General features: G+C 57.2%; 52 protein-coding genes, 1 tRNA gene and 6 pseudogenes (2 of these 59 running past the window's edge). 34 read left to right on the plus strand and 25 right to left on the minus strand.

The window, feature by feature from the left end; all coding sequences use genetic code 11:
• The 6 genes from IOC61_RS12255 to IOC61_RS12280 form a co-directional block, all read right to left on the minus strand.
• Positions 1-428, minus strand: the 5' portion of a protein-coding gene (locus IOC61_RS12255) for an ABC transporter permease (RefSeq protein ID WP_195689143.1). It extends 406 nt beyond the left edge of the window; the window shows 428 of its 834 coding nt (coding positions 1-428); its start codon is at positions 426-428; the stop codon falls past the left edge of the window.
• 5 nt (positions 429-433) lie between these two features.
• Positions 434-1,681: a quaternary amine ABC transporter ATP-binding protein gene (locus IOC61_RS12260; RefSeq protein ID WP_195689069.1), complete on the minus strand. Its 1,248-nt coding sequence runs from the start codon at positions 1,679-1,681 to the stop codon at positions 434-436.
• Positions 1,682-1,899: 218 nt separating this feature from the next.
• Complete coding sequence (locus IOC61_RS12265; RefSeq protein ID WP_195689070.1) at positions 1,900-4,002, minus strand: FUSC family protein; 2,103 nt, start codon at positions 4,000-4,002, stop codon at positions 1,900-1,902.
• A gap of 5 nt (positions 4,003-4,007) precedes the next feature.
• Positions 4,008-4,868 carry an HlyD family secretion protein gene (locus IOC61_RS12270; RefSeq protein ID WP_195689071.1) on the minus strand — a complete coding sequence of 287 codons (861 nt, stop codon included), beginning with the start codon at positions 4,866-4,868 and terminating at the stop codon, positions 4,008-4,010.
• 20 nt (positions 4,869-4,888) lie between these two features.
• Complete coding sequence (locus IOC61_RS12275) at positions 4,889-5,089, minus strand: DUF1656 domain-containing protein (protein ID WP_161423752.1); 201 nt, start codon at positions 5,087-5,089, stop codon at positions 4,889-4,891.
• Between the two features lie 118 nt (positions 5,090-5,207).
• Positions 5,208-6,086 (minus strand): AEC family transporter, encoded by an 879-nt coding sequence (locus IOC61_RS12280; protein WP_195689072.1) that lies wholly within the window; start codon positions 6,084-6,086, stop codon positions 5,208-5,210.
• 80 nt (positions 6,087-6,166) lie between these two features.
• Here IOC61_RS12280 and IOC61_RS12285 point away from each other — a divergent pair, with 80 nt between their 5' ends.
• Entirely contained in the window at positions 6,167-7,123 is a 957-nt protein-coding gene (locus IOC61_RS12285) for an arsenic resistance protein (RefSeq protein WP_195689073.1), read from the plus strand.
• 137 nt (positions 7,124-7,260) lie between these two features.
• Here the strand turns inward: IOC61_RS12285 and IOC61_RS12290 are convergent, their stop codons facing one another.
• On the minus strand, positions 7,261-8,280 hold the full coding sequence (locus tag IOC61_RS12290; RefSeq protein ID WP_195689074.1) for a CNNM domain-containing protein: 1,020 nt from the start codon (positions 8,278-8,280) through the stop codon (positions 7,261-7,263).
• Positions 8,281-8,432: 152 nt separating this feature from the next.
• Here IOC61_RS12290 and IOC61_RS12295 point away from each other — a divergent pair.
• The 4 genes from IOC61_RS12295 (at position 8,433) to IOC61_RS12310 (ending at position 11,049) form a co-directional block, all read left to right on the plus strand.
• A tRNA-Ile gene (locus IOC61_RS12295) sits at positions 8,433-8,509 on the plus strand.
• Positions 8,510-8,606: 97 nt separating this feature from the next.
• Complete coding sequence (locus IOC61_RS12300; protein WP_195689075.1) at positions 8,607-9,677, plus strand: tyrosine-type recombinase/integrase; 1,071 nt, start codon at positions 8,607-8,609, stop codon at positions 9,675-9,677.
• A gap of 50 nt (positions 9,678-9,727) precedes the next feature.
• Complete coding sequence (locus tag IOC61_RS12305; protein WP_161423747.1) at positions 9,728-10,198, plus strand: NUDIX hydrolase; 471 nt, start codon at positions 9,728-9,730, stop codon at positions 10,196-10,198.
• A gap of 89 nt (positions 10,199-10,287) precedes the next feature.
• Positions 10,288-11,049, plus strand: a complete 762-nt coding sequence (locus IOC61_RS12310) for a class I SAM-dependent methyltransferase (RefSeq protein WP_195689076.1) — start codon at positions 10,288-10,290, stop codon at positions 11,047-11,049.
• A gap of 56 nt (positions 11,050-11,105) precedes the next feature.
• On the opposite strand, the gene IOC61_RS12315 is transcribed toward IOC61_RS12310, so the two are convergent.
• Together IOC61_RS12315 and IOC61_RS17665 are read right to left on the minus strand one after the other, a co-directional pair.
• The gene (locus tag IOC61_RS12315) at positions 11,106-11,564 is read right to left on the minus strand and encodes a GNAT family N-acetyltransferase (RefSeq protein WP_195689077.1); all 459 of its coding nucleotides are present in this window, start codon (positions 11,562-11,564) and stop codon (positions 11,106-11,108) included.
• Positions 11,565-11,566: 2 nt separating this feature from the next.
• Positions 11,567-11,740, minus strand: a pseudogene (locus tag IOC61_RS17665) (IS481 family transposase); the annotation flags it as partial.
• On the opposite strand from IOC61_RS17665, the pseudogene IOC61_RS17960 reads away from it, so the two are divergent.
• Positions 11,687-12,671, plus strand: a pseudogene (locus tag IOC61_RS17960) (IS30 family transposase). The pseudogenes IOC61_RS17665 and IOC61_RS17960 overlap by 54 nt on opposite strands.
• Before the next feature lie 356 nt (positions 12,672-13,027).
• On the plus strand, positions 13,028-14,158 hold the full coding sequence (locus IOC61_RS12325) for a zinc-dependent alcohol dehydrogenase family protein (protein ID WP_229333109.1): 1,131 nt from the start codon (positions 13,028-13,030) through the stop codon (positions 14,156-14,158).
• 139 nt (positions 14,159-14,297) lie between these two features.
• On the opposite strand, the gene IOC61_RS12330 is transcribed toward IOC61_RS12325, so the two are convergent.
• A complete protein-coding gene (locus IOC61_RS12330; RefSeq protein WP_195689079.1) occupies positions 14,298-15,911 on the minus strand; it encodes an ABC-F family ATP-binding cassette domain-containing protein in 1,614 nt (537 codons plus the stop codon).
• A gap of 189 nt (positions 15,912-16,100) precedes the next feature.
• Here IOC61_RS12330 and IOC61_RS12335 point away from each other — a divergent pair.
• Positions 16,101-17,380, plus strand: a pseudogene (locus IOC61_RS12335) (ISL3 family transposase).
• Between the two features lie 227 nt (positions 17,381-17,607).
• On the opposite strand, the gene IOC61_RS12340 reads toward IOC61_RS12335, so the two are convergent.
• From IOC61_RS12340 to IOC61_RS12350, 3 genes are all read right to left on the minus strand, one after another.
• The gene (locus IOC61_RS12340) at positions 17,608-18,027 is read right to left on the minus strand and encodes a hypothetical protein (protein WP_229333110.1); all 420 of its coding nucleotides are present in this window, start codon (positions 18,025-18,027) and stop codon (positions 17,608-17,610) included.
• Positions 18,008-18,208 carry a helix-turn-helix transcriptional regulator gene (locus tag IOC61_RS12345; RefSeq protein ID WP_195689081.1) on the minus strand — a complete coding sequence of 67 codons (201 nt, stop codon included), beginning with the start codon at positions 18,206-18,208 and terminating at the stop codon, positions 18,008-18,010. Before IOC61_RS12345 ends, IOC61_RS12340 begins: the two co-directional genes overlap by 20 nt.
• Positions 18,209-18,361: 153 nt before the next feature.
• Entirely contained in the window at positions 18,362-18,499 is a 138-nt protein-coding gene (locus IOC61_RS12350; RefSeq protein ID WP_229333111.1) for a hypothetical protein, read from the minus strand.
• A 269-nt stretch (positions 18,500-18,768) separates the two neighbouring features.
• Here IOC61_RS12350 and cml point away from each other — a divergent pair, with 269 nt between their 5' ends.
• Positions 18,769-19,968 carry a CmlA/FloR family chloramphenicol efflux MFS transporter gene (gene cml / locus IOC61_RS12355; protein ID WP_195689082.1) on the plus strand — a complete coding sequence of 400 codons (1,200 nt, stop codon included), beginning with the start codon at positions 18,769-18,771 and terminating at the stop codon, positions 19,966-19,968.
• Positions 19,969-20,390: 422 nt separating this feature from the next.
• On the opposite strand, the gene IOC61_RS12360 is transcribed toward cml, so the two are convergent.
• A complete protein-coding gene (locus IOC61_RS12360; protein WP_195689083.1) occupies positions 20,391-21,350 on the minus strand; it encodes a DMT family transporter in 960 nt (319 codons plus the stop codon).
• 308 nt (positions 21,351-21,658) lie between these two features.
• On the opposite strand from IOC61_RS12360, the gene ada reads away from it, so the two are divergent.
• Positions 21,659-22,792 carry a bifunctional DNA-binding transcriptional regulator/O6-methylguanine-DNA methyltransferase Ada gene (ada, locus tag IOC61_RS12365; RefSeq protein ID WP_195689084.1) on the plus strand — a complete coding sequence of 378 codons (1,134 nt, stop codon included), beginning with the start codon at positions 21,659-21,661 and terminating at the stop codon, positions 22,790-22,792.
• 66 nt (positions 22,793-22,858) lie between these two features.
• On the opposite strand, the gene IOC61_RS12370 is transcribed toward ada, so the two are convergent.
• The 5 genes from IOC61_RS12370 to IOC61_RS12385 all read right to left on the minus strand — a co-directional run bounded on the left by IOC61_RS12370 (position 22,859) and on the right by IOC61_RS12385 (position 26,207).
• Positions 22,859-23,821, minus strand: a complete 963-nt coding sequence (locus IOC61_RS12370; protein ID WP_229333112.1) for an ISL3 family transposase — start codon at positions 23,819-23,821, stop codon at positions 22,859-22,861.
• Positions 23,718-24,125 carry a transposase family protein gene (locus IOC61_RS17670; protein ID WP_324254718.1) on the minus strand — a complete coding sequence of 136 codons (408 nt, stop codon included), beginning with the start codon at positions 24,123-24,125 and terminating at the stop codon, positions 23,718-23,720. The genes IOC61_RS12370 and IOC61_RS17670 overlap by 104 nt, the downstream gene beginning before the upstream one ends.
• Before the next feature lie 163 nt (positions 24,126-24,288).
• Positions 24,289-24,606, minus strand: a complete 318-nt coding sequence (locus IOC61_RS12375) for a hypothetical protein (RefSeq protein ID WP_195689085.1) — start codon at positions 24,604-24,606, stop codon at positions 24,289-24,291.
• A 90-nt stretch (positions 24,607-24,696) separates the two neighbouring features.
• On the minus strand, positions 24,697-25,869 hold the full coding sequence (locus tag IOC61_RS12380; protein ID WP_195689086.1) for an MFS transporter: 1,173 nt from the start codon (positions 25,867-25,869) through the stop codon (positions 24,697-24,699).
• Positions 25,866-26,207: an ArsR/SmtB family transcription factor gene (locus IOC61_RS12385; protein WP_195689087.1), complete on the minus strand. Its 342-nt coding sequence runs from the start codon at positions 26,205-26,207 to the stop codon at positions 25,866-25,868. Before IOC61_RS12385 ends, IOC61_RS12380 begins: the two co-directional genes overlap by 4 nt.
• Positions 26,208-26,408: 201 nt before the next feature.
• On the opposite strand from IOC61_RS12385, the gene IOC61_RS12390 reads away from it, so the two are divergent.
• The 3 genes and pseudogenes from IOC61_RS12390 to tnpC all read left to right on the plus strand — a co-directional run.
• Positions 26,409-26,552 carry a hypothetical protein gene (locus IOC61_RS12390; protein WP_195689088.1) on the plus strand — a complete coding sequence of 48 codons (144 nt, stop codon included), beginning with the start codon at positions 26,409-26,411 and terminating at the stop codon, positions 26,550-26,552.
• Positions 26,553-26,697: 145 nt separating this feature from the next.
• Complete coding sequence (gene tnpB / locus IOC61_RS12395) at positions 26,698-27,057, plus strand: IS66 family insertion sequence element accessory protein TnpB (protein ID WP_229333113.1); 360 nt, start codon at positions 26,698-26,700, stop codon at positions 27,055-27,057.
• Between the two features lie 19 nt (positions 27,058-27,076).
• A pseudogene (gene tnpC, locus IOC61_RS12400) lies at positions 27,077-28,330 on the plus strand (IS66 family transposase); the annotation flags it as partial.
• Between the two features lie 76 nt (positions 28,331-28,406).
• On the opposite strand, the gene istB reads toward tnpC, so the two are convergent.
• Complete coding sequence (istB, locus tag IOC61_RS12405) at positions 28,407-29,204, minus strand: IS21-like element helper ATPase IstB (protein ID WP_195689089.1); 798 nt, start codon at positions 29,202-29,204, stop codon at positions 28,407-28,409.
• Positions 29,201-30,384: pseudogene (gene istA, locus IOC61_RS12410) on the minus strand (IS21 family transposase). Before istA ends, istB begins: the two are co-directional and overlap by 4 nt.
• A 589-nt stretch (positions 30,385-30,973) precedes the next feature.
• Between istA and IOC61_RS12415 the strand changes: the two are divergent.
• The 12 genes from IOC61_RS12415 (at position 30,974) to IOC61_RS17970 (ending at position 40,996) form a co-directional block, all read left to right on the plus strand.
• Positions 30,974-32,002: a hypothetical protein gene (locus tag IOC61_RS12415; protein ID WP_195689090.1), complete on the plus strand. Its 1,029-nt coding sequence runs from the start codon at positions 30,974-30,976 to the stop codon at positions 32,000-32,002.
• Positions 32,003-32,581: 579 nt separating this feature from the next.
• Positions 32,582-32,794, plus strand: coding sequence for a hypothetical protein (locus tag IOC61_RS12420; RefSeq protein ID WP_016416860.1), 213 nt, complete (start codon positions 32,582-32,584; stop codon positions 32,792-32,794).
• Positions 32,795-32,852: 58 nt separating this feature from the next.
• On the plus strand, positions 32,853-33,728 hold the full coding sequence (locus tag IOC61_RS17965; RefSeq protein ID WP_420706346.1) for a DnaT-like ssDNA-binding domain-containing protein: 876 nt from the start codon (positions 32,853-32,855) through the stop codon (positions 33,726-33,728).
• The gene (locus IOC61_RS12430) at positions 33,610-34,362 is read left to right on the plus strand and encodes a replication protein P (RefSeq protein WP_420706347.1); all 753 of its coding nucleotides are present in this window, start codon (positions 33,610-33,612) and stop codon (positions 34,360-34,362) included. Before IOC61_RS17965 ends, IOC61_RS12430 begins: the two co-directional genes overlap by 119 nt.
• A gap of 434 nt (positions 34,363-34,796) precedes the next feature.
• Positions 34,797-35,168 (plus strand): conjugal transfer transcriptional regulator TraJ, encoded by a 372-nt coding sequence (traJ, locus tag IOC61_RS12435; RefSeq protein ID WP_195689093.1) that lies wholly within the window; start codon positions 34,797-34,799, stop codon positions 35,166-35,168.
• Positions 35,169-35,202: 34 nt separating this feature from the next.
• Positions 35,203-36,984, plus strand: coding sequence for a TraI/MobA(P) family conjugative relaxase (gene traI / locus IOC61_RS12440; RefSeq protein ID WP_195689094.1), 1,782 nt, complete (start codon positions 35,203-35,205; stop codon positions 36,982-36,984).
• Positions 36,985-37,270: 286 nt separating this feature from the next.
• The gene (gene trbJ, locus IOC61_RS12445; RefSeq protein ID WP_195689095.1) at positions 37,271-38,038 is read left to right on the plus strand and encodes a P-type conjugative transfer protein TrbJ; all 768 of its coding nucleotides are present in this window, start codon (positions 37,271-37,273) and stop codon (positions 38,036-38,038) included.
• A gap of 11 nt (positions 38,039-38,049) precedes the next feature.
• The gene (gene trbK / locus IOC61_RS12450) at positions 38,050-38,280 is read left to right on the plus strand and encodes an entry exclusion lipoprotein TrbK (protein ID WP_195689096.1); all 231 of its coding nucleotides are present in this window, start codon (positions 38,050-38,052) and stop codon (positions 38,278-38,280) included.
• A 13-nt stretch (positions 38,281-38,293) separates the two neighbouring features.
• Positions 38,294-39,790, plus strand: a complete 1,497-nt coding sequence (gene trbL / locus IOC61_RS12455; RefSeq protein WP_195689097.1) for a P-type conjugative transfer protein TrbL — start codon at positions 38,294-38,296, stop codon at positions 39,788-39,790.
• Between the two features lie 12 nt (positions 39,791-39,802).
• Complete coding sequence (locus IOC61_RS12460; protein WP_195689098.1) at positions 39,803-40,069, plus strand: hypothetical protein; 267 nt, start codon at positions 39,803-39,805, stop codon at positions 40,067-40,069.
• 68 nt (positions 40,070-40,137) lie between these two features.
• Entirely contained in the window at positions 40,138-40,338 is a 201-nt protein-coding gene (locus IOC61_RS12465; protein ID WP_195689149.1) for a hypothetical protein, read from the plus strand.
• A 226-nt stretch (positions 40,339-40,564) separates the two neighbouring features.
• A complete protein-coding gene (locus IOC61_RS17970; RefSeq protein WP_420706349.1) occupies positions 40,565-40,996 on the plus strand; it encodes a plasmid fertility inhibition factor family protein in 432 nt (143 codons plus the stop codon).
• 353 nt (positions 40,997-41,349) lie between these two features.
• On the opposite strand, the gene leuD is transcribed toward IOC61_RS17970, so the two are convergent.
• From leuD to IOC61_RS12485, 4 genes are read right to left on the minus strand one after another with little or no spacing between them, the layout of a single operon-like run.
• The gene (leuD, locus tag IOC61_RS12470; RefSeq protein ID WP_195689099.1) at positions 41,350-41,985 is read right to left on the minus strand and encodes a 3-isopropylmalate dehydratase small subunit; all 636 of its coding nucleotides are present in this window, start codon (positions 41,983-41,985) and stop codon (positions 41,350-41,352) included.
• Positions 41,982-43,397 (minus strand): 3-isopropylmalate dehydratase large subunit, encoded by a 1,416-nt coding sequence (leuC, locus tag IOC61_RS12475; RefSeq protein WP_195689100.1) that lies wholly within the window; start codon positions 43,395-43,397, stop codon positions 41,982-41,984. The genes leuD and leuC overlap by 4 nt, the downstream gene beginning before the upstream one ends.
• Positions 43,394-44,305 (minus strand): alpha/beta fold hydrolase, encoded by a 912-nt coding sequence (locus IOC61_RS12480; protein WP_195689101.1) that lies wholly within the window; start codon positions 44,303-44,305, stop codon positions 43,394-43,396. The genes leuC and IOC61_RS12480 overlap by 4 nt, the downstream gene beginning before the upstream one ends.
• A 47-nt stretch (positions 44,306-44,352) precedes the next feature.
• A complete protein-coding gene (locus IOC61_RS12485) occupies positions 44,353-45,864 on the minus strand; it encodes an SLC13 family permease (RefSeq protein WP_195689102.1) in 1,512 nt (503 codons plus the stop codon).
• Between the two features lie 21 nt (positions 45,865-45,885).
• On the opposite strand from IOC61_RS12485, the gene IOC61_RS12490 reads away from it, so the two are divergent.
• The 9 genes and pseudogenes from IOC61_RS12490 to qatC all read left to right on the plus strand — a co-directional run.
• Positions 45,886-46,938, plus strand: a complete 1,053-nt coding sequence (locus IOC61_RS12490) for a LysR substrate-binding domain-containing protein (RefSeq protein WP_229333129.1) — start codon at positions 45,886-45,888, stop codon at positions 46,936-46,938.
• A 381-nt stretch (positions 46,939-47,319) separates the two neighbouring features.
• Positions 47,320-49,710, plus strand: a complete 2,391-nt coding sequence (locus tag IOC61_RS12495) for a DNA/RNA helicase domain-containing protein (RefSeq protein ID WP_195689103.1) — start codon at positions 47,320-47,322, stop codon at positions 49,708-49,710.
• A gap of 107 nt (positions 49,711-49,817) precedes the next feature.
• Entirely contained in the window at positions 49,818-50,174 is a 357-nt protein-coding gene (locus tag IOC61_RS12500; RefSeq protein WP_043527825.1) for a nucleotide pyrophosphohydrolase, read from the plus strand.
• Between the two features lie 221 nt (positions 50,175-50,395).
• Positions 50,396-51,172: a type IV toxin-antitoxin system AbiEi family antitoxin domain-containing protein gene (locus IOC61_RS12505; RefSeq protein WP_195689104.1), complete on the plus strand. Its 777-nt coding sequence runs from the start codon at positions 50,396-50,398 to the stop codon at positions 51,170-51,172.
• A pseudogene (locus tag IOC61_RS12510) lies at positions 51,162-52,072 on the plus strand (nucleotidyl transferase AbiEii/AbiGii toxin family protein). The gene IOC61_RS12505 and the pseudogene IOC61_RS12510 overlap by 11 nt, the downstream one beginning before the upstream one ends.
• A 100-nt stretch (positions 52,073-52,172) precedes the next feature.
• On the plus strand, positions 52,173-52,682 hold the full coding sequence (locus tag IOC61_RS12515; RefSeq protein ID WP_195689105.1) for a hypothetical protein: 510 nt from the start codon (positions 52,173-52,175) through the stop codon (positions 52,680-52,682).
• 99 nt (positions 52,683-52,781) lie between these two features.
• Positions 52,782-54,653, plus strand: coding sequence for a KAP family P-loop NTPase fold protein (locus IOC61_RS12520; RefSeq protein WP_195689106.1), 1,872 nt, complete (start codon positions 52,782-52,784; stop codon positions 54,651-54,653).
• A 312-nt stretch (positions 54,654-54,965) separates the two neighbouring features.
• Positions 54,966-55,520 (plus strand): Qat anti-phage system associated protein QatB, encoded by a 555-nt coding sequence (gene qatB / locus IOC61_RS17675; RefSeq protein ID WP_324254719.1) that lies wholly within the window; start codon positions 54,966-54,968, stop codon positions 55,518-55,520.
• Positions 55,517-56,580 carry the 5' portion of a Qat anti-phage system QueC-like protein QatC gene (gene qatC / locus IOC61_RS12530; protein WP_229333116.1) on the plus strand. The gene runs 193 nt beyond the window's last position, so only the first 1,064 of its 1,257 coding nucleotides appear in the window; it begins with the start codon at positions 55,517-55,519; the stop codon falls past the right edge of the window. Before qatB ends, qatC begins: the two co-directional genes overlap by 4 nt.

The following is a 56,580-nucleotide window of genomic DNA, read 5'->3' on the forward strand; positions in this document are numbered from 1 at the left end:
GCCGGAATCAGATAGACGAAGGCCGGCATGGTCTGCATGAAGTCGAGTACCGGCATGATCACCCGGTAGAGCCGCTCGGAGAGCGCCGCGGCGATGCCTACCGGCAGGGCGATCACCACCGCCACCAGGGTGGCGATGACCACCAGGGTGAGGGTCTCGATCATCGGGTCCCACAGGCCCATGTTCCAGATCAGGGCCATGCCGACGGCGGCGCCGATCGCCAGGCGCGCGTTGGCCAGCCACCAGCACAGGCCGACGATGATCAGCAGCAGCCCCCAGGGGGGCAGCCACATCAGGGCGTCGTTGAGGCCGTCGATGCCGGTCTGGGTCACCCGGGAGATGCCACGGGTGACCATGGAGTACTCGCTGGTCAGCCACTCGAGGCTACCTTCGATCCAGTTGCCCAGGGGAATACGGGGAATGTCGATCGCCATCACTGGTCTCCTGCCGCTGCCGTGAGATTGTCTTCATTTACCGTCGAGGGCTCGGCGGCCTGGGCCAGCTGGTCGAGCACCGCCCCCTTGACCACCACACCGAGCAGCCGGTTGTCGGCATCCACCACCGCGATGGGGTAGCTCTTCTCGCTGAACATGGCGAACAGGTTATGCATCGGCTCGTCGAGCCTCACGCTACGGAACTCCTGGGTCATGCAGTCGGCGATGGTGTCCTTGCCGTCGTTGGCCGCCTGTTCGAGGGCATCGACCTCGGCCAGCCCAACCAGGGTGCGATCCCGGCGGGTGACATAGATGGAGTCGATGTTGTTCTCGTGCATCTTGCGCAGCGTGGTGCGAGGGCCGTCGGTATCCCGGGCAATGGCGCGTACCTTGCGCATGGCATGCTCGGCGGTAAGGATCTTGGACATGTCCACGCCTTCCACGAAGCGCCTTACGTACTCGTCGGCAGGCTGGGTCAGGATCTCTTCCGGCGTGCCGATCTGCACGATCTCGCCATCCTTGAGCAGGATGATGCGGTCGGCGATATTGAGCGCCTCGTCGAGATCGTGGGTAATGAACACCGTGGTCTTCTGCATGCGGCTCTGCAGTTCCTGCAGCTCCTGCTGCATATCGCCGCGGATCAGCGGGTCCAGTGCCGAGAAGGCTTCGTCCATCAGCAGCACGGTGGAGTCGTTGGCCAGGGCACGGGCCAGGCCCACGCGCTGCTGCATGCCGCCGGAGAGCTGGTTGGGGTAGGCGTCTTCCCAGCTCTCGAGGCCCACCTGCTTGAGCGCCTTGCTGGCGATCTCGCTGCGCTCTGCCTTGTCGACCCCACGGATTTCCAGACCGAACTCGGCGTTCTGCTGCACCGTGCGGTGCGGGAACAGAGCAAAGTTCTGGAAAACCATGGAGAAGTGGCGGCGGCGGCACTCCAGCAGTGCCTTGTCATCGAGCTCGGGGATATTCTCGTCGTCGATGATGATCTCGCCCTCGGTGGGCTCGATCAGCCGGTTGAGGCAGCGGATCAGGGTCGACTTGCCGGAGCCGGAAAGGCCCATGATCACCAGCAGCTCGCCCTCGTAGACATCGAAGTCGATATTGGAGAGGCCCAGGGTCTGGCCGGTCTTTTCGTGGATTTCGGCGCGCTTGAGGCCCTGGTCACGCAGTTCGAGCCCCTTCTTCGGATTACTGCCGAAGACCTTGCTCAGGTTGCGAACCCGAATCTTGACGTTTCGGTTCTCATTCATTGATTTGCCTTCTTGTCAGTCCCTGGCGTAATGCAAACGGCGCAGCATATGCCGGGCCGATGCCACCTATTTTGGCATGCGGGAGCGTTGACGGTTGCGAAAGGTGCTACACCCTACTTTTTTTTGAATGATCATTCAACTTAACGGCCCGATGCGATGGGGCAGCCTAGTAATGGCGTCATGAGGATACGCGATCTGTTATATGACGCCAGCCGCCGTTACCTGGCGGTATCCGCCGGGGACCCCGTCGCATCGTCGCGAACCGCGTCTCTGGCCGCATCTTGATCTCCCTGGCGAGCCATGTAGGAGGCGTGGGCGCGCTGGGCCTGACGCTGCAGGGCAAGGTCGAGGCGCTCCACCAGTCCGGCGAGCAGGCTCTGGTGGCGCTCGCTCAACGAGGGCTGGTGATGTGCGGCCTCGATCAGTGCCGCGCCCGCCTCGCGCACCCCGTGAAGCGTTCGCCCCCGGGCGCTGTCGGCGTAGGCTTCGGCCAGCGCCAGGATGAAGCGCCGCTTGGCCTGCTTCAGCTCGCTACCCGGCAGGTCGTCGAGGCGGCGGCGGATCTGCAGGCAGGCGTAGCCGGTGTCCAGGCCGGCGAGGCCGAGGCTGAGGAGGTGGCGCTGGTCATCCGGCAGCACATCGTCATGCTTGGCCAGGTGCAGCATGCGGTCGGCCATGGCACCGATGAAGTGCGCCTCCGCCTCCTGCACCGGTGGGCCCGCCAGGCGCTTCAGGTCGCCGACGATGGCGGCGATCAGGCGGCGCTTGCGCAGGGTGGCGCCCAGGCCGGGCAGCAGGCGGAAGCCCATCACCACAGTGGCCAGCCCGATCATCACGGCGACGGCCCGGTTGATGAAGGAGGCGAAGGAGAGGTCCATGCCGTTGCCCGGCATGGTCAGCAGGATATTGCCGATGGTGAAGGCCAGGCAGTAGCCCATCAGTCGCGGATTGGCCGCGCCCAGCAACCCGAGGAACAGCGGAGTGAGCATGAGCATCGCCAGCATCGGGAAGCCGCTGGCCTGGGCCAGCAGCACATGGCCGAACAGGAAGGCGCTGGGGATCGCCGCCAGCATGCCCTTGGCGAACATCAAGGCGACCATGACCGGATTGTCACGACTGGCGAAGAATGCCGACAGCAGGGTGCCGAGCAGCATGGCCACCTGGCCACTGCTCCAGCCGGTGGCCATCCAGAAGGCGGCGAGCACGCAGAAGATGCCCCCGGCGCGCAGCGCGTTGACGCCGGCGACCAGGTGGTCGCGATGCCAGGCGAGGGCGACCCCGCGCAGTCGCTTCCCTTGCGGCCGGGTAATGGCATCGCGGGCATCGAGCATCACCAGGGCGTGGCCCAGGGTCTCGCGCATGCCCAGCAGGCAGCGCTGCTCGATGGGGGAGAGGGCCTCATCGGGACACGCCAGCACCCGGCGGCGCAGTGCATGCAGCCGTCGATGGGCCGCGGTGATGCCGCTCTCCCTGGCGGAATCGCGAAAGGCGTCGGCCAGGTCACCGGCCAGGGCGTGGATCGTCGGCGAGAGGCGCTGCGCCTCGTGGTGCAGCAGCTGCTGCAGGGCGTGTAGGGTGGCCAGCATGCGCAGGGTATGGCGGGTCAGCACGTGGCTGGCGCGAATTCGCCCCGGACCCTCGGGGCCCTCATAACGCGCCGCCTGGCTATCCCCCTCGAGCAGGGTGAGAGGCTCCAGGCTGCCGGTCAGGGTGGTCTGAAGCTCGCCGAGATCCTGCGAGTCGGTCATCCGCTGGGCGGCATGCAGGAAGGCCTGGTTAACGACCTCATCGGCCTGGCGGCCCAGATGGTCGCCGACCCTGATTGGCCACAGCAGCGAACTGACCAGGGTGGCGCATACCGCGCCCAGGGCCAGCTCCGACAGGCGGGCCACGGCGATGCTGAAGATGGCGTCGGGCCGGCTGGCGCCGATCACCACGATCAGCATGGCCGTGACGGCCCCCATGATGCAGCCATAGGAGGCGTTGTTGCGCAGCAGCGAGCTGCCGTAGGTGCACAGCATGATCCACAGGGTCAGGAACAGCAGGGCCGGCACGGGGGCCTGACCGAACACGGCCATGATGGCGATGCCGGCACCGCAGCCCACCAGGGTGCCGGTGATCTGGCTCAGCCCCTTCTCGACCACCATGCCACTCATCGGGCGGATCTGCAGGAACGCCGCCGAGATCAGCGCCCAGTAGGGGCGTTCCAGGTCACACCAGAGCGCCACATAGAGGGCCAGCAGCATGGCCAGGGTCGCCTTGATGGCGAACCGCACGGCCTCGCCGCTGGGAGTCAGGTATGCCTGCAGCCAGGGCGACATGCGGGTTACTCCCGGGGCTCGATATGCACCGAGGCGGTCATGCCGGCGCTCAGCGAGAGCTCCGCGGGGAGCTCATCGAGGGCGATGCGTACCGGGATGCGCTGGGCCAGGCGGACCCAGTTGAAGGTGGGGGCCACCCGGGGCAGCAGCTGGGCATCGGGGGTGGTGTGGGGGTCGGCGATGGCGCGGCCGATGCTCTCGACATGGCCGCGCAGCTCGGTATCGCCGCTCATCAGGATGACCCGGGCGGGGTCACCGACCCGGATGCGCGGCATCTTGGTCTCCTCGAAATAGCCGGTGACATGGAAGGAGTCCGCCTTGACCAGCGCCATCACCGGCGCGCCGGCATTCACGTAGTTCCCTTGGGCCAGCTGCAGGTTGAGCACATGGCCGCTCGCCGGTGCCACGACCGTGGTGCGCTCGAGGTCGAGGCGGGCGCTGGCGAGCTGGCTGCGGGCCTGATCGAGTCGGGCCTGGGCCACCTGGCTCTCGAGGCGTGCCGTCTCCTGGCTTTCGGCGCTGATCGCCTGGCGGCTAAGATGACTACGGCGCGAGGCCTCGTGCTGGCGTCGCTCCAGTTCAACCTGGCGCTGGTCGACCAGGGCCTGGGCACTCTCCAGGGCCGAGCGATAGCGCTGGGGGTCGACCCGGAACAGGGGCTCGCCCGCCGCGACGCGCTGGTTGTCATCGACCGACAGCGAGACGACCCGGCCCGAGAGGTCCGAGGCCACGGTGATGATCTCGGCGCCGACCCGGCCATCGCGTGTCCAGGGGGTATAGAGGTAGTAGTGCCAAAGCCACAGGCCGGCGAGGATGGCCAGGGCGACGATAACGAGGGTGACGAGGCTGCGAAGCAGTGTGCGCATGGTATGAGGGTTCCGGGTGACTACGCCGAGAGATAGGCCGCGGCAGCGGTGCAGATCACGAACAGGGAGACATCGAACCAGGCCTCGTACCACAGGCGGTTAGCGCCCAGCAGCCGAAAGAGCAGGCTACGAATCAGCAGGGTGGCGCCGAGCCCGATCAGGGCATACAGCAGCAGGGGGGAAAGATAGAGCCCGCCGATGGCGACTTCACGAAGTGGCATGCTCGCTCCTGGCGCGCTGGGTCTGGAGTTAACGCCATGGTAGCAAAGTTCATGGAACGCAAAATCCACGCAGGATAACGTAGCTGGCTCTCCCGCCCCTGGTCTATATCAACCAGGCTTACATCAGCCAGGCCAGCAGCAGCGGCAGATAGAGCAGCGAGAGCAGGGTCGAGCAGAACACCAGGCTGGCGACATACTCCGGCTCGCGGCGTGCCTTCTGGGCGAACAGGTAGTTGAATACCGCCACCGGCATGCTCATCTGCAGCACCACGATGCCATGGGCCAGCGGTGGCAGGCCGAGCAGGGCGCCGATGCCCCAGGCCAGCGCCGCGGCCACCGGGATGCGCAGCAGGCTGAAGCCGATGCCGGAGCGTAGGCTCCTGACCTGAATGCTGGCCAGCGATACCCCCAGGGTGATCAGCATCAGCGGCACGGTAAAGCCCGAGATCAGGTCGACGCTATTGGCGAGCCACAGGGGCAGGTCGGTATCGGTCAGCAGCAGGACCAGCGACAGCAGAATGGCGTAGACGGTGGGCGTGCGCACCAGGGTGCGCAGCGGGTTGCCGCTGTTGCTGGCCATCACCGACCCCAGGGTGAACTGGAACAGCGAGACGGTGACCATGACCGTGATGCCGTAGGCGAAGCCGGCGTTGCCGAAGGCGTAGAGCACTACCGGCAGGCCCATGTTGCCGGTGTTGGGGTACATGGCCGGTGCCAGCAGCACCCGCCAGTCCTTGCGCAGCAGGCGGGCCAGCGGCCAGGTCATCGCCGCCATGGTGCAGATCACCAGCGCCGTGGCGAGCATGGTGCGGCCGAAGTTGCCGGCCTCGATCTCGGCGCTGGAGAGCGAGGCGATGACCAGCGCCGGCGTCCCGATATTGAAGACCAGGCGGGTAACGAACTCGACCGGATAGGGCTGCCCCAGTCGCACCCAGGAAAAACCCAGACCCGCCCCGGCCAGTACCGGGGCCATCACCGCGAAGAGTTCGGCAAGCATGCAGGCGCCTCAGAAGAGTGGAGGACCCGCCATTGTCCTGAATCGCCGCACGGCTTGCCAAGGCAGAAGGGGAGAAGTGAATGCGTGACCATCTCGAACGCCACCAGGTCTGGCTCTACCTGGCGGCGATAGTGACCGGGCTGGGCCTGGGTCTGATGCGGCCCGAGATCAGGGCCACCCTCGAGGGCGGACTCTGGCCACTGCTCGGCGTGCTGCTCTACGCGACCTTCACCCAGGTGCCGCTGGGGCGGCTCGCCCTGGCCCTGCAGGACTGGCGCTTCGCCATGGCACTGGTGGCAGGCAACTTCCTGCTGCTGCCGCTGTTGGTGGGCACGCTGGTGGCGCTGTTGCCGCTGGCGCCGGCCGTTCAGCTTGGCGTGCTGCTGGTGCTGCTGGTGCCCTGCACCGACTGGTTTATCACCTTCACCCATCTGGGCAAGGGCGACGCCGGACGCGCCATCGCCGCCACGCCGCTGCTGCTGGTGTTGCAGCTGCTGACGCTGCCGCTCTATCTCTGGCTGTTTCTGGACATGCAGTGGGTGCGGGTCGCCATCGGCGCGCCGCTGCTCGGTGCCTTCGTCGGGTTGATTCTGGTGCCACTGGTGGCGGCCGGGTTGACCCAGCGGCTGGCGCGACGCCGCGCCACGGCACGCCGCCTGGTGCAGGGGCTGGGCTGGCTGCCCGTGCCGCTTCTGGCCATGGTGCTGCTGGTGGTGGCGGCGACCCAGATCGCCGGCATGCGGGGGCTGAGTGGCGTGGTATTGCAGGTGCTGCCGCTCTTTATCGGCTACCTGGCACTGGCCGCACTACTGGGCCGGGGATTGGGGCGTGGCTTCGGGCTGACGCCACCAGCGGCACGCACGCTCACCTTCAGCTTCGGTACCCGCAACTCCTTCGTGATGCTGCCCATCGCCCTGGCGCTGCCCGAGGGCTGGCAGGCCACGGTGGTGGTTGTCGTCTGCCAGTCGCTGGTCGAGCTGTTCGGCATGCTGGCCTATCTGCGCTGGGTGCCCGGCCGGTTGATCCCCGATCGATAGATCATCGTCAGCACACACCGTCGGGGCATCCAGCCAGGCCATCCAGCCAGGCCATCCAGTCAGCCCGTCTAGTCAGACCATCCAGCCAGACACCGAGCCAGGCCATTTAGCCAGAGCGGGCCAGGAGAAGCGGCGGACTACTCCTCGGTCTTCTTGAGGCTCTTGGTCCAGCGCTGGCGGGCGTACTTGCGCAGGTTGGCGACATTGTCGGTCTCGTCGACGATATCCTGGCCGAGGATGGTCTCGATAACGTCCTCCAGGGTGATCAGGCCCACCCAGGTGCCCAGGTCGTCATACACCACGCAGAGGTGCTGACGGTCCTGCACCATCATGGTGAAGATCTGCTCGATGCTCTCCTCGGCGAGTACCGACTTGACCGGATGCATCAGCGACTTGAGGTCGGCGCTCTCATCGGCGCTGTAGGTGTCGGCCTTGTGCACATAGCCCAACGCCTGCTCCCCTCCATCCATCACCGGGAAGCGGGTAAAGGGCGAGGGACTGAGCTCTGAGCTGAACTCGCTCACCGTCATGGCGGGCGTCCCCGTGACCGAGACGGTACGCGGGGTCATCACGTCCTTCACCTGGATATCATGCAGGTTGAGGATATTGATGATGACGCGGGTCTCCTCCGGGTCCAGCGCCTTCTCCTCCTGGCCGATTTGCGCCAGCGCCTTGATCTCGCCACGCATGTCGGTGTCCATGGCATCCTTGCCGATGCGCCTGGTGATCTGCTCCGACATCCAGATAAACGGCTTGAGGGTCAGCACCATGACATCGAGAGTGGGGGCCAGCATGCCCGACAGCTGACGCCAGTAGGTGGCCCCGATGGTCTTGGGGATGATCTCGGAGAGAAACAGGATCAGCAGCGTCATCAGTGCCGAGGCGATGCCCAGCCAGGCCTCGCCGAACACCACCGTGACCTGGGCGCCGACGCCGGTGGCACCCACCGTATGGGCAATGGTGTTGAGCGTAAGAATCGCCGCCAGCGGCTGATCGATATTGCGCTTCAGATCGTTGAGCCTGGCGTGTAGCTTGGGGTTGGTCTCGCGCACCTGGGCCACATAGCTGGGGGTCATCGAGAGCAGCGCCGCCTCGAGCAGTGAGCACAGGAAGGAAACGCCAATGGAGAGAACAGCGAAGGCTATCAGCAGGAACATGAGGTCTCGGATGGTGGCCAGAAAAGGGCCGCGTGTTGCGGCCTAGGCATAATCGCTGATGGCATCGCTTCACTGCAAGGCATCTCGCTCTGGTCTCGGCCATCGGCATTCGCTATCATACGCCGGCGCCTTTCGCGCACCCTCCGTATAAAGGGCCTATAGCTCAGTTGGTTAGAGCAGGGGACTCATAATCCCTTGGTCGCTGGTTCGAGTCCAGCTGGGCCCACCAATGAAATCAGCGAATTACGAATTTTATCTGGTGAGTCCCATAGTCCAAGGGTACAGTTTCGGTACAGTGCCGATCCTTCAGCCCCCTGGAGACTTTCATGGCCACCATCGTCAAGACCCCTGCCGGTAGCTGGAAAGCCGTCATCCGCAAGACCGGCTGGCCCACCACCGCCAAGACCTTCCGCACCAAACGAGACGCCCAGGACTGGGCACGCCGCACCGAAGACGAAATGGTGCGTGGTGTCTATATCCAGCGCAGCGCTTCGGAGCGCATGACGCTTGAAGCAGCCCTCAAGCGCTACCTGGCCGACGTCACACCCACCAAGAAGCCCAGCACCCAAAAGAGCGAGCGCCACAAGGCCAGCACGCTGACTGAACACCTGGGCAAGTACTCCCTCGCGGCACTAACGCCGGAGCTGATTGCCAACTTCCGTGACACCCGCCTGAACAGCATTGGCCATCGTGGCCAGCCTATCAGCGCCAATACCGTGCGCCTGGAGCTCGCCCTGCTCGGCCATCTCTACACCGTGGCCATCCAGGAATGGGGGCTGGGCCTGACCTACAACCCCGTCCAAAACATCCGCAAGCCCAGCCCGGGGGAGGGGCGTGACCGGCGCCTGAGCGCTGACGAGGAGAAGCGCCTGTTCGCCGTGCTACGGCAGCACAGCAACCCCATGCTGGCCTGGATCGCCAGAATCGCCCTGGAGACGGGCATGCGCTCCTCGGAGATCCTGACCCTCACGCGCTCCCAGGTTGACGTGAAACGCCGTGTGGTGCGCCTCACGGACACCAAAAACAACGAAGCTCGCCTGGTGCCGCTGACCCAGGCGGCCACCGAGGTGTTCAAGCAAGCGCTGAACAACCCGGTGCGTCCGTTGGACTGTAATTTGGTGTTCTTTGGTGAGCCTGGCAGGGACGGCAAGCGCGGTCCTTACGCCTATACCAAGCTCTGGAACCAGGCGAAGAAGCAGGCCGGACTCGATGACTTCCGCTTTCATGACCTGCGCCATGAGGCCGTCAGTCGTCTAGTTGAGGCGGGTCTATCCGATCAGGAGGTCGCCGCGATCAGTGGTCACAAGTCCATGCAGATGCTGAGGCGGTATACGCATCTGAGAGCAGAGGATCTGGTCGAAAAGCTTGACGGAATAAGATACGGTCGATCATTCTAATACCCCTTGTATAATATTATTATTCATTTTTAATCGATACAGAGGGTGTGATGTCTGGTCAGGGTGGTTGTGAGTTTCCAGAGACGTCGAAAAAACGCCCGGTGGTAGCAACCATCGCAGTTCTGTTAAAAGATGGTAAAGTACTTTTAGTACGTCGCTCTAACCCACCAGATGCGGGTCGATGGGGTTTCCCTGGTGGAAAAATTGAGCGAGGAGAAACAATTGAAGAGGCTGCTCTGAGAGAGCTTTACGAGGAAACAAGTGTTACCGCCAACGTGCATAGGGTGTTCAATGCTGTCGACGTATTAGACTTTGATAAAAGTGGTGAGCTTGAATATCATTTTGTGCTTGTGGCTGTACTCTGTGTATGGGTCTCAGGTGAGCCTTTCGCGGGTGATGATGCACTAGATGCTTGCTTTTTTGAAATTGATGATGTGAACCAAAAAAGTCTGGCTATTAGCTTAGATGTTGAGAAAGTGGCAAGGCAAGCTATGGTAATTTACGAAAATGAGCTGGTTTAGGAAGGATGGTTTTAATTTCTAATTCTTCTAAAGAAGCTGTTTTGGAATCACCGTATGGTGTATTCATACCTCAGGAGTAGGGTGGCTGTATGGATAATGAGTATGGGTCACTAGCCTCTTGGGTTTATCATGTGGATAAACCCATTGGTCGAACTTTTGGAGATGTTGAGTTTTATCTGTCATGCCTCAAGGATACTAGTGGTCCAGTTTTAGAGCCTGCAGTTGGTAATGGAAGGTTTCTTATACCATTGCTTGAGGCTGGTCATATAGTTCATGGCTTTGATGCCTCTCCTCATATGTTGGATATCTGCAAGAAAGAAATTTCTAGCAGAAACCTAATAGATAACGTCAGCAAGCAAAGCTTTGAAGGCTTTGTCTACAGCGAGAAGTTTTCTGCTGTAGTGATGCCAGCCGGTTCCATTCAGTTAATTAAGTCTCCTGTTGCTTGCCTAGAGTTCCTTAAGCGGTTGAAAAATTGCTTGTCAGAGGGTGGCAAGATTATTGTGGATATAGACTCATTGGCTTGTATGGTTGACTCTGGGTCTGAGGCGCGCATGTGGAATATAGGCGTCGACATGCTGACCTTAACCGAATCAAGGGTGAAGACAAGCTATTTACATCAGACCACGGTTTCTCAATTGAAATATGAGCACTGGAACTCAGGAAGCTTGGTTTCTTCTGAGCTGGAGGTTTTTTCTCTTCGCTTTTGGGGTGTTTTTGAATTCAGAAGCTTGTTGCATGAAGCTGGTTTTAAGGATGTGTCTATTACGCTTGACTATGAACGCCCGTTCTCAGTGATTGATAGTGATGCAGCTTTAGGAGAAGTGATTACATTTGAAGCTTCGTCGTAAGTGGATCAATGAGCCCTGGAGTTACCAGGGCTCTAGCAAAGAAAAAGTCTTTATTTCTATATTCTTGGTCTGATGTCTATGTATAGCCTTAACATGTCTTTATGCTGTATGCCGTTTTCGAAGATCGGTTCTGCGTAGTTATTTATAAAATAGTTTTTTATAACAGACTCCACTCGAAAGCCAATGCGATGATAATAAGTTAGCTGGTAGCCAAATGCACCTGTTCCTAGCTCTACTCGATGGATGCTTTTTTCAAGTAGGTTTTTTAAGGTAAAAGTTAACAGGTTAGTGCCAATGCCTTTTTTTTGGTGATTAGGATGTACGGAAATGTTGAATATTTCAGCTGTGTTGTCTCTAATAAGTTTTGCGACACAAGCGCCGATGATTTTGCCGTTGTCTTGAGCTGCGTAACACCATGAGTTTTTTAAATATGAGCTAATCATTTTTTCTGAAGGGTCGGCCTCAAGCAAAATCTGGATAGGTGCTTCTTTAGTATTTATCTCTAAGTATTTCATTTTTAACCTAGGTGTCGTCCCGTGTGATTAACCACCCGCTTGGTAAATAACTCAGGACGTTTGACCTGCCATTCCTTTATCGCTGCGATCGGTGACTGATGGTGCAGCGCCTTCTGCGGTATATGGTGATTGTACAGCCAAGCGTAGCGCTTGAGCGTCTGTTCCAAATTCACACCTGCTATGACTCGGGCATCAATCAGCGCCAGATCAGCAGGGCTGGGCATCAATAACTTCACGATCAGCCGTGAACTGCGCCGCAACGCCACCGCTAGCGGCTTCGACCCCGAATAGGCACAGGCCCGTAGTGATCACCGGCGGTGCACCACCTAGAAGTGGGCGAGGCGCTTACCCAGTATGTTCGACGACGTCTTCGACCGGCTGCCTGAGGAGTGGAGCCCGGGGCAGATCGGCGGACTCATGTTACCTTAACCGGTGTAGGCGTCAGTCACCAGTGGATCTACTCTTTGATCTGGGGTGACAAGGCCTGCGGTGGCGATCTCTGGCAGCACTTCCGCCAATCCAAACGGCGAAGCAAGCACCTTGCCCAGGCCAAGAGCGCAGTGTTTCGCAAGATCCTCAACCGCGTAGGCATCGAGAATCGCACGGCCGAGCTTGATGACAGGCTCTCCATCAGTCAATGGAAGGGTGACACCGTGACCCTGAGGCACAAGCAATCGGGCCCGGTCAGGTTGGAAGAGCGGCGTAGTGGCTACCTGCTGGCAGCACGGCTGCCCAAATTCAGCGGAGCTGACGCAAGCGGCTGTGGTCTGATTGTTGAATCCACGTCTGGCAGCTGGTTAGACCATCGCTATGGCTCGGAATTCTCCGGCTACGAAGCCGTGGCTATGGTGGTGACGGCGACTATGTACCTCTGTGATCCCTACTGCCCCGGGCAACGTGGGACTAACGAGAACACCAATGGCCTGATACGGAAGTACTTCCCCAAGTGAAAGAACTTCCGCCAGGTCACTGATGCCAAGCTGCGCCAAGTGGTCAAGAAGCTGAATGACTGTCCTGAAAAGGGCTCGGCTATCGGACACCGGCACAGGTATTCCTGGGGAATGCTCTGGAGCCCTGGATACCGCAGATGCTGCGCTTATTGCTTAAAATTCAGGGAATACTCCGACGACACAATGTACTGCTAGGTGGACTCACCAGACCCCATAGCCTGGGAGTGATGCAATGTATGTGGGAATGGCACGTTTCGGAAAGCGTGCAGCTCACCAACGTGATCTGCTCGACCACTGTAGGCAGGACTCACTTTGGCGCGGCATCGGAACCGATGAGGCGTTTAGTAGGCTTGGTAGGCCGCTAAGCTGGTATCGTATCCCTTGGTGGATTTTATAGTATGGCAAAGTGTTTCCGTGACACGATATACGGCCTAGATGGTTGTCGATAGACTGAATCGAGCGCATGCGGCGCGCCATAAGCATAATGGCCCGATTTTCAGTAGAGAGATGGCAATGACGATAGGTCGTGGCAGCGCCATGTTGGGTCGGTTGGTTGCTACGCTTGGGCGTTGTGGCAGCCATCTTCGTGGCATGGTTGGAATTTTTTTGTATAAAGATACTAATGAGTTAATATGTGTCAATGTTGCCTTTATATATTGGATGTGTGAAATGAATGCGAGAATTAAGCAGTTTTGCTTCGGTAAGCCCGAAGAGTCACTGACGTTAGAGCGTGTTCCATTGAGGGATCTTGAGAGAGATAAAGTCCGAGTCAGGGTCGAGGCGGCAAATATTAACCCAAGCGATCTTTTGTCTATTTATGGTGTTGGGCAATATAGGCACTTTCATAAGCCCCCTAGAGTTCCTGGTTTTGAAGCCGCTGGTAAGGTTGTAGAATCCAACCATCCAGGTTACTCAGCGGGCCAAAGAGTGATATTGGCTGCGAGTGGTGCATGGCAGGAGTATATAGACGCATTACCGGATAATATTTTTCATATCCCTCAAGATCTGGAAAGTGGTTATGCATGTCAGTTGTATATTAACTCTTTAACAGCCTGGGCTATGACAACCGAGGTTGCGAATCTTTCGGAAAGAGATGTTGTGATTATTAATGCTGGTCGCTCAGCAATAGGCAAGATATTTTCTCAATTATCATCTTCGCTGGGATACACAGTTATTGTCATCACATCAAGTCCTGAAAACTATCCATATCAATCGAACTATGTGTTGAGTTCAAGTGATGACTTTTGTCGTGAGATTGTGAGTATGGGTTTGCCTAGACCCAACATCGCATTTGACGCTATTGGTGGTGAAGAAGGAGAAAAGCTACTTTACACCCTGTGTAATAAAGGTAGGTTTATAAACTATGGTACTCTTTCTTTAAGTTTTTATGGTTCTAGGTTTTTTGAATGTTTGAGAGATCGGCAGATAGATTTTAGTACCTTCTTCTTACGTCATTGGGAGAGCTCGATTGGAAAAGATTCTCGGCGTGAAAATTTCAAAAAAATGCTGGAGCACTTTATGGTTCATAAGATGAGCCTTGATGTTGATAGGTATGTCCCGTTTGAAGAGTTTAAATTGGCCATGAATGTTTACGAGCTAAGATCAAGGTCTTTGCTCGGAAAGCTGGTTTTTACACCTGATTAGATTTCAGCACGCAATTTTTATTTCATGGTTGCTGTGAATGGGCATCCGGATTATCTGGTTGATACGCGCGTTAGCGTTCAAAAGTAGAACTCAGGTGAGCAACGGAAAATATGGTTTATCGTGACACACGATATTTCCGTCAAAGTGGCTCCAAAATCCAGCCTTGTTCAGTAGCAAGCAAGCGTTCTGTTAGCCCGAGGTTTTCCAGAAATGAGTCATCATGCGACACCACGATCAACGTGCCTTGGTAACTACTCAACATGATTTCCAATGCCTGTACTGAGGGCAAATCAAGGTGGTTGTTCGGCTCATCAAGTAACAACAGTTGCGGTGGTGAATCGGCGTAGAGTATGCAAGCGAGAGCTCCCTTTAGGCGCTCACCGCCGCTCAGCGACCCGCTAGGTGTCGCTATCTTTTGCGCGTCAAGTCCTAGTTGAGCCAAGCGCATGCGCAGGTCCCCTTCGGTAGCGGTGCGATTGGCTAATTGTAACTGTTCTAGTACCGTCTTCTCTGGATCCTGATTTTCTAATCGCTGATCGAGATATGCGTTCTCGGGCGTCACCTTGGATACCCCAGCCAAAGGCGCAACTTGGCCTGCAAACACTCGAAGCAACGTGGATTTACCACAACCGTTCGGGCCGACCACACCTATACGCTGCTGCCCACCCAGGAGCAAGCTTATGGTTCGGGTTGCTCCCGATACGTATGGTAGCTCTACGTCATTCAGTTCTGCCACGCGACGCTTTGCGACCTGCGTGATTGGTATTTCGTGCAGTGTTATTTGCGACTCATCTTCAACTTGCTGTGCGGCTTCACGCACGCGTTGGTTGAGTTGTGCCCGGCTGGAGGCCTGTTTCTGGCGCAGCGCGCCTGACGATGTTTCGCTGCGCGCTTTTTGGCGATCCAGCAAGATCTTGGCTTGATTGGCCTCTTTGCCTCGCCGATTACCGCGCGCTTGCCGTTGTTCCTGCCGTACACGCTGCTTCCGCATCGCCTGTTCCTGCCGTTGGCGTTCAAGCTTGCGCTCACTCAGGCTTTGTTGGGCGTTCTGTCGTTCATGTGCCTTAGCCTCGGCATAAAATGAGTAGTTGCCTCCGTAGCTTTGCAGCCCCAGGGAAGACAATTCCACGATGCGCTCCATGGACTCCAGCAACTGCCTGTCATGGCTGACCACGATCAGCCCACGCGGCCAGCGTTGTAGTTGTTCGATCAGCGCCTGTCGGTTCGGTCGATCGAGATGGTTGCTCGGCTCATCGAGAATCAAGAAGTCTGCATCCGAGAGCATGGCACCAATCAAGGAAATTCGCATCGCCTCACCGCCGCTCAGGATGCCGGCAGGCGTATCTGCTTCAAGGTGGCTCAAGTTATTGCGCTCAAGTTCATAGCGGAGTTGCTGATGTATGTCCCAGTGATCTCCTACGGCATCGAAATCCTCCGGTGCTGTACTGCCTGACTCAATACGAGCTAGCGCATCCAGCGTGTGCTTTACCCCCGCCAAGTCGGCCACTGTAGAACCATCAGGGTGCACCACTTGCTGGGCGAGGTAATGCACGCTACCGGAGCACTGGCAGTGACCGGTGGTTGGTTGTAACAACCCAGCCAAGATGCGTGCTAGCAAAGTTTTACCGACACCATTGCGTCCGACCAATCCTGTTGAGCGCATATCGAACTGCTCGCGAAGGTCGGAGAAAAGAGTTCTGCCGTCTGGCAGAACGTGGGACACGTTTTTCAGTACGAGATGGGTATTCGTCATGCTCTATTCCAAAGATGCCAAGAACTCCCTCTGCTACTGGGGGCTGGTGGAGACTGGCCGTCATAACAACGGCGGCATCAATGACGCATTGGACAAACACCTCATATTGGAAGGAATAGTCTAATTATTGTACAAGAACTTGCAGAAATGGACAATGCAGTAATTTCAGCTGATTGAACCAACAAACTCATGACCGAGATGCTCGACAACATCCTGCACCTGCCTGAGTACCAGGTACTGGGCTTCAAATCCACCGACGACGAAATGCACTTCCAGGTGGATGCGCCCAATCCCATCGCCTGCTGGGAACGCGGCGTGCAGGGTGAACTCGTGCGGTTCGGCAAGCGTGATGTTCCCTATCGTGATCTGCCCATCCACGGCAAGCGTGGGTGGTCCGCCGACGGTACACCTGCCGGGCCTGCAAGGCTACCTTCAGCCCCAGCTGCCGGAGATGGTAGACGGCTATCGCATGACACTGCGGCTGCATGAGTACGTGGAGAAGGAAGCCTTCAACCATCCCTATACCTTCGTGGCAACACAGACCGGCCTGGACGAGAAGACGGTACGCGACATCTTCAGCACCCGTGCCGAGTTTTTGGGGCGCTGGCACCGCTTCGAGACGCCCCGCATTCTGGGCATCGACGAGCTGTACCTGAACAAGCGCTACCGCTGCATCCTGACCAACATCGAGGAGCGAGCCCTACTCGACCTGCTGCCCACTCGCCGACAGGACGTGGTGACCAACTACCTGATGAAGCTGCAAGACAGGCAGAAGGTCGAGATCGTCAGCATGGACATGTGGAACCCCTACCGGGCAGCGGTCAAGGCCGTGCTGCCACAGGCCCGCATCGTGGTCGATAAGTTCCATGTGGTGCGCATGGCCAACGATGCGCTGGAAAAGGTGCGCAAGGGGTCTCAGGAAGGAGCTGAAACCCTCCCAGAGCCGAACCCTCAAGGGAGACCGGAAAATCCTGCTGAAACGCGCTCACGAAGTTTCAGACCTAGAACAACTCATCATGGAGACCTGGACGGGCGCATTCCCGCAACTGCTGGCTGCCTACGAGCACAAGGAATGCTTCTACGGCATCTGGGACTCCACCACACGGCCTCAAGCAGAAGCCGCTCTGGACGACTGGATAGCCACCACCCCGAAGGGCCAGAAGGAAGTCTGGAACGATCTGGTCAAAGCTGTGGGCAACTGGCGCGAAGAGATCATGACCTACTTCGAGACGGACATGCCGGTAACCAACGCTTACACGGAGTCCATCAACCGACTGGCTAAGGACAAGAACCGTGAAGGGCGTGGTTACTCCTTCGAGGTAATGCGGGCACGAATGCTCTACACCACGAAGCACAAGAAGAAGGCCCCGACTGCGAAAGTCTCTCCGTTCTACAAGAAAACCATCGGTTACGGACTGCCGGACTTCGCAGAGGAACTCAACTACGGAGTCGATCTATCAACCATCTGAGGGTGGCATCAGGTTGGTGGGGTGAAGGTGCCCGATCAACCATTAAATCCGTATACCCCTGTGAATAAAGGAATCTTTTTGGCTATAGGACGCAGAGTACTCAGGCCGCGTGGTTCCGAGGAGCTTGATCGTTTCGGTCCTCCTGGAAGCATGGCAACAACTCGCCATTGCGACAGACGGAACGAGCGAAGCGGAGGCTGGTCATCGCTGGCCGTCACCTCGACGAACTACAAGCGGCGGCGCAAGATCGCTGTGGCGCACATATGGGTGGTGCCGCCGACGAAGCAAATCAGTGTGAAGGCGCCGGTGGTCCCATGCGCCATCTCCCAGATAAAGCCGATCAGGGCGACGCCAACTACTGCATGGTAGGCGATCGCCACGGCACGCTGCTGGATCAGCGCATGGCGTTCATCTAGTGGTGGATCCTGACTGAGCACCTGGACGGTCTCGAAGCGTTGGCCATGGCGCATTACTGTCGCGTAGGCAAGCATGATCGCGAGCATCGCCACACCCTGGTCGGGAGCATCCGCCACCAGCCACGAGACCAAGAACATGGCCGCTCCCAGGGCCACGCCAACCAGCGGCACGGCTATCGGCCGTCGTTGGACAGGGGAAGGGGTGGAAGAGTCAGGTCTCGGATCGGTCATCGAATACCTCCTCAACAGGTTTGCCGAAGAACCTTGCCAACTTCAGTGCAAGGGGTAACGAGGGCACGTAGCGGCCGACTTCGATGGAGTTGATGGTGTTGCGTGACACGCCCAGCGTATCGGCCAGGTCAGCCTGGGTCAGGCCTTGTGCCTCGCGCAGCACGCGAATCAGATTTTCCATATGACAAGCATACTTGTCATATGGAGTGATGTTAACTTACCTGAGGTTGCTGGTAGGGCATGACTCCATGGGGCACTATGCCCGGTCGACAGGCTTACGACATTGCAAGCCACATCATCGGCTCGATCCCTCTCGCCGGGCCTTCCAACACGCCTAGGCCACGCTTCGGATCCACCGCCACGGCCGGCCGTCGATGGACACTAGCCCGAGACCGATCAGCTCCATGCCGGCCAGGTGGCGCCACTCCAGCCGCTCGCCCAGCAGAATGGCGCTGGCCGGGTGCCTTGCCATTCCCTGCTTCTGGTGGGGCGCTCGCTGTTTCAGGACGCTTTCTGGCTACCGCTGGGGCATTGAGAGAGTGTCCCCTGCTACATCCTTGGCGGAGTCGAGTGAAGCTGATATGGTATAAGCACACTCATAAGCCAAGATGTACATGAGCATGTCTAAAAAAGCCGTCAAGTAAGCCGCAACAACATTTTTTCAGTTGTTGCGGCGTTCTCATACATCTCTTCTTACTCTGCGAGAGCGCCGCCAAATCCTTGCTATAAGGAGAAGGTTTAGTGCGCTCAAAAAATCAATCTTGGCGGTATTCTCTTGCCGCGACAGTTCTGCTGTTATCACCATTCGATTTGCTGGCATCACTTGGTATGGACATGTATTTGCCTGTGGTGCCATTCATGCCCGATGCGCTTGGCACCACTGAAGAGACGGTCCAGCTTACGTTAACAGCTTATCTGGTACTGATAGGCGCTGGGCAGCTTCTGTTTGGGCCCCTGTCGGATCGGCTGGGACGTCGCCCCGTCTTGCTTGCTGGTGGTGTTGCCTTCAGTGTGGCTTCTATTGGCCTCGCCATAGCTTCGTCAGCCGAACTGTTCCTTGGTTTACGAATTGTTCAAGCTTGCGGTGCCTCGGCGTGTCTCGTTGCCATGTTTGCAACAGTGCGAGACATCTACGCAGGTCGCGATGAAATTAATGTCATCTATGGGTTGCTAGGTTCTATGCTGGCTATCGTACCTGCGGTAGGGCCATTATTGGGAACGCTAGTCGATAGTTGGTTGGGATGGCGGGCAATTTTCGCTTTGCTAGGAATTGGGATGATAGCCACTTGTTTGGTTGCGTGGCGATTCTGGGCTGAAACACGTACGCAACGTGCCCAGGGCTTACAATACTCGAAGCTATTGATTCCAATGAAGCGATTGAATTTCTGGCTGTATACCTTGTGTTACAGCGCGGGAATGGGGAGCTTCTTTGTCTTTTTCTCGACTGCTCCTCAATTAATGATGGCGAGGCAAGGGGTGTCGAAGCTCAGTTTTAGTTTGCTATTTTCAACAGTGGCCATAGCGATGATGGGCACAGCGCGAATCATGGGGCGACTGATTCCGCGGTGGGGTAGCCTGAACACTTTGCGGATGGGGATGGGGTGCTTAATGGCAGGGTCTAGTTTCCTCGCTATGGGAGAGTTATGGGCACCGTCATCGGTTCTTGGCTTCATCGCCCCTATGTGGCTTGTGGGGGTAGGTGTTGCAACTGCAGTTTCTGTGGCACCCAATGGTGCCCTTCGGGGATTTGATCATATTGCCGGTGCCGTTACAGCAGTCTACTTCTGTTTGGGGGGGCTGCTGTTAGGCAGTATAGGGACAATCATCATTTTTCTATTGCCAAGTGGTACTGCTTGGCCGGTCGTTGCTTATTGCATGACTCTCGCAATAGTCGTACTTGGTCTATCCTTCATAAAGTCTGCGAGGCACCATCGTGGATAAGAATCATGAGTTACCGTCGCTCTGGGAGGCGCCAATTGCGCGTAAGAGGACCCTGGCCATGAATGGCGTGAGCATTGCGAGTTTCCTGTAACCTCTTCGTGTTGGCGCCCCGTGAGCTTCTAGACGAACAGGCCCGACACAGAAACGATGAGATGCAATTGCTGGTATGAGGGCGATAGGTGAGGCTATGATTGTTGTCATACAACGTCAATTTTTATCTTGTTACTAAGGCATCGATAAAGTGTCGGGTTCTGTATGATTAGGCTATCGTGATCCTGGAGCGCTTAATTATCTCGGCGCTTCGGGAAGCGTATTGGCAACTCACCTTCGCCACAGAAGGGGCGAGCGGAGCCGAGGCTGGACATCGCTGGCGGTTTCCTGCCGCTCTGGCAAGGCGCCTGCCTACGAGTCTGCACGCCGCATTATCGGCTTGGTCCCTCTCGCCGGGCCTTCCAACATGCGTAGGCCACGCTTCGGAGCCACCGCCACGGCCGGCCGTCGATGGATACCAGCCCGAGGCCGATCAGCCCCATGCCGGCCAGGTGGCGCCACTCCAGCCGCTCGCCCAGCACGAATATCCCCAGCAGAATGGCGCTAGCCGGGATCAGGAACGTGACCAGCAACAGGTTCGTCGCCCCCGCGCTCGCCAGCAGGCGGAAGTAAATCAGGTATGCCAGGGCGGTCGAGAACAGTGCCAGGCCAACCACCGCCGACCAGGTAGCCAGTCCCGGCCAGGGCGATTGCCAGAAGCGCTCCACCCCCAGGGCTAAGGGCATCAGCACCAGTGCCGAGGCCGTGACCTGGCCACAGGCGGCTACCAGGGGCGAGCAGCCCAGCCGGCGAAAGCGGCGCCCGAAGACCCCGGCAAAGGCATAAGAGAGGGCGCCGGCCAGCACCGCCAGCTGTGCCCAGGAGTGGCTGGCGGTACCCGCGTGAACCTCGCTGCCCAGCATGTACACCACACCGGCGAAGCCGATGGCCACGCCCAGGAGGCGGCCTGGGGTGAGAGGCTCGTCGCGGGTGAGGAAATGCGCCACGATGAGGGTGAAAAATGGCGTGGTGGCGTTGAGAATCGATGCTAGGCCACTGGCGATATGCCCCTGCCCCCAGGCGATCAGGCTGAAGGGAATCATGTTGTTGAGCAGGCCCATGCCGAAGAAGGCGGCCCATAGCCCCGGGTCGAGTGGCATGCGCTGGCCCCGCAGGAGAATCCAGGCGTTCAACGCCACGGCGGCCAGGCCCACTCGCAGGGCCACGATGGTGAGTGGCCCGAGATCCTCGACGACCACTCCCACGAAAAAGAACGAGCCGCCCCACAGCATCGACAAGCTCAGCAATAACGCCCACTCCATGGGCCCCATGGTTCGGTCGATCGTCTTCATCGCTACTACTCCGGTCGGGGAAACCCTAGCAGCCTAGGTCAGTGAAGCGATGAGGGAACTTCGATTCTTGCTTCGGAACTCGAAGGGGAGGTCGTGCGACTCACTATCTTGTTGAGGCCCTCCACTGGTGGTCGCTATCGGCGTGGTAGAGTAGTAGAGGGTCGAGGCCGTCACGCGAGCAGAGCGGGCATGCCTCGCCATCCAGCGCGCGTGAGATTGCTTTGAAAGCAAGAGGCGGAGTGTGCCAGTCGCCGCCGGGGCGCATCCTGCACTCATGGAGATTGCCGCAGCCTCTGCAGGAGCCCGCCATGAACGAGACATCCGACGATTCCCTCCTACGCTTCGATTCCGATGAGGCCAAATGGGCCGCGGTACTGGCCCGCGACGCCGCCGCGGACGATGCCTTCGTCTATGCCGTGCGCACCACCGGGATCTATTGTCGCCCCACCTGCCCATCGCGCCGGCCGCGCCGTGAAAACGCCGAGTTCCATGCCGATGCGGCCGCCGCCGAGGAGGCGGGGTACCGGCCCTGCCAGCGCTGTCGTCCCCAGGAGGCCACCTCCTTGCCCCAGCAGCACGCCCAGCTCGTCGCCAGGGCCTGCCGCCTTATCGAACACGGCGAAGCACTGCCATCGCTCGACGAACTGGCCCGGGTGGCGGGGTTGAGTCGGTTCCATTTCCATCGTGTCTTCAAGTCGGTCACCGGTCTCACGCCCAGGGCCTACGCGACCGCTTGCCGGGCGGATCGTGTGCGCCAGGCACTGACGCAGCAAGAGACGGTCACTGATGCGATCTATGAGGCGGGCTTCAATTCCAGCGGACGCTTCTATGCCGGTGCCGAACGCATGCTGGGCATGACCCCCAAGCGGTACCGCGAGGGAGGCAAGGGCATGGAGATTCAGTTCGCCCTGGGAGAATGCTCGCTGGGCACGATACTGGTGGCGTCCAGCGAAAAGGGCATCTGTGCCATCTCCCTGGGCAGCGATCCGGAGCGGCTGTTGCAGGCGTTCCAGGACCAGTTCGCCAACGCCCACCTGATCCCCGGGGGCAAGCGCTTCGACGCCTGGGTGGCCAAGGTGGTGGCGTTCGTCGAGGCGCCGGGGGTCGGACTGTCACTGCCGCTGGATATTCGTGGGACCGCTTTTCAGCAGCGCGTCTGGCAGGCGCTGACCGAGATACCCGTCGGCAGCACGATCAGCTATGCGGCGTTGGCGGAGCGGATCGGCTCTCCCAAGGCGGTGCGTGCCGTGGCGAGGGCCTGCGCCTCCAACCCCCTCGCGCTTGCCATTCCCTGCCACCGGGTTGTGCGCAGCGACGGGGCGCTCTCCGGCTACCGTTGGGGCGTGGAGAGAAAGCGTACCTTGCTAAGGCGAGAAGCAGCACGTGGAGAAGCCACCAAGTTAACGGGGAAAGAGGTGGGGAGAAGCGATGAGTCAATATAAGGAATATGTGTTTAGTGAAAATTTATTAGGGTAATCCGCATACCGGATTATAGGGTTGAAACAGGGCTATAAACGCCCGGCCTGGATCTCCTGAACCAGTGTTGGTAGGTCTACGCCATAGTTGGTTGCTGACCCAGGCTCTGCAACGCCATAGAATGGAATCCTGCCTATAGCACCTTCGGCTATCCGTTGACGCTGATAACGGGGCTTCTTGATCTTCTGAAAGCCCTCCGTGAACAGGATTTTGGCTCGTAGTGCCTCAAAGCTGTAGCCTCGGCCCACACGATTCACAACACGGATCAGGTTGTTCAGTGACTCGGTGTATGCGTTGGTAATTGGGTGGTCAAAATACGCAAATATGTCGTCATGCCAGTTGCCCATGGCTTTGATCAGTGGATCGAAGTGCACTTTCATTTCCGGGGTAATTTGACGCAGCCAGGCGTAATAGGCTTCCTGCGCCCGGTGTCGAGTCTGGCAGTCCCATATCTCGAAAAACGATTCTTTCAGCTCGTAGGCTTGGCCTATCTCCGGATATTTCAGCGTCCAGCCGGAAAATCGCATGTATTGGGCATCTGACAGCTCGTGACGCCGTTTCAGCAAGACGAACCTATCTCGCATCAACCCACGGCGCTGTTGTGGCGTCAGGGCGATTCTGATGGCCTTTCTGGCGCGTTCCAGTGATTCGTTCGCCATCCGGATAACATGGAACTTGTCGATGATTACCGTGGCGTCAGGCAGAACGGTTTCCACCGCCTGACGGTAGGGTCGCCACATATCCATTGCCACATAGCGCACCTGGTCGCGGTCAGTGCGTTTGCTCAGGTAGCGTGTAACCGTAGTTTTGTTCCGGTTGTCCAGCATATCCACGATGGTCTGCTGCTCAATGTTGGTGATTACGCAGGGGGGTTTGATGATGTGGATTTCGTCAATACCGAAACCATTGCGGCATTTCAAATTTGAGCGTTTTTTCCAATCGCTCGCAGTAGTCGTTAAATATGTTGCGAATGGTCTTTTCATCAACTCCAACATCCTCAGCCACACCAGAAAACGTGCGCCGCAGGCTCTCACGCTCGATGTACTGGATCAGTCGGTGGGTCATCTGCCGCTTGTTGTCTTTGTGCGGCACAAGCTCCAGAAACGTCTTTCGGCAGGACTGGCAGCGATAGCGACGGCGGTTAAGCATGATGCCTGTTCGTTTGCCGTGGACTGGGGTATCCATGATCACTTCATCACGTCGGCCAAAGCCAACGATTTCAGAGTGATTGCAGTTGGGGCAACGAGTAGGCGGTTCGGTAACTTCGGCGTGTACCTGGTAATCGTGCTCCAGCTCCACTACCTGGAGCACTTTGTAATCATGCCAGTTGAGAATGTTTGTCATAGGCAAAAGAGAGGGGCCGAAGCCCCTCCCGATACTCCAGTAATGCTCGTTTACTCTTTCGCGCCTTGTTCCAGTTCGGGTCCATGTAGGAATGTCCCGCTGCCGCGATTCTGTATAGCTATTCCAGCCTCGATTCGGCTTTTTCGATGCGCTTTTTATGCCGCTTCGTGCTTTTCAGGAATTCAAGGTGGTCGTAGCTCAATTGGATCTCATCGGCGGCAGTCATCCCATAAAGCCCTCGACCAGCACCAAGGCGGTACAGGGTGACATGAGAGGTGATTCTCTCTCCTTCTTGCCAGTCCTTTTCGACTAGCATGGTGCCCGCCTCGAAGTGATGCCCTGCCGGCGTGTCGATGAACACACGCCAAGTGTCCTGAGTCTCCAGCCGGAAATACAGTTCCCGGCCTTCGCTATCGATGTGGACAGTATCAGACATAGCCCGCTCCATTTGCCGAGAGACGAACCCCGTGGCCTTCGTGGTCACGGGGTTCTCGCGTCGGCGGTCATAGCGCCATCAGATACTCGATCATGCAGTACTCTTGCAGGCCGCCACCTGAGCGGAGTCGAGAGACCTGCACGTCGTGATCCAGCCGGTGAGCGCCAACGCGAGCACGGCGGGGATGAGCGCCCAGGCGGCGAGATCGGCTGCTCCGATTCCGGCGGTGAGAAGTGCGCCGCCGAGCGCTGCGCCGACGGCGGAGCCGAGGTATATCGCGGCCATCTGGAACGCGATGATCGGCATCGCCTGCGCGGGCCGGTCCGCCGTCAGGGCCTGCTGCAGCGTGGGGACGCTCGCCCAGCCGGCTGCGCCCCAGACCGCTGCTGCGGCCAGCCACATGATCGGTGAAGCGGTTAGCCAGGCCACGGCGAAGCTCAGCGCCAGCAGGACAGGCAGCACGATGAGCAGGGGCTTGGGGCCGAACCGATCGAGGGGCCTGCCGATCAGCGCAGACCCGGTGACGCCGCCGATGCCCCACGCCCAGACCAAGGCGAAGCCCAATCCTCCGAGCCCCCGGTCCTCGGCCATGGGCAGCAGATAGGTGTAGAGGCCCAGGCTGGCGACGCCCAGCAGGAAGGCGGCCATGACGCCGACGCTAGTCCGACTCGATCGCAGAACCGTGAACGCGGATCCTCCTGCCGCCGCGTCGAGCCGCGGGAGCGTCTTCGCGCGGAAGGCCAGCGCCGCCATGCTGACCACGCCGATGAGCACGACCAGGGCCATGGTCCAGCGCCACCCAGCGCTCTGGCCGATGAGCATCCCGACCGGGACGCCCGCGACGGTCCCCATGGAGAGGCCGAAGGTCACGAGCGACATGGCGCGACCACGCTCATGGTCGGCGACCATCGCCGCAGCCGTGGCGGTCGCAACGGCCGTGAGGATACCCGCACCCATTCCGGCCACCACGCGCGAGGCGAGGAAGACCTCGATCCCGGGCGAGAGGGCGGTGATGAGGTTGCCGAGGTTGAACACCCCGAGCGCGATGAGCAGCGCGCTGGCCGTGCTGCCGCGGGTGAGCCGCCCAGATAGGAGCGGACCGGCGAGGGCGTACGCACTGGTGAATGCGGTGACGCCCAGGCCAATCATCGCCACGGTGGTCGTCAGCGAATCCGCTATCTGGGGAAGGACGCCGGCGAGCACGTAAGCGTCGATCCCGAGCGAGATGGCGGCGACAATCAAGGGCCATAGCTTGCGGATCATACATTGGCCTCCCCGCGGTCGCCATCGTCGCTCTCGTAGCCGGTGAGCACCGTGCCGAGCAAGCCGGGGAAGCGCGCGTCGAGGTCCTCGCCGCGCAGCTTGATCATGCACTTACGGCCCTCGGCGCGCACGAAGACCACCCCGGACTCGCGCAGCAGGCTCGTGTGGTGGGTCAGGGTCGAGCGCGGCAGATCGGGGCCGAGGTCTATGCTGTCGACCTCCCCTTGCTCGGCGAGCATCTTCACCATGTTCAGCCGCAGCGGCTCGCTGAGGGCGAAGAGCACTCGCGCGATCGCTATCTCCTCGACATCTGGATGGTGGTAGGTCCGTGGGGGCATGGAGCGTCTCCTGTCGTGCGAAATTTATCGCACGATTATAGTTCGAGAATTGTCGCACGGTCAAATCGGCAGTTCCTCTCACTAAGATCCGAGCCCTCGTAGGGTTATGCGCATGTCACTTGACGACCTTCAGCACCTTGCCGTGGGCGACCTCCTGCGGTGGGAGGTGTCGCTGCGGGCTACTCTTATGACTTTCAGAGAATGACGGTTGACCTGAAAGCGATGGAGGCCATGAAACAGGTGCCCAACCCACTGTCGCCAGACAGTACATCGCTCGATGGGCTCAAAAACGCCGTTGGGGAAGGCAAGAAAGCTGCCATTCAGACGCTGGTCGGAAAGCTATGATTGTCATACATCAGGCAGTTACCAATGCTGTCTGATGGTAAGAGGGATATGGCAGAGAATCGTAAGCGATCCATAAACCCCACCTAGAACCGCTATGTCTGCCGCGCCATGCTGGCCTCCCTGATTCCTTCCGGAGGTCTACCCCATGATGCGGCCTGGCGCCAAGGTAAAGAAAGTCTATCTGTACTCCAAGCCGGTGGATTTCAGAAAATCCATCGACGGTCTGTCAGCTCTGGTCGAGCTGGATATCAAGGCAGCGGTGTTTGACCCTGTTCTTTTTGTGTTTCTGAACCGCGCCCGCAATCGGGTGAAAATCCTCTACTGGGAGCGTAATGGGTTCTGCCTGTGGTTGAAGCGATTGGAAGCCGAGCGCTTCAAAGTACCACCGGAACCTGGCGATGATGCCATTGAGCTGACCGCTGAAGAATTGAACTGGATGCTGGACGGTTTTGATCTCTGGAGAAACAAGCCACACAAGGTGTTGAGGCCCCGTTACGTGGCCTGATTTTGGTATAATCCACGGCATGATTTCCATGCCCGATACCCTGCCGGATGACCCGGATGTGCTCAAACAACTGCTGTTGCAAATGCAGTCTCGGGTGTCGTTGTTGCAGGAAGAAAATACCCTGCTTCGTCAGCGCTTGTTCGGGCGTAAATCCAAGCAGAGTGGTGATCCACAATCGCCGCAACTGGCGATGTTCAACGAAGCAGAAAGTCTTGCCGCCGAAGTACCTGCTGAAGAAGACGAAGAAACCGTCGCGCCTGAGGCCGTCAAAAAGCGCGGCAAGCGCAAGCCACTGCCAACTGAATTACCCCGTGTCGAAATCGTTCATGAGCTGCCCGAGCACGAGCGGATTTGTGATTGCGGCTGCCGCAAACAGTCCATCGGTGAGGAAACCAGCGAACAGTTGGAAATCATCCCGATGCAAATCCGCGTCATTCGCCACATCCGCAAGGTTTACGCCTGCAAGGGCTGCGAAAGTGCGCCGGTGACCGCTGACAAGCCCGCCCAGTTGATCGAAAAAAGCATGGCTAGCCCCAGCGTGCTGGCCATGCTGCTGACCACCAAGTATGCCGACGGCTTGCCATTGCATCGGTTCGAGAAAGTCCTCAAGCGTCGCGGTGTAGAGATACCCCGGCAAACCCTGGCCCGATGGGTCATGCAATGCGGCGATTATTTACAACCGCTGGTGAATCTACTGCGCGACCGACTGCTGGAGAGTCCCGTCATCCACTGTGACGAAACCCGTTTACAGGTGCTGAAAGAACCGGGCCGCGATCCCGCAAGCCAGTCCTGGATGTGGGGACAAACCGGTGGCCCTCCGGCGCATCCGATGGTCCTGTTTGATTACACAGCCAATCGTGCCCAGGAGGTGCCGCAGCGCCTGCTTGAAGGCTATCGCGGTTATCTGATGACGGACGACTATGCGGGCTACAACGCTGTTGCTGCGCAGGAAGGTGTAGAGCGCCTGGGCTGCTGGGCGCACGCCCGGCGCAAGTTCATCGATGCGCAGAAAGCGCAGCCCAAAGGCAAAACAGGTCGCGCCGATATGGCGCTGAATCTGATCAACAAACTGTACGGCGTAGAGCGTGACAGCAAGGGGCTCGACGAGGCCAGCCGCCTGCAAGCACGCAGACTTAAAAGCGAGCCTCTGTTGCATCAACTGAAAACCTGGCTGGATAAAACCCACAGCCAGGTCGCGCCGCAAAGCGCCTTGGGTAAGGCGGTGAGTTATCTGGCCAGCAACTGGCCGAAACTGATCCGCTACACCGAGGCCTGTCAACACCGATTAGAACTGTCCGCTTTCTACCGATCTAAGATGTCCGGTTGTTACCGATGGATGGCCAGTCCGATCAGCTCTCGGCCTCGGCTGTCTCCTCTTGGTCAGCGGTAGGTTGTGGCTCTATCTGGGGGTGTTGGTTAAGCAGACCGGCCTTGCGCTTCTCCTTCAGCCGGTAGCTCTCCCCCTTGATGTTGATGGTGGTCGAGTGGTGCAGCAGTCGGTCGAGAATCGCCGTCGCCAGCACCGGATCACCAAACACGTCGCCCCAGTCGGTGAACGACTTGTTGGAGGTCAGGATCAGGCTGGCCTTCTCGTAGCGCCGTGAGACCAGACGGAAGAACAGGTTGGCCTCATCCCGGGAGAGCGGCAGGTAGCCGATTTCGTCCAGAATCAACACCCTGGGATAACTGAGCTGGGCCAGGATGCGCTCCAGCCGGTTTTCCTCGCGCGCCTTGCGCAGCCGGGTCATCAGCTGGTCCACGGTCATGAACAGCACCCGGTGGCCGCTCTCGATGGCCTTCATGCCCAGTGCCACGGCCAGGTGCGTTTTCCCGACGCCCGGCGGGCCCAGCAGCACGACGTTCTCGGCGCGCTCGACGAAGGCCAGCCCGCTGAGCTGGCGGACCACCTTACGGTCGATGGAGGGTTGGAAGTCGAACTGCTCCAGCGTCTTCAGCCACGGCAGGCGGGCCTGCTTGACCCGCGAGTCGATGCCGCGCCAGTGCCGCCCGGCCCACTCGCACTGCAGGGCCTCGGCGAGGAACTCGCGGTAGTCGAGATCCCGGCTCGCCGCCTGCTCGCAGACCGTCTCCAGCTGGTCGGCCAAATGGTCGAACTTGAGCTGTTGCAGCAGCTGCTCCAGGGTCATGACGTCACCTCCTCGTAGATCTCCAGGCCGTGCTGCTCGACCTGCAGCGCCTCGCGCCACAGGCGACGGTGGTGGTCGGCCTGCCGCTGCCAGCCGGCATCCGGCAGGGCCAGCAGATGCTCGGCGACGACCCGCTCCTGGGCGTCGATGACCTGCAATTCGTTGTTCAAGGTGACGCGGATCCGCACGGTCTGCCCACACAGGGCGTCGGGCACGCTGTAGCGGTTGCCCCGCACCCCGACGTAGCCGTCCCACGCCACTTGCCGGTGGTCGAGATAGGCGGTATCGAAACGATGTCGCGGCAAGTCGCAGAGCGCCGGCTGCTCGTCCCGCTGGAAGCGCTCGTCAACGATCTCGCCATGGGTGCGATGCCGGCGTTGATGGGCCGACTCGGCCAGCCACTGCCTCAACTGGCGATTGATGTCGGCGAAGGACGCAAACACCCGGTGGCCGACAAAGAAGTGCTGCTTGACGTAGCCGACCATGCGTTCGGTCTTGCCCTTGGTTCGGGCGCGATACGGCCGGCAGGCGCGCGGCTGGAAGCCGTAGTGCCCCGCCAGGTCGAGGAAGCGCGGATTGAAGACCACACGGCCGTTCTCGTGCTTCAGGACCGCCGCTCTTTGGTTATCGACCAGCACCTCGGCGGGAACCCCGCCGAACGCCTCGAAGGCCCTGGCCAGGCTCTCGTAGGTGTGCTCGGCATCCTGTGCCGGCGCGGCGTAGACATGCATCTGCCGCGAATAGCCCAGCACGTTGACGGCGATGTTGACCCGGGTGGGCTGGCCATCGACCTCGATCATCAGTTCGCCCCAGTCATGCTGCAGCTGGTGGCCGGGCCGTGTCTCGAAGCGCACCGTGGCCTTCGACGGCTGCAGCGAGCGCTTGGGGCGGATGTAATCGCAGAGGATCGAATAGCCGCCCTCATAGCCGCTGCGGCGCAGCTCGGTGACGGTCACCTGGGCGTTCCAGACGCCCTGGGCGAGCAGCGCATCGATCTGCGGCTTGAATGGATCCAGCTTGCTGCGCCGGGCGCCCGGCCGGCGCCGGGACGGCGCGCCGCCCCGTTGGAGAGCACGACGCACGGTACGGGGATGGACGTCGAGCTCGGCGGCGATGTCCTTGAGGTATGCCCCCTGTGGGCCTTGTGCCTTATCATGAGGAAGTCCTCCTGCTTGAGCATCGGGTACCTCCTGATCGTTCTGTTTCCCAATCAGAGGGTACCCCGCTTGAGTGGGGGGACACCTTATTTCGGTACTCAGGGGACTTTTAGCATCGGTACTGACAGTGCCACTAGAACAGGGATATTTACACATGGTCTACGGGGTCTTGATATCCTCCTTTTTGCCGCCTCCAGAGGCAGTCCGGGTTGTGCGAATTGATGTCGAATCGATCATACAGGTATCTAGGAGAATCAGACCGTCCTCTCACAAGCAGAGTTGAAGGCGCGCCAGTATGGCCTTGAAGGATCCATCCCGCGCCACTTGTCGCCTGAACAGAGGAGACGGAAGATACAGCGGCTATCGCGATCAGTGGTCGCGAGTCGATGAAGATGTTGAGGCGGTATACGCATCTGAGGGCGGAAGATTTGGTGAAGAGGCTGGATGGTCTGCGTGACAGTTTTATTTAACTGTTTGATCTGTTCTAGCCAGTTGGAGAGGAAGACATGGAGGCCTTGAGTAAAACCTGAATAAACATGCGAGCTCGAGATGGTGATGATCACTCTAGCACTCATGTTGTAACATAGGACGATATTAAACAAGGTGGTGGTTATGGATAAAGAAAGGCTGGAAAGGTATTTATATGGAAATGTCGCTAGTGTGTTTTGGTCAGCTGTTCTTCTTATAGGTGGTGTGATTTTTGTAATTTATTACGCTCTTATAGGATACATGCCGGATTTTGATTTAAAGTCTTCGGTAACTATAACGGCGGCAGCTTCGGTCACTTCAATTGTGATCATCATAATGATGCTGATTATGATGGTTTTTGCTGGGTCGTTCTGGAGAGGGGTGTGGGAGTTCTTGGGGGATAATTCAGAACTTAAAAGGTACTGGCTAGAGGATAGTGCTAGTTCTGGTTTCCGTAACCTGTTGATCTGGTTTTCTATTCCCCTTTTTACTGTTTATGCCAGTTTAGGGTTAAGTCTTTTTTTAGGGAGTTGGTGTTGGATGTTAACCCTGGGACTTGTTGCGTTGATATATTTATTATATCTATGCCTTTATAGCGGCTTTGGTTTGGTCAAGGGTGGTAAAGAGTTTGTTTTCTTAGTGGCTGCGACACTCTGCTCTGCTGTTTTTATCTTTTTTCCACTGTATCTGGTTTTTAGGCTGTCAGTCGTTGAGTTTGAAAGCATTAGTGATGTGTCATGGTTTTTGGGTTTTTTGTCAGCGATGTTTATTATTTTTATAAATACTGCATCCGCTTCACCTCAGGGGGCTTCCTCTCCATACGCAAAAGAGTTTGTTCTAGGTCTTATGGCTGTTGTTATGATATTCATATCCTTTGGGAGATTCGATAGGATTCCGTATAGTGTGATGGAAATATATAAATTTGGAAATATAGAAGCTTCTGAGTTGGTTCTTGAGAGGGAGGGGTGCGAGCTATTTAAGTCGCTTGAAATCAATGTGTTAGATAAAGATGGTGGTCTTTGTGTAGTTAAAGATGTGCTCATTCTCTCTAGGTTAGGGCGAGAAGCTTACTTGGAAGTCGACAAAGATGATTTGGAGTCATTAAAGCTGACACTATCGTCGTCATCTATTGCATCTTGGACTCTTCGGGAAAGTCAAGGCGATGAAAGCTGATGCTTGTATTTATAATTTTCAATGGCTTGTAAGCAAAGGCGGTTGGCTTCCTTGGGTTTGTATGTAGTATGTTGTAGTAGTATACAACATACTACATCGATTGGAGGGTGATCATCCCTCAGTGACGCATAGGAAAAATTTAGCGGCTAAAGTTTCTTCTGCCTTTCTGGTGTGACCTCAGTGGTGCGCTACTCAATGCCATCCTCTCCTGCCTAGCATTCCTCATGCTGGACATATTTTTCCATATGCATATGTGCCTGAAGGATTGTGGTTATAAAAAGTGCCCCTCAAGTGTCAATGAAATAAAGTGCATTGACCAAGTCTCGTGCATAAGGTGATCGACTCAAGCTGTTTGTTGACACTTGAGGGGCAGGGTCTCTTTTGTTGTTGTTCGACCTTTATATGCGGGATTGGTGGTTCTTTTGTTTTAACTGAGGTGCTAGTGGAAAAGTATAGATAAACTTTTAAGTTGGCGTATAGCTATACTTTTTTAACAACAAAATCAAAGTGTTGAAAGTTTTTTAAAGATGGCGTAAATATTGAGAGTGAAGTCTTGCTTTGCGTTATCTTGAGGTGTTTATGACAACCGAAGAACAGTTGCTTGAACGTTATGGACCACTACTCTCCCTGACCGATTTATCGGAATTATTGAAGCGAAGTCCCGATGGTCTCCGAATATCTTTGCAGAGCCAGTCAGAGTTTGCTGTGAAATGGAATGCCGCCAAGAGGAAGGTTGGAAGGCGTGTCTATTTCCGTGCAACCGACGTTGCAGGGCTGATTGATGAAGCCTGAGCGGTTAGAGCGGCAAAGTGAAGCGGATACGAAGGGGTAAGGCGTGAGTATTGTCGCCATGAACTGGGCATGGGATGTCCAACTGAGCTACCTGAACGAGCGTGACAACAAGGCTGGGCGTCGCTTGCTGTTGGTAGCGTTGGGCGACAACGCCAACGAAGAAGGGGTGTGTTGGCCAGCCATCTCCACTCTGGCACGTCGCTGTGAGTCCAGTACCAAGAGCGTTCGCCGTTGGTTACGTGAGTTCGAAGAGTATCAGTTACTCAGCATTCAGCCTCGTCGGAATGCGGCGGGGCAGACCAGCAACCTGTATCAACTGAAACTGGCAAATCGAGTCGCGGAAAGGACTTACACCCCCCTGGACACCGAGTCCGCCCCCCAGGGACGTGGAGTCCGGGGCCCCCGGACACCTGGTGACCAAGGCCCCTGGACATCTGGTGTCCCCCTAACCACCAATGAACCATCAATGAACCTCTCTCACTCTCAGGCGGGAGAGTCGATGCTTGGTCGAGCGGATCAGAACAGTGACGCAGTTCCTCTTCAGGAATCTTCGTCAACCATCCCAATATGTTCTGATCGCTTTCCCATGACCCTCGAATGGACGCCGGACCCGACTGAGCTGTCGATGGCCTGTTTACGAGCAGGTCTCTCAGCTGATCTGGCTCCCGAGCGATATCAGCTCGCCAAGTTCACGGCCCACCATGCCGATACTGGTCGCACGGCCAGTACGGCTGCCTGGCATACCAAGCTTGCCGACTGGCTGCGCAAAGATGTGCTCGCAGCTCAGTCCAGTACCGGAGGACTCGCTAATGGACATCGCCGCCAACGCACTCCATCGCGCCGTGTTACCGCCGCAGAAGCACGCGCACGCGCCAAAGCTCAACAGAGTGGGGGAATCATCGACCAAGACTGGCCCGCTGATCGGAGAAGCTGACGTGGATCAGTTGTTTGATGCCCTGGGTGTGTTGTTCGGCTGGAAGTTCACGAGCCAGTGGGGGGCCTTCGATGAATCAGGCGTTTGGATGGCTGAGCTGGCTTTCCTGACACGTCTACACCTCGAACTGGGTATCAAACGCTGTCGTGAGGCGGTGCAGGAAGCAACGCGGACGGGCAACGAATCCTGGCCACCACAACCTGCTGCATTCGCGGTTCTCTGTGAGCCGCGCCCAGAGGACTTTGGTATGCCTAGTCTGGAGGAGGCGTGGCGTGAGGTATGCGCCCATGCTCATGAACCGACCCAATGGCACTGGAGCCATGAAGCCGTGAGGGTGGCGGGTAGCGCCGTCGGTTGGTGGGATCTGACGCATAGCACGGCGCTTTCGGCTTGGTCACGTCTCGAACGTCACTTCACCCAGGAGTATGGAGCCTTGGTCAATCGGTTGATGAATGGCGAACAACTGGCGGCTTATGCGCTGCTGGAGAGTGACAGCAATCGTAGACCCGCCGACCTTGCAGAGCGAGCTGGGCACGAGGTTGCGAACCAAGCGGTCAAGGCCGCGGGTCTTCCTCATCGAATGAGTTCCGCGCATGGGCTTACAGCTCTACGCAACGCGGTAGGCAAGACTTGAGTGCTTTCGTTGACACTTGAGGGGCAGCGCTTCTGGTTCATTGACATTTGATGGGCAGTGCGGAAACCGCGTGGAAAGCTGTGTATTTCAATGTGGAAAGCGCAAGGACACCGCTATAGGTAAATCGCTGTTAGATCGCTGATTTACCGCTTCTGGAGCGCAGCATTATCGCCGTAAGTGTCGACTTCATCAGGGGGCGAGACCGTTTGTCACGGATGCACAGGAAAAAACAGATCCGTGCAACGAAATGCAGAGAAATAGCGATGCTTTGCACATGGCGTACCTACAAAAATCAACGCTGAAGTGCGGGCAGGATGTGTGAAGTAGTCCCACCCCGCAAGCGTGGTGTTCCTCTTCACTGGTCCTTATTCGCACCTGCGGTGCTCAACGGAAATCCTGCTCTGCAAGGCATGGCATCTGAGATAGGAGCTGGCATGAGTGAGAAGCAAAGGGTGACACGGAAGAACAGCACTCCGCTCAAGGTGTACTGCCTTCCGGAAGAGAAAGAACTGATTGAATCCAACGCCAAAAAGGCAGGGCTAAGCGTTGCTTGTTATCTGCGGGAAGTGGGGCAGGGCTATCAGGTCAATGGCGTTATGGACTACGAGTATGTCCGCGAGTTGGTTCGTGTAAATGGAGACTTGGGTCGTTTGGGAGGATTACTGAAGCTCTGGCTGACAGATGACGTGAGAACGGCTCACTTCGGGGCGGCTACCATCCTAAGCCTGCTCGGAAGGATCGAAGCCACTCAGGAGGAAATGAGTCTGGTGTTGAAATCCGTGGTGCAGCCAAGGGCCAGGTCGTGATTTTTTTAGCCGCTAAAATGCGGGACTGGAACTGATGATCGCCAAACACGTTCCCATGCGCTCCTTGGGCAAGTCCGACTTTGCTGGTCTGGTGAACTACATCACCGACGAGCAAAGCAAGGAGCACCGTCTTGGCGCGGTACGGCTGACCAACTGCGAGGCGTATTCGGTCCAGGATGCTGTCAGCGAGGTACTAGCGACCCAGTTCGCCAATACCCGAGCGAAGAGCGACAAGACCTATCACTTGATTGTCAGCTTCCGGGCCGGGGAACAGATCGAGGCTGATACCCTGGTGGCCATCGAGGACCGTATTTGCCAGGGGCTGGGCTTTGGAGAGCATCAGCGTATTAGTGCCGTTCACAACGATACCGACAACCTGCACATCCATATCGCCGTCAACAAGATCCACCCGACGCGCAACATCATCCACGAACCCTACTACCCACACCAGACCCTGGCCGAGTTATGCGAGGCCATGGAACGGGATTACGGGTTGCAGCAGGACAACCACATGCCGCGCCGACGCGGGGCCGAGGCGCGAGCCGCCGACATGGAGCGTCACGCCGGTATTGAAAGCCTGATTGGCTGGATCAAACGCGAGTGCCTGGACGAGATCAAGGCCGCGCAGTCCTGGAGTGAGCTGCACCAGGTCATGCGTGACAATGGCCTGGAACTCCGGGCGCGGGGGAATGGGCTGGTTGTCGTGGCCGGTGATGACGCGGCGGTCAAGGCGAGCACCTTGGGGCGGGATTTCTCCAAGCCGAATTTAGAGGCCCGTTTCGGCCCGTTCGAGCCTGACCAGGCGCAACAGGCCAAACCCCACCGCCAGTACCGCAAAGACCCGGTACGGCTGCGCGTGAACACCACCGAGCTTTACGCCCGGTTCAAATCAGAACAGCAGAGCGCTGCAGCCAACAAGACGGCGGCTCTGGACAAAGCCCGGCGGCAGAAAGACCGCCGGATTGAGAACGCCAAGAAGAAGGGCAAGGCCCGGCGGGCGGCCATCAAGCTCACCAGCGGTAGGCTGACCAAGAAGGTGCTGTATGCGCAGGCCAGCAGCGCCCTGAAAGCCGACATTGACGCGATCCAGAAGCAGTACCGCGAGGAACGCCAGGCGATCCATGAGGCTCACGGACGCCGCTCCTGGGCCGACTGGCTCAAACGGGAAGCCCTGCAGGGCGATACCGGGGCCCTGGCCGCGTTGCGAGCCAGAGAGGCCGCCCAGGGCCTCAAGGGCAACACCTTGAAGGGTGAGGGACAGGCAAAGCCCGGCCATGCGCCGGTGATCGACAACATCACCAAGAAGGGCACCATCATTTACCGGGCCGGAGCCAGCGCCGTGCGCGACGATGGCGACCGGCTACAGGTGTCCAGGGAGTCCGACCAGGCAGGCATCCAGAACGCGCTAAGAATGGCGATGGAACGCTACGGCGAGCGCATCACCGTGAACGGTTCGCCCGAGTTCAAAGCGCGGGTGATCAAGGCGGCAGCGGATGGACAGTTGCCTATCCAGTTTGCGGACGCCGGGCTGGAACGTCGTCGCAAAGCCCTGGCGAACGGCGAGAACACCGCCCCGGCCAAGACCCGAAGCAAACGCGCGGGAGTGCCGCCCATAGGTCAGCCGCCACCCCCGGTGCGCCGGAACCGGCTGCAATCGCTGTCCCAGGCCGATGTGCTTCACCTTGAGGGACAAACGGGCAAGACTCCGACACCGCCCCTACAGAGGCCGAGCGAGCAAGAGCGCCGCAAAGCCAAGTTACGGGCAGAGATGGATGCCAAGAGGGCAAAAAGACAACAGAAGGGACGGTCACTATAGTGCTTTCCCTTTGGAAGGCGGCAACAAACAGTAGATGCGATTAACCCTTGGGAAGCCTAACCGTTCTCCAGGACAATGACACCGATGTTCAACAACCATTGGCCGCGCGTTCTAACGGTGTCGCGCAGGTCGGACGCCGGGATAGTAAGTGACGAGCTATCCCTGTAGAGGTCCACACTTCACCGCTGGGTTCTCCGGCAGGGGTAGTGGCTCGCAATCTTCATGAGCGAGCCGCTACAGGTTGGTGAGTGCAACTTAGTCACGATGAAGCTAAGAGCACTCAATCATGAGAAGAGAACGAATTTTAGCGGCTAAAACGGCTGCCCTCGTCATGTCCTTGGCGTTGACCACTTCCATGCCTGCCCAAGCGGGCATCCCTGTCATCGATGGTGGCAACCTGTCACAGAACATCATGACTGCAATGGAATCCGTGGCCCAGACCCTCAAGCAGATCGAGCAGTACCAGGCCCAGCTCCAGCAGTATGAAAACCAGTTGCAAAACACCATGGCCCCAGCGGCCTATATCTGGGACAGGGCACAATCCACGATTAACGATCTGATTCAGGCAACCAACACGCTTCAGCATTACCAGAACCAGCTCGGCAGCCTCGATGCCTACTTGGGCAAGTTCCAGGACGTGGCGTATTACCGGAGTTCTCCCTGCTTCAATGGTGGAGGTTGCACGGATGCCGAACGTACGGCGATGGATGAAAATCGTCGCCTGGCGTCTGAATCGCAGAAAGCGGCCAACGATGCGCTCTTCCGCGGGCTGGATCAGCAACAGGATAACCTGGCGTCTGATGCTCGACAGCTTGAACGTCTGCAATCTGCTGCCCAGGGCGCGGATGGCCAGCTTGCCGCTATTGGTTACGCCAACCAGCTCGCCAGTAACCAAGCCAACCAACTCCTGCAAATCCGCAGCTTGCTGATTGCTCAGCAGAACGCTGAAGCCGCCCGTCTCGCTGCTGAACTGGATGCAAACGCCAGAGGGGAAGCACGGGAAAGGCAGATGCGTACCTGGAGTTACCAACCCAGCTCAGCAGATCGCTACTAAGGAGAGCCGCGATGAAGAAGATCATCCCACTTGTGGCAGCTGTTGCCTTGGTAGGTTGTGAGCAGGAAATGGTACCAGAGGCGAGCGCGATCACGTGTGCGCCAGTTGCCTTTCAGCAGGCTATCCGGGAGCTGAGCCGAGAATCGAACCGAAAAGCCTTTACCGAAGCCTGCCAATCTTTCGAGAAGGCCCAACGCATGCGGGAATGGGAGTTCGAACCCAGCTCTCCCGACAGATATTGAGGGAGGGCGTCGCATGAAACGATTCGTTTGTGGTGGTTTGGGCGTGATGGCCGTCGTCATGCTGTCCGATACCACAATGGCTCAGGAGCTATCCAGCAGCAACATCATGGATGATGTGTTGGATCGCTTTCATTCCGCGGCATCAACGTGGGGGCCTGCCATAGAAGCGGCTGCCAGTCGGTTGTTCTGGACCCTTGTAGTGATCTCGATGGTCTGGACTTTCGGCATGATGGCGCTGCGCAAGGCCGACATTGGTGAGTTCTTTGCCGAGCTTGTTCGTTTCACCATCTTTACAGGCTTTTTCTGGTGGTTGCTGACGAACGCGACGCAGGGCATGAACATCGCTGGAACCATCGTACAGTCATTGCAAACCCTTGGGGCACAAGCTGGTGGCCTCTCCAACGGCAATTTGGGGCCGTCCAGCATCCTCGATATTGGTTTTGAACTGTACGACCAGACGGTGAAGGCTACGTCAGAGTTGAGCTGGAAACAGTTTGCCACTGCGTTGGTGATGGAAGGTATGGCCTTGGCCGTATTGCTGGTGTTGGCGATTATCTCCGTCAACCTGCTCCTGCTGCTAGCCGCCAGTTGGATACTGCTTTATGCCGGAGTGTTTTTCCTGGGGTTTGGCGGCTCCCGTTGGACATCAGATATGGCAATCAACTATTACAAGGCTATTCTCGGCATAGCGGCTCAGTTGATGGCAATGGTGCTCTTGGTCGCCATCGGTAGGGAGTTTATTACTCACTACTACTCGCAGATGAGCGAGAACATGGCGTCCCAGGAGTTGGTCGTGATGCTGGTCGTTTCGGTAATCCTGCTGTTTCTGGTTAACAAGATTCCACCGATGATTTCCGGCCTGGTGTCGGGTGGCAGCGTGGGAGCGATGGGCATCGGGTCATTCGGTGCCGGTGCTGCGGTAGGAGCAGCTATGACAGCGGCAGGTATGGCGCTCACGGCGGGCAAGATGGCTGGGAGCGCGATGTTAGGCGGTGCGGCGAATGCAGTAGGTGGTGGGTCAGCCATCAAGGCTGCCTTCGAGAAGGCCCAGTCCAATATGTCTGGGTCTGGAGCCGACATGCCGAGCTCTGGCACTGGAGGTGACAGCAGCGGGGGCGGGAGTGGAAGCAGCTCTACCGGAGATGAAGCTGGCACCGGTGACACCCCATTTGCGCAGGCGGCTGGCTTCTCTGGTTCTGGCTCCCGCTCTGGCGGCGGCAGCGGATTCAAGCGGGCGGCATCCTTGGGAGCTGGAACGGCTGGCGAGCTGGCTAAAGGGGTTGGGGCGAAGATGGCCGGGAAGTTCCAGGACAAGGTTGATCACACCGCTGGTGGCCGCTTGGCGTCCTCGCTCCGCGAGGGCATGAAACCTGAAGGTGGTAGTGATGCCACAGGAGCGGATGATTCTGTTCCATCGTTCGACAGCGACAGCTTGGGCGGTAGTGAACGTCAGCAGGACCGTAACGACGAGATCGCTCGTTTTGTGAACCGTGGCCAGCAGGACACCTAAGGAGACCCCACGATGAAACAACGCTATTTTATGGTAGCCCTGGATATGCTCGACGAAGCGCATGAGGCCTACACAGAAGCCGCTTTCGTACCTGCTGTCGAGCTATCGGCCGATGGGGAGAGGAACCTTGAGGCAGAGATTTCCGCTTTCGTGAACCGTCCGGCCCACTCGGGCCGCGAGGAGGCACCACGCAGCACGCACACTAGCAACGATGTAGGAGCTGGAACCGGGAGAACCCCGTTTTCAGAGGCGGCGGGATTTTCCGATACTGGCTTCTGACATTATGGGAGCTATTGACCAGCGATAGCTCAGGCGGCCAATGGCCGCCTTTCCGCCAGGAGGTAGACATGACCGGGCAGACACGCTGGCAACGGAGTAAAGAGCTGGAAGACAAGACCGTAGAGCAGACCGGCGAGACGCATCCAGAAAGCAGGGAGCCGGCGGTTCGGTGGCTGACTTCCGAAGAGCTGGACGAACTGCGGCGAGATATGAAAGAAGCATCCGCTTGGGCGCGGGCTGAGTTGAAGCGGCGGAGAGAGGGCGGGTAGTCAAATTCAAGGTGGTTGGGTAAGAATTGATGGTAACTATCGCGCCCCCGGCTTTCTGACCATGCTTCGATGCAGGATTCATGACGTTCTGTCCCGTCACTTGGAATTGCGCCAACTCCGTAAGGTAGCTCAGTCCCATGGAAGACCAGAGCTACCGGAGCTGGTGAAGATCGATCCATTTGAGGCAGTATGGCGGGTTTCGATACCGAATCACGAGCCACGCTTTATGTCGGTTAGATCAGGGGCAGTCAACCACGAGTTCTTTGTCGTGCATCTGGACGCTGAGCGCTTCTATCACGCATGGTTCAAGGCCAGCCCAAGGATACCAAGGCGCCGGTGCTCAGATTGCATTTGCCGATTTCAGATGTCTGCTGACTACAAGTACAAATGGGCAGTGGATGGCTTTTCTCATGGCGTAAACAACCCTGGACCGTTGGCCGAGTCGGGAGCCCATGTCGACGCTGGTGGGCGGCTGTGCTTGGGCTTCACAAACGGTGTAACACGCACCTACTGGCTTCTAGAAAATCACTGCCCCGCTTTTCCCGTGAAAGTCTGCGGTGGGGATAGCGCACATCTCCTTCACCAGACAGCCGGCCTCGTCCCAGGTCCAACTGCCTTGGCAGAGCTCTTTTCAAAGACCAACCCACAATACGTATAGAGCTGTATGCAGCCTAGCTTGCAAAAGTGCATGCAGGACCTCGTTGGTGCCTTTAGTGTAAGGCCTGGAGGTGTCTACGAAACCCGGGGCGATTCACCCTTGGTTACGTAAATCATAGCTATAGCTGTTTAGAGGGCTTAGGGAAGTCCAGTGAGGAATAACGGAGTGTTCGATACGGTTGGACCACTTTTACAGACTATTTCTATGATGTGCTGAGGTATAGCTCCAGTGCTGTGATGTTTTTCTAGGTGAGAATTAATTGGCGCCCGTTCCTTGGGGAAGACCAGAGACGCGCTTTCTTCAAAAAACAGGCAGCCAGACTCACTATATTACCCAGTTTTTACTCTAAAGATTCAGAGACGACGATGAGTGATTGCCGCCACGTCACGCAACCAGGGCTGGCGAGTCCAATGTTGGTCAGAAAACTTTGAGATATCGTTTTGGTAGGTCAACGAAAGCCCGATACTGTCCAGACCTTCAAGAAACATTTTGAGGTGGCGCGGCATCATTTCAAAATTAGCCTGAACACTATAGCTCCTAAGGCTTTGCTCCTTGATGTCGATCTCTACCGTATTTCTGGAGGGATCATCGGCATCGTCCATCAATTGAGCAATCTGCTCTGGCGGCAAGGTCACCAGCAACAACCGGTTGTTCATTGCATTGGAGTAGAAAATTTCGGCAAAACTTGACGCGATCACGGCTCGAATGCCGAACTGCTGGAGGCCCCAGACCGCGTGCTCGCGGCTTGATCCACAGCCGAAGTTGGAGCCACCGATCAGAATTGATGCGCCGACATATGAAGGCTGGTTGAGCACAAAATCAGAGCGTGCCTGTCCCTGAGCGTCGAAACGAAGGTCGTAAAGCAAACCCTCCTTCAGACCTGACTTGTCAATGCCACGGAGGAACTGCTTGGGCATGATCTGGTCCGTGTCGAGATTCTCTATGCGAAGCGACGCAGAGCGTCCCTTGATGCGAGTATGCTCAGTCATTGCAGGATCTCCAGTCGACGTACGTCGGTAAGGTATCCAGCCACAGCGGCTGCAGCCGCCATTGCCGGGCTCATTAGATGGGTGATGGCACCTCGTCCCTGGCGTCCCTCGAAGTTGCGATTCGTCGTCGAAGCGCAGCGTGTGCCTTCGGTTAAAACATCGTCATTCATTGCCAGGCACATCGAACAGCCGGAATTGCGCCACTCGAAGCCTGCCTGCGTAAAGATCCGATCGAGGCCTTCGGCTTCCGCTTGAGCTTTCACGGCCCCGGAACCGGGTACCACCATCGCACGGACGCCCGGAGCGACGTGGCGTTTGTGCACGATGCTGGCAGCGGCACGTAGGTCCTCGATCCGACCGTTGGTGCAGGAGCCGATAAAAACGTGCTGAACAGGAGTGCCTTCCAAGGCAGCTCCCGCCTGCAACCTAGTGTAGTGGAACGCCCGTTCGGCGCTTCTCCGCGCCGGTCCCTCCGGGAGTTCATCTAGCTCAGGGATGCGCTCGTCGATGGCGACCACCTGGTCGGGGCTGGTACCCCAGGTTACCTGAGGGGAGACGTCACTGGCATCGAACTGGTACTCGACATCGAATGTACATCCTGGGTCGGAATGCAGGTCCTGCCATGCCGCCAGCGCTGCGTCATGATGCTCAGAGGTGATGTCCGGTGCGCGGGCCATCACGTAGTCTATCGCCTTTTGATCGGGAGCCACGAGTGCGCCGCGGGCCCCGGCTTCGAGCGTCATGTTGCACAGCGTGAAACGTGCCTCGATCGATAACGCATCGATGGCAGTACCGCAGTATTCGACCACGTAGCCACGAGCACCCTGGGCTCCGATGTGACCGATTACCGCGAGTACTAGATCCTTGGCCGTCGTACCCGAGGGGAGGGTTCCGTCGATGCGTATGCGCATGTCCTTGGCGAGCCGGTAGACCAGCGTTTGCGTCGCCAGTACGTGCTCCACTTCAGTGGTTCCGATGCCGAAGCCCAAGGCTCCTAGCGCGCCATATGTCGTAGTGTGACTGTCTCCGCAGATTACGACCATGCCGGGACGAATCATCCCGTGCTCTGGAGCCACCACATGTTCGATGCCTTGAAGGTCATCGTTCGTGTCGAACAGGGGAATATGGAAATGGTCGCAGTTTTTCTTCAGGTTCGATGCCTGAAGTGCCGATGCGGTGTCTTCGATAACACGAATCCGGGTCGGATGCGTGGGAATGATATGGCTCACGACGGCCACGTTCTGTCCCGGCATCGATACTTCGCGGTCCTGCTCGTACAGCCCCGCAAAGGCTTGCGGGCTGGTGTATTCGTTCATGAGATGTAGATCGCAGAACAGTAGAAGATTGTGCTCGTCCAATGCTGCAACCGTATGTGAGTCGACTATTTTGCGATACAGCGTCTTCGGTTTCATGAGTCCACCTCCAGCAGAAAGGGTAGAACCTTGGCGAGTAGCGCCTCGGGTGCTTCCTCGGCGATATAGTGCCCGCAGGGAAGGGGCTCACCTTCAAGCTTGTCGGCCAGCTTCTGCCACTCCTCAAGTGGTCTGAAGCACTTCTGGATCACGCCGTTTTCGCCCCACATCACGAGCAAAGGTGCTGTGATCCGTCGGTCGGCATCGATATCATTCCGTTCATGTTCAATGTCAATGCCTGCTGAGGCTCGATAATCCTCGCAGACACCGTGAGCAGTACCCTCAAGCGCGAAGCAGCGCCGGTATTCGTCGAGTGCTCGCGGATCGAACGGCTCAAGACCGGCACTACGCCGGCCCATCACGTCGATGATATAGGCTGTGGGGTCGGCTTCGATAAGACGCTCGGGTAGCGATGCGGGCTGAATCAGAAAGAACCAGTGCCAGTAGGCCCGAGCGAACGTATCGCTGGTCTGCTGATACATGGAAAGTGTCGGGGCGATATCGAGCAGGATGAGTCGTGATACGGCTTGTGGGTGATCAACGGCGAGCCGGTGTGCCACTCGAGCCCCACGATCATGTGCTAGCAGGTCAAAGCTCTCGAATCCGAAGTGGCGCATTAACGTCAATTGATCTTGTGCCATCACCCGATTCGAGTAGTTCGAGTGATCCGGTAAGCCAGCTGGCTTCGATGAATCTCCGTAACCACGAAGATCGGCCGCAACCACGGTGAAGTGTTCGGCTAGTGTTGGTGCTACCTTGTGCCAGATCGCAAGTGTCTGGGGATGGCCGTGTAATAATAGTAGCGCTGGGCCGCTGCCGCCGACGATAGCGTTGATGTAGATCTGTGGCTCGACCTCGACACGTTGTATTTCGAAGCCGGGGAATAACTGACAAAGATTAGAAGACATCGTTACTTCTCCTGGTGAAGTTGTGATGAAGTTGGGTGGTCCAATGTTTAGGAAGCCCAGATTGCACCTACAATGAAGTAGCTCAGCATAGTTATCAGCACGACACCGGCGATATTTAGCCCAAATCCGGTGGCTACCATGGACTGTATCCGCATGTGCCCAGTGCTGAAAACGATCGCATTAGGTGGTGTCGCGACCGGTAACATAAAGGCGCAGCTGGCGGCTATTGCAGCGGGTATGGCAATCATTTCCACAGAGAAACCCTGGGATACGGCGACCGCCGCAAGAAGTGGCAGAAAGGCGGCTGCTGTTGCAGTGTTGGAGGTAACCTCGGTAAGGAAGATAATGACCAGCGCCACCAGTGCGATCATCCCAAGTAGTGGCAAAGTGCCAAGTGATCCGATGCTACTTGCGATCCATTCGGCAAGCCCCGCTGATTGAATGGCTGCGGCCAGCGATAGGCCTCCCCCAAACAGTAACAGCACGCCCCAAGGAAGCTTGACGGCGTCTTGCCAGCACATCAGGAAGATACGCTGCTTGGTATCGACCGGTATCAAAAACAGAGACAATGCGCCTACCAGAGCGATACTCGTGTCGTTAATGCCGGGAAGGTAGCTTGCGATAAAAGGCTTGAAGATCCAGCCAAGTGCCGTGAGTACAAAGACCATCAAGACCAGTTTTTCTCCCTTGGACCAAGGCCCTAGACTTTCTATCTCCGCACGAACCAGTTCTCGGCTGTTCCCGTCATGGAGTTTGAATCCGCGACGCGTCAGCCACCACCACGTGAAGAGTAGCATCATCACCGAGACCGGGATGCCCAATAGCATCCACTGCCCAAAACCGATGGATACTTCATAATTCGCTTGTAGAAAACCGGCAAGCATCGCGTTCGGCGGGGTCCCAATTAGCGTTGCGACACCGCCGATACTTGCTGCATAGGCGATGCCCAGCAGCAGGGCAGTGGCGAAGCGCGCTCGTTCGGTGTTATCCGAGCCGTCCCCGTCACGAACAAGCAAGCGAATCACGGACATGCCGATTGGCAACATCATGATGGTGGTTGCGGTATTGCTGACCCACATGCTGAGAAATGCCGTGGACAGCATAAAGCCGGCTATCTGTTGCGAAGGGGAGCTACCAACCAGCATAAGCGTGTTGAGCGCGATGCGCCTGTGCAGGTTCCAGCGCTCCATCGCGAGGCCGAGTATGAAGCCGCCTAGGAAAAGATAGATGATCGGGTTGGCGTAGGGGACGGTGGCGTCGCTGATCTCTCCGATACCCAATGTTGGAATCAACAGGATGGGCAGTAAGGAAGTGATGGGTATCGGGATGGCCTCGGTCGACCACCAGGTGGCGATCAGTAAAGTTATGCCCACGGTCGTCCAAGCGGAGACGGGCATCCCCGTGGGCGCGGGAATCACCAGACACGCAATTAACAGGATCGGTCCGAGATAGAAGCCGATCCGGGCGGCAAAGTGGCGAGATGTGTTGTCATCCCCTTTGTGATGTGCTGTCAATGTACGAGCTGAGGGCGATGATATTGTAGTTGTATTTCTGGTCATGGAGCATCTCTCTTGGTTCTCATGGTCAGCCCTTGTATCGGCTTCGGCGACGAGGATATTTTTTCGTTTTGGGTGTCGATTGAGGAGTCGCTTAAGGATCTGTCACTAGTAATGCTATTATGCACGTTGCGTGAAGGTAACCTGCTTGGTGTGATGTCTATGAACACGATTCGTAAACAATGGCCGCTTCCGGAAGACCTCCGTGTATTTCTGATTGTCCTTCGTAAACAGAGCTTTACGGCTGCAGCCGATGAGCTGGGTGTGTCACCTGCCTATGTCAGCAAGCGCATACGGCTTCTTGAGAAGGTGTTGAATACTCGCCTGTTTCACCGAACCAGCCGGCGTTGTGCGTTGACAGATGACGGGAAACTGGCCGAGCGTGCTGCGATGCAGATCCTGGACGATATGCATACCCTGTTCGATGATCTGTCCGATGCACGCCAGAGCCCGCGAGGTCTGCTGCGTATCTGCAGCAGTTTTGGGTTTGGACGTAACCATGTAGCACCCGCCATCGCTGGACTAGCGCAGCAGTTTCCAGAATTGGAGATCCGCTTTGAGGTGTTCGATAGGGTGGTTGATATCGTGGGAGAGGGCTTCGATCTGGAAATCCGAGTAGGCGACGATTTGCCCGGCCAGCATATCAGTCGCCATCTTGTCTCGAATCAGCGCGTGCTCTGTGCAGCACCCAGTTATCTGGAGCGGTGCGGGATACCAGTTACAGTGGATGAGTTGACTGAGCACGATTGCCTCGTCATCAAAGAACGCAATAACCCTTTCGGTATCTGGGACTTGGAGTGTGGCGACCGCACCCAGAGTATTCGTGTCAGCGGTCCCTTGTCCTCAAACAACGGCGAGATAGTACTGCAATGGGCGTTGCATGGCCGCGGCATCCTGCTACGCTCCATGTGGGACGTTGGACCACTTTTGAAGCAGAATAGCTTGGTACGAATACTAAGCGACTACAGTCAGAGTGCAGATGTTTGGGCAATTTATTCAACTCGAGCTGCCAATTCGGCAAAAATTCGCGTGTGCCTGGATTTTTTGGAACATCACTTCTCGCAATTGGAGGTCTGATGTTTTGATGCGAGTCTTGAATTCTACCAATAACGGCGAAGCCTACGGTATTTAGGGCCTTGGAGATTTGCCCCTGGAGTACCTGTTCCGCTGTTGGCTAACTGGAAGTGTTTATCGGCGATCGGGGGGGATTTGTTTACCCCTGACCTTCCTCCCCAGCAAATGGCTTGGACGGCAACCTGCTGAGTTTCAAACTCGATGAATGATTAGTGCCACGCCAGGACCGCAGCCTGCCTCGACCAGGATGGCTCCCCATGCCCGCTGTGGCTGGCACATGAGCTTCAGGTGATGTTATAGCAGTCAGTAGCGTGCATAATTATACGGTGCATGTATATTGAAAGCTCTATAACTACTTGTTTATAAAAAGGAAGTTTGTGGGGAATGCTGGTCTACAACGCCACCAAGCAGCAGTTCATCGACGATGTACGAGCCAACGTCATCACCGACGCCATCGAGAACGAGGTGGCGCGCAGACTGAACCGCAACTCGCCGCGCAGTGAGGTGACGTCCTGGGAGAACTCCCTTCGCTTCATGATGAGCGTGCTGCTCGATGAGGGCATTCCCGCATCGGCGGGAGTGGCCATCGAGTACAACATCCCGCTGACCAATCGCCGCGTGGACTTCATCCTGACCGGCAAGAACCACCAGCGGGACGATGCCGCGGTCATCGTGGAACTGAAACAGTGGCAGTCCGTCGAGGTAACGAAGAAGGACGCCATCGTGCGTACCCAGCTGGGCGGTGGAGTGCGCGAGACCAACCATCCGTCATATCAGGCATGGTCCTATGGCGCGCTGATCGAGGACTACAACGAGACGGTACGCTCCGAGTCGATCCGCCTGGTGCCCTGCGCCTACCTGCACAACATGAAGCAGGGGGACGCCATCAATGATCCTTTCTATGCCCACCATACGAGCCGTGCGCCGGTCTTTATTTCGCAGGATGCCTTGAAGCTCTCGGAGTTTCTGAGCCAGCACATCAAGTACGGCGACAGCAACGACATCATGTATCGCATCGAGCACGGTGTGATCAAACCGAGCAAGAACCTGGCGGATGCCCTGGCCTCGATGATGCAGGGCAACGCCGAGTTCCTGATGATCGACGACCAGAAGCTGGTCTATGAAACCGCCATCGATCTTGCGCATCGCGCGGTCAGCGGGAGCAAGCAGTGCCTGATCGTCAAGGGCGGGCCAGGCACCGGCAAGTCGGTGGTGGCCATCAACCTGCTGGTGGAGCTGACGAAGCGTGAGATGATGACGCAGTACGTCTCGCGTAACTCGGCCCCGCGTGAGGTCTTCAAGAAGAAGCTGACCGGCACGCGCAAGAAGACGCACATCGACAACCTGTTCAAGGGCTCGGGCAGCTACGTCAACGCCGAGCCGGATACCTTCCATGCGCTGATCGTCGACGAGGCGCACCGCCTGAACGAGAAGTCGGGCATGTATCAGAACCTGGGCGAAAGCCAGATCAAAGAGGTGATCGGCGCGTCACGCTTCTCGATCTTCTTCATTGATGAAGCGCAGCGCGTGACGCTGAAGGACGTGGGGACGGTCGAGGAGATCAGGCGGCGGGCAGACGAGTGCGGCGCCGATGTTCACGAGCTCGAGCTGGCGTCGCAGTTTCGCTGCAACGGCTCGGATGGATATCTGGCCTGGCTCGATCACGCCCTTCAGATTCGCACCACGGCCAACACCGACCTGGAAGACATCGATTACGACTTTCAGGTATTCGATGATCCGAGCGCCATGCGTCAGGCGATTCTTGAAAAAAACAGCAAGGCCAACAAGGCACGCATGGTGGCGGGGTACTGCTGGCCCTGGGCCAGCAAGAAGGACAAGCACGCCATGGACATCGTGTTTCCCGAACATGGCTTCGCGGCCCAGTGGAACCTTGAGGACGATGGCATGCTGTGGGCTATCGCCGATGGGTCAGCAGAGCAGGTCGGCTGCATTCACACTTGCCAGGGCCTGGAGTTCGACTACGTTGGCGTCATCATCGGGGATGACTTCGTGATTCGCGATGGCCGCGTGGTAACCGATGCCGGGAAAAGGGCAGGACAGGATCGTTCCGTTCACGGGTACAAGACACTGCTCAAGGAGGAACCTGAGCGGGCGAAGGCTCTGGCGGACCAGATCGTCAAGAATACCTACCGCACTCTGATGACGCGGGGGCAGAAGGGCTGTTATGTCTATGCAACGGACCCCGAGACCCGAGAGTACTTCGCGGCCTTTGCTCGAGCTCAAGCAGAGACCGAGCGACTTGATGCGTCTGAGGACGCCGATGTGCTGGATGGCTTGCACCTTCCCATCGTGACGCGTGATGAGGCCGCTCCATTCGATCGCCATGTGCCTGTCTACGATCTGAGCATCGCTGCCGGTGAGTTCAGCGAGATGCAGATAGCCGACATCGAGCACTGGGTCGAGCTACCGGATCATGTGCGTATAAGCCCCGACCTGTTCGTTAGCCGGGTGGTGGGGGAATCGATGAATCGGCGCATTCCCAATGGCGCCTGGTGCCTGTTCCGCGCGAAACCTGGCGGCACACGGCAAGGCAAGGTCGTCGTGGTGCAGCATCGCGCCATCGAGGACCCGGACCACGGTGGCAGCTTCACGGTAAAGCTGTACCAGAGCGAGAAGATCGAGGAGTACGGCGAGTTCGTGAACCAGCGTATCGTACTGAAGCCACAGACCAACGCCTTCGGCTACAAGGACATCGTGCTCGAGGATGAGCTTGAGGACCTGAAGGTCATCGGCGAATTCCTCTCCGTGCTGTGAGCAAGCAGGCGGCCGGATAGCCGCCTATGCCGATGTAGGCTGGATAGCGAGCGACAGAGCAGGCATGCTCACCGCTATCCGATACCGCAGAACCAGGTGAGCCCTAGATGTCAGACCCGTTCAAGCAGCTCCGTGACGCCATGGACCAGTTCGCCACCGAGCGCGACTGGGACCAGTTCCACTCGCCCAAGAACCTGGCCATGGCGCTGACGGTGGAGGCAGCTGAACTGCAGGAGTGCTTCCAGTGGCTGACCGAGGCGCAGTCCAGGGAGCTGGATGAGCAGCAACTGGCCGCCGTGCGCGACGAAATTGCCGATGTTCAGCTCTATCTGATCCGGCTGGCGGGCAAGCTGGACGTGGATATCGAAGCGGCATGCCGGGCGAAGATGGAGAAGAATGCGGAGAAATATCCCGCCGACCAAGTGAAGGGAAGTGCGAAAAAGTACACGCACTATCAGGATTGACGTGATGTGTGGCCGCTTTGTCCCCCTGCAGTGGCCTTCTCTGCCTGGCTTCTGCCCTCAAGCTTTCTCCCGCTAAATTTGGGCTCAAGCCGGGCCGAAGACTCAGCTTTCAGTTTATATTCTGTTGTAGAAGCGGCCCTGAATGGCGTTTTTGTGCTTGAAGATAAACCAGCGTGGTTTGTTCTTCACTCTGAGAACGGAATTTAAGGCCGCTTTTTAACGTGAAAATAAACCAGCTGCTGCATAAGATCCCGTATGGGGCCGTCGTGACGACCGCCTGGCTGGCATCACACGGCGTCACCTCAGATCAGGCGCGTAAGCTGGCCGGCAGTGGCTGGCTGCAACGCGTGGGGCACGGTGCCTATTGTCGTGCGGGGGACCCTCTCGCTTGGGAGAGCGCAGTTTTCGCCCTGCAAACGAGCGACGACACTGGCTTACCAACGCTTTGGCCGGGTGGCCAGACGGCCCTGGTACTGCATGGCTTTGTCCACTATCTGCCCATGAGGGAGCGCACGACGCACCTGTATGGCAAGGAGGCTTCTAGGCTGCCCCGATGGTTGAGTGACGCCGAGTGGGTAGGGCGGATGGTGCTCCACTCTGAAAAGGGCCTGCCAGTGCAGCTTCCCGGTAGCTTCACTGACTACAAGCCGGATGGCAGGGCCTTCAGCTTGCAGGTATCGACCCCCGAACGAGCGGTGCTGGAGTGGATCGCCGTGACGCCGAACGAGCTGCTGTTCAGCAGTGAGCTGGTGGACACCTTCGGCGGGCTTAACACGCTGCGCCCGCGCCGGCTGCAGGCATTGCTGGAGGGATGCCGTTCGGTGAGAACGAAGCGTGCCTTCCTGGTGCTGGCTCGCCACGCCGGACATGCCTGGTATGGTCGTCTGGAACCACGCCAACTGGACCTTGGCAAAGGTAAGCGGCAGCTCTGCCTGGGCGGCAAGCTGGACAGGGAATATCACGTGACGGTGCCGGAGGCGTTCCTGCATGCCGATTGACGCTTGCTACCACGAACAGGTCCGGCTGCTGGTCTCGCTGCTGCCATTTCTCAATGACGAGCCGTGCTTCGCCCTCAAGGGTGGCACGGCCATCAATCTCTTCGTGCAGCCATTACCCCGCCTTTCAGTCGACATCGACCTGGCCTACTTGCCGCTGGAGCCTCGTGACGAGGCCCTGCGACGCTGTCGCGAGGCGCTGCAGCGACCTTTAGTTCCAGACTGCCAGGCGTGCGCGCCGAGCTTCAGGATAGTCGCCGGGACGAGCTGAGGATCCTGGTGCGCCGGGGTCGTAGCCAGGTGAAGGTGGAGGTATCGCCGGTACTGCGTGGCACTCTGCACCCGCCCCAGGAGCGCGATGTCGTTGAAGCTGTGGAGGACGAGTACGGCTTTGCTGCGGTGCAGGTGGTGTCACTGCCGGACCTGTATGGCGGCAAGATCTGCGCCGCGCTGGATCGCCAGCACCCCCGGGACCTTTTCGATGTGAAGCTGCTTCTGAACCAGGGCGGCCTGGATCGGAGCGTATTCGAAGGCTTCCTGCTCTATCTGCTGGGGCATCCTAGGCCCTTGAACGAAGTGATCAATCCGCGCTTTAAGCCACTGGAAGATGTCTACCGACAGGAGTTTGTCGGGATGGCTAGGGTTGACCTTCCATTGCAGGAGTTGGAGAGCGTCCGTGATGAGTTGCTGTCACGGCTGGGGCAGCTGATGACGGATGAGGATGCTCGCTTCCTGCTGTCCTTCAAGCAAGGGGCGCCTGACTGGGCGCTGCTTCCGCTGACGGGCGTCGATCGACTGCCTGCCGTGCGCTGGAAGCTCGCTAACATCCAGAAGATGGGGGCTGACAAGCATCGTCAGTCTCTGGAGCTATTGGAGCAGGCCTTGGGCAGGCTTCGCCCATGATGCGGCGTGCCCTGGAGGTTTAACGGCCTAAGTCGACTTCTCCTTATATCCCTGAGGCGCTAGGCTGTTACGCATAATTACGCCACGCGCAAGGGATGACATGGCGAACAGCAGGGAAGCTCAGTTCAAGCGGGACATCATCGAGGCCATAGCGGCCTATGGCTGGGAGGTCGGCATAGCCGGCGGCTGCGAGCTTACGGGGGAGTACTTCAGCGAGCTGCAACTGCCCCACCACCGCCTCACCAAGCGTGAGGCGGAACGGCTGCGCCTGGAAATGGCCGGCGAGGACTGCGGTCGTACCTCGGCCAGCTATGTCCGCTCAGGCGAGCTCCACGATCCCGAGAAGCTGCACTACGCCCACGGCATCGCCGACCGTATCGAATGCGACGAAGCGGTAATGGCCCAGGTGCGCAGCCACAGCGAAGACCAGATGATGCACGGTCTCCTCCCGAATAAGGTCATTGACGCCGTGCTTGATGCCCTCAGCGGCCACGAGAAGCTCAGCATGCCGCTGCTGGAGCGCGAGGTTTCGCTACAGATTCTAAAGATGCTGGTGGGTAGGTCTGGACAAAATGGAAGCCAAATAAATGAGTTTTCCAATTTTGATTAGTAAAGGCGCAGCTAAAAGAACTCATACCCAATTTTCCTTAATATTATATTTATAGTGACGAATGAAAGTACGCAGGGCATCTGATTACTAGGAGCTACCATGTGGCATGACAACGAGACAACAGTTGACTATGTCAACTTCAGGCTTGTAGCTAAAGCCTGCGCTGAGCTAATTCGAGAGACAGGGGAAGAGCCCATCTCCGTCGGCATATCTGGTGGTTGGGGGATGGGGAAGTCCTCTCTCGTTCGCATGGTTGCATCCGAACTAGCATCTGACCAAGCAGCCGACAGAAAATCTAGTAAATTGAATGGCCAGAAGTATATAGTTATTACATTCAATCCTTGGCTCTATCAAGGATTTGAAGATGCCCGCACAGCGCTCCTGCAAACTGTAGGAGATGCTGTTCTCAAGCAGGCAGAGCAAGACGAAAAGTTGTTGGGCAAGGCGAATTCGCTCGTTAAACGAATTAATCTCCTACGCTTGGCTCAGCTTGGCGGAGAAGTGGCTGCAACGATTCTCACAGGTGTTCCGGTTGGTTTAATTGGCAAAGTGGTGGACACAGGATCTGAGGCATGGAGAAGCCAGTCTATTCAAGATGGTGTTTCGGCTGCGAGAGAGATACCTGGTGCCACGAAAGGCCTTTTAAACGAAGCTGAGCCCACATCGTTGCCCAAGGAAATCCAATCCTTTAGGGACGCGCTAGAGAATCTCCTTGAAGAGCTAGATATCACTTTGGTCGTCTTTGTCGACGACCTTGATAGATGCCTGCCAAAAACAGCGATTTCCACTCTAGAAGCGATTCGACTGCTGCTATTTCTGCGAAGAAGTGCCTTTGTTATCGCAGCGGACGATGTTTTCATTCGAGGTGCCGTACGTGTGCACTTTGCAGGTACCGGTCTTGATGATGACATTGTAACTAGCTACTTCGATAAATTGATTCAAGTGCCTTTACGTGTGCCGAGACTGGGGCCTAATGAGACCAAAGCCTATACGGCATTACTATTCCTTGAGCGTGCCTATCGAAATGATCAGCTGGACTCTGAGAGTTTTGATATTGCGAAAGAAAAAGTCGAAGCGAGGTTACGAGAGACTTGGACTGGGAAGTCTGTAGATTTGACATTCTTGGAAAGCTTAGTTCCAAAGGAAAACACAGATCTGGTTGGACTTATGGGGTTGGCAGAGAGGCTGGCCCCCCTGTTATTTAGTGCTAGTTCAGTTCAAGCTAATCCGAGGTTGGTTAAACGCTTCCTCAATACGGTTTTTCTTAGAAAGGTACTTGCTAGACCTCAAAATATCGACGTGGATATTCAGGTTTTATCTAAATGGCACCTGCTAGAGCGATGTGATGAAACAATTGCTAATGCCATTGCCGAGAAGGTATCTGCAACGAACGAAGGGAAGGTCGAAATTCTTCGTGAAGCGGAGGAAGCTGCAAAAGATCCAGAAAGTGAGCTTCCTAAACTTTTTGGCGACAAGACTTTTACTCGTGAGTGGCTCACGCTTGAGCCGCTTTTGGGTGACATGGACTTGCGGCCGATACTGCATCTTAGTCGTGACAGTACCATTAGAGACTTCGGTGCAGATGACCTTGATAAAGCCGGAAAGGCATTGCGTGATTCGCTAATTTCCGCTCGAACATCGAATGAAGCGTTGAGGCAGCAAATCCAACAAGCTGGAGAAGTCCAGTCTGGGCTCGCCATGGCACGTGCATGGGAAGCCAAGAGATATAGTCGATCCTGGCAGAAGCATGAAGAAGTTCTTATGCTGATCGAGGTTTGTCGAATTCATTCCAGTGTGGGACCACGGGCAGCGGCATTAATCAGCCAAGCTCCTGTCGCTCATCTCGCGCCAGGCCTTGTATCTGCGCTAACTGAGTGTGCTTGGGCGAAGGAGGTTTTGGAAAAGTGGGTGAAGGATGGAGAGACACCCGCTCCCGTGAAGAGAGCGATCACGAATGCGAGGGAACAATAAATGGGTACATCTACCTCAAGCGCTGGTGCGGGTGCTGGTACATCATTTGACCCTCCATGGTTAGACGATGCCGGGGACAGCATTGATACTGGTTGCGCGGATACTCCCTTGAGCCCCAGCACAGACCCTAGTGATGATGCTGATGGAGATAAGAGCGAAGGGGATGATGAAAACCAAGCTACACCCCCAGCTGGACCGCCCATAGCTCCATCTGGGCGATATCAACAAGCTCGAGGAGCTTTGACGGGATTTATCCGGTCTGGTAGCGACTCTGACCTTCGCCGGGGGATTTCAAGCTTCGTTAAGAAGGGTATGGGAGGAGCTTCTAGAGCTGGGAGTCGCATGCGAACTAGCGCAATTGCGGCCTCTTCTTTGGGCGGGTTCTTGGCCACAGCCCGTGATGCTACAGATCCAAGCATCAATGCATGGGTTGATTCAATAAAGCAGCGCGGACTTTCTGCGAAGAATACCGCTCTTGAAGTTGTGCAGAGGTTGGTTCCATCTGGAGGTAGTGTCGATGAAGAGTCTGCAAAGCATGCTATGGATAATGCTATTGCACACCTTTATGAAATGGATCCGGCAACAGATATTTTTAACCTTACAGATGACCAGATCGCCAGTTTAATGGCGTACACAGTAGCTTTCGACGTTTATAACCGGGTCCAGCTTGAGCTGGGTCGAGTCTTCGAGAAGCTTAAGTATGCTCCACAGCTTGTACAAAATCGTTTGGGGCAGGTGCTCGACTACATCATAGTAGTCGTCAATAGGTCTATGGAAAAAGTCCGCGCTGGCGGGGTGGAACGCCCCATGCGAGAGATCGCAAATGCAGCGTTAAGAGATGCACTGACGGTGTTTGCTGAATCATGAAAATAATATGTTCTAGTGTTGATGAATTACCCACTTCATTGCCTCCACATGCACGCGCATTCACTTTCTTGGCTTCATCATCACAGCCAGAGGTTGGTCGAATCGCCCATGGCTGGGCCAAGAAATTAGAAAAAGCGGGCTACGCGCCTTCAGTCCCTGTTTGGGACTTTGTTCTTTTTTGCTTCGCTGTCTACGCAGCCGATATAGCTGTCCTTCGTAAGGAAAGCGAGGATGGATGGACACGACAAATTGAGCTTGAAATAACTCTTAACGACCCGAGCCCATGGGAAAGAAATCGAAAGATCGCAGAGAATATGCTGCGGGTACTAACGGGTGACTTCTGGGAGCTTCGATTCCGTGAAGGCGGCCCAACTCCACCAAGAGGCCAGCGTCGACTCTGCGACCGCGACTGTGTAGCACTGCTTTCCGGTGGCCTCGACAGCTTGGTAGGTGGCATTGATATTGTTGCGAGCGGGCGAAGGCCGATTTTTGTATCGCAGCTTGCTTTTGAGGATTCAGCTCGGCAAGTTAGCTACGCCAGAGCACTTGGTGGCGGCGACTGGCATCAGCAGTGGAGTCATCGTGTTGTATTTAAGGGAAAGAAAGAAACATCTACAAGAGCTCGTTCAATGGCCTTCTATGGCTTGGCTGTTCTTGCAACATCACTCCTTTCCAGAACACAGCCAGAGGTTCTAGTACCAGAGAATGGTTTCATTAGCCTTAATCCGCCACTGCTACCTGGAAGGATGTCTAGCCTCAGCACTAGAACTACACACCCGTTGTTCATGCGAATGCTACAGGAGTTGCTCAAAGGTTTAGATATCGAAGCGCGGTTGCACATGCCCTATCGGTTCAAAACAAAAGGGGAAATGCTTCGAGAATGTTCCGATCAGGCAGCTCTCGAAAGGTATGCTTGTGACTCCACAAGCTGTGGCCGATTTCGGACTTACAACCGGATGCATTGCGGACGCTGCGTACCGTGTATGGTTAGAAAAGCTGCAATTCACCACTGGGGGCTTGCCGACACGACAAAATACAAGTTTTCATCTCTTTCCTCATC

It is taken from the genome of Halomonas sp. KAO, assembly GCF_015595025.1.
GTDB lineage: Bacteria > Pseudomonadota > Gammaproteobacteria > Pseudomonadales > Halomonadaceae > Halomonas.

Excerpts from the sequence above, each read along its gene's own strand:
- qatB (WP_324254719.1), top strand. The coding sequence starts at position 54,966 with ATGGGAGGAGCTTCTAGAGCTGGGAGTCGCATGCGAACTAGCGCAATT.
- IOC61_RS12390 (WP_195689088.1), top strand. The coding sequence starts at position 26,409 with ATGACGGTTGACCTGAAAGCGATGGAGGCCATGAAACAGGTGCCCAAC.
- IOC61_RS12380 (WP_195689086.1), bottom strand. The coding sequence starts at position 25,869 with ATGATCCGCAAGCTATGGCCCTTGATTGTCGCCGCCATCTCGCTCGGG.
- IOC61_RS12480 (WP_195689101.1), bottom strand. The coding sequence starts at position 44,305 with ATGTCTTCTAATCTTTGTCAGTTATTCCCCGGCTTCGAAATACAACGT.
- IOC61_RS17965 (WP_420706346.1), top strand. The coding sequence starts at position 32,853 with ATGAACTGGGCATGGGATGTCCAACTGAGCTACCTGAACGAGCGTGAC.
- IOC61_RS12465 (WP_195689149.1), top strand. The coding sequence starts at position 40,138 with ATGACCGGGCAGACACGCTGGCAACGGAGTAAAGAGCTGGAAGACAAG.
- IOC61_RS12360 (WP_195689083.1), bottom strand. The coding sequence starts at position 21,350 with ATGAAGACGATCGACCGAACCATGGGGCCCATGGAGTGGGCGTTATTG.
- IOC61_RS12290 (WP_195689074.1), bottom strand. The coding sequence starts at position 8,280 with ATGTTCCTGCTGATAGCCTTCGCTGTTCTCTCCATTGGCGTTTCCTTC.
- IOC61_RS12280 (WP_195689072.1), bottom strand. The coding sequence starts at position 6,086 with ATGCTTGCCGAACTCTTCGCGGTGATGGCCCCGGTACTGGCCGGGGCG.
- IOC61_RS12285 (WP_195689073.1), top strand. The coding sequence starts at position 6,167 with ATGCGTGACCATCTCGAACGCCACCAGGTCTGGCTCTACCTGGCGGCG.
- IOC61_RS12315 (WP_195689077.1), bottom strand. The coding sequence starts at position 11,564 with ATGAAATACTTAGAGATAAATACTAAAGAAGCACCTATCCAGATTTTG.
- IOC61_RS12415 (WP_195689090.1), top strand. The coding sequence starts at position 30,974 with ATGGATAAAGAAAGGCTGGAAAGGTATTTATATGGAAATGTCGCTAGT.
- IOC61_RS12485 (WP_195689102.1), bottom strand. The coding sequence starts at position 45,864 with ATGACCAGAAATACAACTACAATATCATCGCCCTCAGCTCGTACATTG.
- IOC61_RS12350 (WP_229333111.1), bottom strand. The coding sequence starts at position 18,499 with ATGGCAAGGCACCCGGCCAGCGCCATTCTGCTGGGCGAGCGGCTGGAG.
- IOC61_RS12340 (WP_229333110.1), bottom strand. The coding sequence starts at position 18,027 with ATGACCGATCCGAGACCTGACTCTTCCACCCCTTCCCCTGTCCAACGA.
- IOC61_RS12495 (WP_195689103.1), top strand. The coding sequence starts at position 47,320 with ATGCTGGTCTACAACGCCACCAAGCAGCAGTTCATCGACGATGTACGA.
- IOC61_RS12500 (WP_043527825.1), top strand. The coding sequence starts at position 49,818 with ATGTCAGACCCGTTCAAGCAGCTCCGTGACGCCATGGACCAGTTCGCC.
- leuC (WP_195689100.1), bottom strand. The coding sequence starts at position 43,397 with ATGAAACCGAAGACGCTGTATCGCAAAATAGTCGACTCACATACGGTT.
- leuD (WP_195689099.1), bottom strand. The coding sequence starts at position 41,985 with ATGACTGAGCATACTCGCATCAAGGGACGCTCTGCGTCGCTTCGCATA.
- IOC61_RS12305 (WP_161423747.1), top strand. The coding sequence starts at position 9,728 with ATGTCTGGTCAGGGTGGTTGTGAGTTTCCAGAGACGTCGAAAAAACGC.
- traI (WP_195689094.1), top strand. The coding sequence starts at position 35,203 with ATGATCGCCAAACACGTTCCCATGCGCTCCTTGGGCAAGTCCGACTTT.
- IOC61_RS17970 (WP_420706349.1), top strand. The coding sequence starts at position 40,565 with ATGTCGGTTAGATCAGGGGCAGTCAACCACGAGTTCTTTGTCGTGCAT.
- IOC61_RS12385 (WP_195689087.1), bottom strand. The coding sequence starts at position 26,207 with ATGCCCCCACGGACCTACCACCATCCAGATGTCGAGGAGATAGCGATC.
- IOC61_RS12310 (WP_195689076.1), top strand. The coding sequence starts at position 10,288 with ATGGATAATGAGTATGGGTCACTAGCCTCTTGGGTTTATCATGTGGAT.
- IOC61_RS12345 (WP_195689081.1), bottom strand. The coding sequence starts at position 18,208 with ATGGAAAATCTGATTCGCGTGCTGCGCGAGGCACAAGGCCTGACCCAG.
- IOC61_RS12325 (WP_229333109.1), top strand. The coding sequence starts at position 13,028 with ATGACGATAGGTCGTGGCAGCGCCATGTTGGGTCGGTTGGTTGCTACG.
- ada (WP_195689084.1), top strand. The coding sequence starts at position 21,659 with ATGAACGAGACATCCGACGATTCCCTCCTACGCTTCGATTCCGATGAG.
- IOC61_RS12275 (WP_161423752.1), bottom strand. The coding sequence starts at position 5,089 with ATGCCACTTCGTGAAGTCGCCATCGGCGGGCTCTATCTTTCCCCCCTG.
- IOC61_RS12420 (WP_016416860.1), top strand. The coding sequence starts at position 32,582 with ATGACAACCGAAGAACAGTTGCTTGAACGTTATGGACCACTACTCTCC.
- istB (WP_195689089.1), bottom strand. The coding sequence starts at position 29,204 with ATGACCCTGGAGCAGCTGCTGCAACAGCTCAAGTTCGACCATTTGGCC.
- traJ (WP_195689093.1), top strand. The coding sequence starts at position 34,797 with ATGAGTGAGAAGCAAAGGGTGACACGGAAGAACAGCACTCCGCTCAAG.
- IOC61_RS12515 (WP_195689105.1), top strand. The coding sequence starts at position 52,173 with ATGGCGAACAGCAGGGAAGCTCAGTTCAAGCGGGACATCATCGAGGCC.
- IOC61_RS12460 (WP_195689098.1), top strand. The coding sequence starts at position 39,803 with ATGAAACAACGCTATTTTATGGTAGCCCTGGATATGCTCGACGAAGCG.
- IOC61_RS12260 (WP_195689069.1), bottom strand. The coding sequence starts at position 1,681 with ATGAATGAGAACCGAAACGTCAAGATTCGGGTTCGCAACCTGAGCAAG.
- trbK (WP_195689096.1), top strand. The coding sequence starts at position 38,050 with ATGAAGAAGATCATCCCACTTGTGGCAGCTGTTGCCTTGGTAGGTTGT.
- IOC61_RS12490 (WP_229333129.1), top strand. The coding sequence starts at position 45,886 with ATGGTCAGCCCTTGTATCGGCTTCGGCGACGAGGATATTTTTTCGTTT.
- trbL (WP_195689097.1), top strand. The coding sequence starts at position 38,294 with ATGAAACGATTCGTTTGTGGTGGTTTGGGCGTGATGGCCGTCGTCATG.
- IOC61_RS12270 (WP_195689071.1), bottom strand. The coding sequence starts at position 4,868 with ATGCGCACACTGCTTCGCAGCCTCGTCACCCTCGTTATCGTCGCCCTG.
- IOC61_RS12370 (WP_229333112.1), bottom strand. The coding sequence starts at position 23,821 with ATGTTGGAGTTGATGAAAAGACCATTCGCAACATATTTAACGACTACT.
- IOC61_RS12265 (WP_195689070.1), bottom strand. The coding sequence starts at position 4,002 with ATGTCGCCCTGGCTGCAGGCATACCTGACTCCCAGCGGCGAGGCCGTG.
- tnpB (WP_229333113.1), top strand. The coding sequence starts at position 26,698 with ATGATGCGGCCTGGCGCCAAGGTAAAGAAAGTCTATCTGTACTCCAAG.
- IOC61_RS12330 (WP_195689079.1), bottom strand. The coding sequence starts at position 15,911 with ATGACGAATACCCATCTCGTACTGAAAAACGTGTCCCACGTTCTGCCA.
- trbJ (WP_195689095.1), top strand. The coding sequence starts at position 37,271 with ATGAGAAGAGAACGAATTTTAGCGGCTAAAACGGCTGCCCTCGTCATG.
- IOC61_RS12520 (WP_195689106.1), top strand. The coding sequence starts at position 52,782 with ATGTGGCATGACAACGAGACAACAGTTGACTATGTCAACTTCAGGCTT.
- IOC61_RS12375 (WP_195689085.1), bottom strand. The coding sequence starts at position 24,606 with ATGTCTGATACTGTCCACATCGATAGCGAAGGCCGGGAACTGTATTTC.
- IOC61_RS12300 (WP_195689075.1), top strand. The coding sequence starts at position 8,607 with ATGGCCACCATCGTCAAGACCCCTGCCGGTAGCTGGAAAGCCGTCATC.